46 protein-coding genes (1 of these 46 running past the window's edge) are annotated in these 43645 nt (G+C 61.0%); 23 read left to right on the forward strand and 23 right to left on the reverse strand.

All coding sequences use genetic code 11. From position 1 onward, the window contains the following. The 3 genes from M6G53_RS14040 to M6G53_RS14050 form a co-directional block, all read left to right on the forward strand. Positions 1-386 carry the final stretch of a fimbria/pilus outer membrane usher protein gene (locus M6G53_RS14040; RefSeq protein ID WP_253332355.1) on the forward strand. Its footprint begins 1957 nt before the window's first position, so 386 of the gene's 2343 nt are visible here — the last part of the coding sequence; its start codon lies off the left edge, out of view; it ends in the stop codon at positions 384-386. 19 nt (positions 387-405) lie between these two features. Beyond that, a complete protein-coding gene (locus tag M6G53_RS14045; RefSeq protein ID WP_253332283.1) occupies positions 406-1338 on the forward strand; it encodes a Csu type fimbrial protein in 933 nt (310 codons plus the stop codon). Between the two features lie 135 nt (positions 1339-1473). Beyond that, entirely contained in the window at positions 1474-1713 is a 240-nt protein-coding gene (locus M6G53_RS14050; RefSeq protein ID WP_253332285.1) for a YebV family protein, read from the forward strand. Between the two features lie 55 nt (positions 1714-1768). Here M6G53_RS14050 and M6G53_RS14055 read toward each other — a convergent pair whose 3' ends face one another. Both M6G53_RS14055 and M6G53_RS14060 read right to left on the reverse strand, forming a co-directional pair. Then, entirely contained in the window at positions 1769-2368 is a 600-nt protein-coding gene (locus M6G53_RS14055; protein ID WP_253332287.1) for a C39 family peptidase, read from the reverse strand. Positions 2369-2372: 4 nt separating this feature from the next. Beyond that, a complete protein-coding gene (locus tag M6G53_RS14060; RefSeq protein WP_253332289.1) occupies positions 2373-2765 on the reverse strand; it encodes an ASCH domain-containing protein in 393 nt (130 codons plus the stop codon). 321 nt (positions 2766-3086) lie between these two features. Between M6G53_RS14060 and yniD the strand changes: the two genes are divergently transcribed. Further along, entirely contained in the window at positions 3087-3179 is a 93-nt protein-coding gene (gene yniD, locus M6G53_RS14065; protein ID WP_016928013.1) for a small membrane protein YniD, read from the forward strand. Here yniD and M6G53_RS14070 read toward each other — a convergent pair. Next, on the reverse strand, positions 3176-3343 hold the full coding sequence (locus tag M6G53_RS14070; protein WP_253332291.1) for a hypothetical protein: 168 nt from the start codon (positions 3341-3343) through the stop codon (positions 3176-3178). The genes yniD and M6G53_RS14070 overlap by 4 nt on opposite strands. Positions 3344-3500: 157 nt before the next feature. Here M6G53_RS14070 and M6G53_RS14075 point away from each other — a divergent pair, with 157 nt between their 5' ends. Continuing rightward, positions 3501-3710, forward strand: a complete 210-nt coding sequence (locus M6G53_RS14075) for a hypothetical protein (RefSeq protein ID WP_253332293.1) — start codon at positions 3501-3503, stop codon at positions 3708-3710. 146 nt (positions 3711-3856) lie between these two features. Here the strand turns inward: M6G53_RS14075 and M6G53_RS14080 are convergent, their stop codons facing one another. Further along, positions 3857-5275: a serralysin family metalloprotease gene (locus M6G53_RS14080; protein ID WP_253332295.1), complete on the reverse strand. Its 1419-nt coding sequence runs from the start codon at positions 5273-5275 to the stop codon at positions 3857-3859. Positions 5276-5607: 332 nt separating this feature from the next. Then, the gene (locus M6G53_RS14085) at positions 5608-6951 is read right to left on the reverse strand and encodes a 2-hydroxycarboxylate transporter family protein (protein ID WP_253332297.1); all 1344 of its coding nucleotides are present in this window, start codon (positions 6949-6951) and stop codon (positions 5608-5610) included. A gap of 432 nt (positions 6952-7383) precedes the next feature. Here M6G53_RS14085 and pckA point away from each other — a divergent pair, with 432 nt between their 5' ends. Next, positions 7384-9003 carry a phosphoenolpyruvate carboxykinase (ATP) gene (pckA, locus tag M6G53_RS14090; protein WP_253332299.1) on the forward strand — a complete coding sequence of 540 codons (1620 nt, stop codon included), beginning with the start codon at positions 7384-7386 and terminating at the stop codon, positions 9001-9003. Between the two features lie 42 nt (positions 9004-9045). Here pckA and M6G53_RS14095 read toward each other — a convergent pair whose 3' ends face one another. Beyond that, positions 9046-9690, reverse strand: a complete 645-nt coding sequence (locus M6G53_RS14095) for a TetR/AcrR family transcriptional regulator (protein WP_253332301.1) — start codon at positions 9688-9690, stop codon at positions 9046-9048. A 93-nt stretch (positions 9691-9783) separates the two neighbouring features. On the opposite strand from M6G53_RS14095, the gene M6G53_RS14100 reads away from it, so the two are divergent. From M6G53_RS14100 to M6G53_RS14115, 4 genes are all read left to right on the forward strand, one after another. Next, positions 9784-10482: a DAPG hydrolase family protein gene (locus M6G53_RS14100; RefSeq protein ID WP_253332303.1), complete on the forward strand. Its 699-nt coding sequence runs from the start codon at positions 9784-9786 to the stop codon at positions 10480-10482. Between the two features lie 93 nt (positions 10483-10575). Continuing rightward, positions 10576-11880: an MFS transporter gene (locus tag M6G53_RS14105; protein WP_253332305.1), complete on the forward strand. Its 1305-nt coding sequence runs from the start codon at positions 10576-10578 to the stop codon at positions 11878-11880. 168 nt (positions 11881-12048) lie between these two features. After that, on the forward strand, positions 12049-13308 hold the full coding sequence (locus M6G53_RS14110) for an MFS transporter (RefSeq protein ID WP_253332308.1): 1260 nt from the start codon (positions 12049-12051) through the stop codon (positions 13306-13308). Further along, positions 13305-14747: a glycoside hydrolase family 32 protein gene (locus M6G53_RS14115; RefSeq protein WP_253332310.1), complete on the forward strand. Its 1443-nt coding sequence runs from the start codon at positions 13305-13307 to the stop codon at positions 14745-14747. Before M6G53_RS14110 ends, M6G53_RS14115 begins: the two co-directional genes overlap by 4 nt. 38 nt (positions 14748-14785) lie before the next feature. On the opposite strand, the gene M6G53_RS14120 is transcribed toward M6G53_RS14115, so the two are convergent. From M6G53_RS14120 to M6G53_RS14130, 3 genes are all read right to left on the reverse strand, one after another. Next, positions 14786-15787, reverse strand: coding sequence for a LacI family DNA-binding transcriptional regulator (locus tag M6G53_RS14120; protein WP_253332312.1), 1002 nt, complete (start codon positions 15785-15787; stop codon positions 14786-14788). A 72-nt stretch (positions 15788-15859) separates the two neighbouring features. After that, complete coding sequence (locus tag M6G53_RS14125) at positions 15860-16417, reverse strand: HutD/Ves family protein (protein WP_253332314.1); 558 nt, start codon at positions 16415-16417, stop codon at positions 15860-15862. Beyond that, the gene (locus tag M6G53_RS14130) at positions 16417-17787 is read right to left on the reverse strand and encodes a formimidoylglutamate deiminase (protein ID WP_253332316.1); all 1371 of its coding nucleotides are present in this window, start codon (positions 17785-17787) and stop codon (positions 16417-16419) included. Before M6G53_RS14130 ends, M6G53_RS14125 begins: the two co-directional genes overlap by 1 nt. 180 nt (positions 17788-17967) lie before the next feature. Here M6G53_RS14130 and hutC point away from each other — a divergent pair, with 180 nt between their 5' ends. The 4 genes from hutC to M6G53_RS14150 all read left to right on the forward strand — a co-directional run bounded on the left by hutC (position 17968) and on the right by M6G53_RS14150 (position 22684). Further along, positions 17968-18723 carry a histidine utilization transcriptional repressor HutC gene (gene hutC / locus M6G53_RS14135; protein ID WP_033646346.1) on the forward strand — a complete coding sequence of 252 codons (756 nt, stop codon included), beginning with the start codon at positions 17968-17970 and terminating at the stop codon, positions 18721-18723. A 156-nt stretch (positions 18724-18879) separates the two neighbouring features. After that, entirely contained in the window at positions 18880-20103 is a 1224-nt protein-coding gene (hutI, locus tag M6G53_RS14140; protein WP_253332318.1) for an imidazolonepropionase, read from the forward strand. Next, positions 20100-20903, forward strand: coding sequence for an N-formylglutamate deformylase (hutG, locus tag M6G53_RS14145; RefSeq protein ID WP_253332320.1), 804 nt, complete (start codon positions 20100-20102; stop codon positions 20901-20903). The genes hutI and hutG overlap by 4 nt, the downstream gene beginning before the upstream one ends. Before the next feature lie 245 nt (positions 20904-21148). Next, on the forward strand, positions 21149-22684 hold the full coding sequence (locus M6G53_RS14150; RefSeq protein ID WP_253332322.1) for a serine hydrolase domain-containing protein: 1536 nt from the start codon (positions 21149-21151) through the stop codon (positions 22682-22684). 3 nt (positions 22685-22687) lie between these two features. Here M6G53_RS14150 and M6G53_RS14155 read toward each other — a convergent pair whose 3' ends face one another. Continuing rightward, positions 22688-23218, reverse strand: a complete 531-nt coding sequence (locus M6G53_RS14155) for a chorismate mutase (protein WP_253332324.1) — start codon at positions 23216-23218, stop codon at positions 22688-22690. Between the two features lie 481 nt (positions 23219-23699). On the opposite strand from M6G53_RS14155, the gene M6G53_RS14160 reads away from it, so the two are divergent. Next, positions 23700-23879, forward strand: coding sequence for a hypothetical protein (locus M6G53_RS14160; RefSeq protein WP_253332357.1), 180 nt, complete (start codon positions 23700-23702; stop codon positions 23877-23879). A gap of 54 nt (positions 23880-23933) precedes the next feature. Here M6G53_RS14160 and M6G53_RS14165 read toward each other — a convergent pair whose 3' ends face one another. From M6G53_RS14165 to M6G53_RS14185, 5 genes are all read right to left on the reverse strand, one after another. Beyond that, a complete protein-coding gene (locus M6G53_RS14165) occupies positions 23934-24815 on the reverse strand; it encodes a nucleoside-specific channel-forming protein Tsx (protein WP_253332326.1) in 882 nt (293 codons plus the stop codon). 373 nt (positions 24816-25188) lie between these two features. Further along, the gene (locus tag M6G53_RS14170) at positions 25189-25461 is read right to left on the reverse strand and encodes a hypothetical protein (protein ID WP_049272745.1); all 273 of its coding nucleotides are present in this window, start codon (positions 25459-25461) and stop codon (positions 25189-25191) included. Positions 25462-25534: 73 nt separating this feature from the next. After that, a complete protein-coding gene (gene yddG / locus M6G53_RS14175; protein ID WP_253332328.1) occupies positions 25535-26428 on the reverse strand; it encodes an aromatic amino acid DMT transporter YddG in 894 nt (297 codons plus the stop codon). Positions 26429-26520: 92 nt separating this feature from the next. Beyond that, positions 26521-27891 (reverse strand): APC family permease, encoded by a 1371-nt coding sequence (locus tag M6G53_RS14180; protein ID WP_123894723.1) that lies wholly within the window; start codon positions 27889-27891, stop codon positions 26521-26523. A gap of 308 nt (positions 27892-28199) precedes the next feature. Next, positions 28200-29618, reverse strand: coding sequence for a glutamine synthetase family protein (locus M6G53_RS14185; protein ID WP_173888679.1), 1419 nt, complete (start codon positions 29616-29618; stop codon positions 28200-28202). A 219-nt stretch (positions 29619-29837) separates the two neighbouring features. On the opposite strand from M6G53_RS14185, the gene puuD reads away from it, so the two are divergent. The 4 genes from puuD to M6G53_RS14205 are packed head-to-tail and all read left to right on the forward strand — an operon-like array spanning position 29838 to position 33957. Further along, positions 29838-30599 carry a gamma-glutamyl-gamma-aminobutyrate hydrolase gene (puuD, locus tag M6G53_RS14190; RefSeq protein ID WP_228203785.1) on the forward strand — a complete coding sequence of 254 codons (762 nt, stop codon included), beginning with the start codon at positions 29838-29840 and terminating at the stop codon, positions 30597-30599. Continuing rightward, a complete protein-coding gene (gene puuR / locus M6G53_RS14195; RefSeq protein ID WP_049288046.1) occupies positions 30596-31153 on the forward strand; it encodes an HTH-type transcriptional regulator PuuR in 558 nt (185 codons plus the stop codon). Before puuD ends, puuR begins: the two co-directional genes overlap by 4 nt. Positions 31154-31168: 15 nt before the next feature. Next, positions 31169-32665: an aldehyde dehydrogenase PuuC gene (gene puuC / locus M6G53_RS14200; protein ID WP_253332330.1), complete on the forward strand. Its 1497-nt coding sequence runs from the start codon at positions 31169-31171 to the stop codon at positions 32663-32665. A gap of 11 nt (positions 32666-32676) precedes the next feature. Next, the gene (locus M6G53_RS14205) at positions 32677-33957 is read left to right on the forward strand and encodes an NAD(P)/FAD-dependent oxidoreductase (RefSeq protein WP_253332332.1); all 1281 of its coding nucleotides are present in this window, start codon (positions 32677-32679) and stop codon (positions 33955-33957) included. A gap of 43 nt (positions 33958-34000) precedes the next feature. Here M6G53_RS14205 and budC read toward each other — a convergent pair whose 3' ends face one another. Then, positions 34001-34756, reverse strand: a complete 756-nt coding sequence (gene budC, locus M6G53_RS14210) for a meso-2,3-butanediol dehydrogenase (protein ID WP_016928044.1) — start codon at positions 34754-34756, stop codon at positions 34001-34003. A 314-nt stretch (positions 34757-35070) separates the two neighbouring features. Then, a complete protein-coding gene (locus M6G53_RS14215) occupies positions 35071-35499 on the reverse strand; it encodes a universal stress protein (protein ID WP_060440104.1) in 429 nt (142 codons plus the stop codon). Positions 35500-35752: 253 nt separating this feature from the next. Between M6G53_RS14215 and M6G53_RS14220 the strand changes: the two genes are divergently transcribed. Continuing rightward, positions 35753-36430: an isochorismatase family protein gene (locus M6G53_RS14220; RefSeq protein WP_038877740.1), complete on the forward strand. Its 678-nt coding sequence runs from the start codon at positions 35753-35755 to the stop codon at positions 36428-36430. A gap of 54 nt (positions 36431-36484) precedes the next feature. On the opposite strand, the gene M6G53_RS14225 is transcribed toward M6G53_RS14220, so the two are convergent. The 3 genes from M6G53_RS14225 to M6G53_RS14235 form a co-directional block, all read right to left on the reverse strand. Beyond that, the gene (locus M6G53_RS14225) at positions 36485-37129 is read right to left on the reverse strand and encodes a Qnr family pentapeptide repeat protein (protein WP_253332334.1); all 645 of its coding nucleotides are present in this window, start codon (positions 37127-37129) and stop codon (positions 36485-36487) included. 44 nt (positions 37130-37173) lie between these two features. Next, entirely contained in the window at positions 37174-38268 is a 1095-nt protein-coding gene (locus tag M6G53_RS14230) for an SMP-30/gluconolactonase/LRE family protein (protein ID WP_253332336.1), read from the reverse strand. A gap of 152 nt (positions 38269-38420) precedes the next feature. Next, complete coding sequence (locus M6G53_RS14235; protein ID WP_025160266.1) at positions 38421-38630, reverse strand: hypothetical protein; 210 nt, start codon at positions 38628-38630, stop codon at positions 38421-38423. A 141-nt stretch (positions 38631-38771) separates the two neighbouring features. On the opposite strand from M6G53_RS14235, the gene M6G53_RS14240 reads away from it, so the two are divergent. Further along, positions 38772-39122, forward strand: coding sequence for a GFA family protein (locus tag M6G53_RS14240; RefSeq protein ID WP_253332338.1), 351 nt, complete (start codon positions 38772-38774; stop codon positions 39120-39122). A gap of 4 nt (positions 39123-39126) precedes the next feature. Here the strand turns inward: M6G53_RS14240 and M6G53_RS14245 are convergent, their stop codons facing one another. Further along, positions 39127-39543 (reverse strand): DUF2000 family protein, encoded by a 417-nt coding sequence (locus M6G53_RS14245; RefSeq protein ID WP_253332340.1) that lies wholly within the window; start codon positions 39541-39543, stop codon positions 39127-39129. Between the two features lie 197 nt (positions 39544-39740). Between M6G53_RS14245 and M6G53_RS14250 the strand changes: the two genes are divergently transcribed. Both M6G53_RS14250 and M6G53_RS14255 read left to right on the forward strand, forming a co-directional pair. After that, on the forward strand, positions 39741-40958 hold the full coding sequence (locus M6G53_RS14250; protein WP_253332342.1) for an MFS transporter: 1218 nt from the start codon (positions 39741-39743) through the stop codon (positions 40956-40958). A 205-nt stretch (positions 40959-41163) separates the two neighbouring features. Then, positions 41164-42279: an AI-2E family transporter gene (locus tag M6G53_RS14255; RefSeq protein WP_049202735.1), complete on the forward strand. Its 1116-nt coding sequence runs from the start codon at positions 41164-41166 to the stop codon at positions 42277-42279. A gap of 60 nt (positions 42280-42339) precedes the next feature. On the opposite strand, the gene M6G53_RS14260 is transcribed toward M6G53_RS14255, so the two are convergent. Further along, entirely contained in the window at positions 42340-42759 is a 420-nt protein-coding gene (locus M6G53_RS14260) for a GNAT family N-acetyltransferase (RefSeq protein ID WP_253332344.1), read from the reverse strand. A gap of 128 nt (positions 42760-42887) precedes the next feature. Next, entirely contained in the window at positions 42888-43445 is a 558-nt protein-coding gene (tolA, locus tag M6G53_RS14265; RefSeq protein ID WP_253332346.1) for a cell envelope integrity protein TolA, read from the reverse strand. Between the last annotated feature and the right edge of the window lie 200 nt (positions 43446-43645).

Below are 43645 nucleotides of genomic sequence, written 5' to 3' on the forward strand. Positions count from 1 at the left end.
CCGTCACCTCGTATTACCACGCCAAATTCCAGATAGACCCACTCAACCTGCCGGCAGACGTGAACCTGCCGGCGGTCGAAAAAACCGTCTCCATCCGCGATCACAGCGGTTACCTGGTCGAGTTCCCCGTCCAGCGCCTTTCCGCCGCCGACGTGGAACTGGTCGATGCGCAAGGCAAACCGCTGGCCAACGGCAGCCAGGTGGCGGTGATCGGCAGCAATCAACAGAGCTACGTCGGGTGGGATGGCATGACCTATATCGACCCGGTGCAGCAGCACAACCGGCTGAGCGTGATCCCGGCCGACGGCGGGCCGCCGTGCCAGGTCAGCTTCAGCCTGGCCAATCCTCAGGGGCTGCAACGCGTCGGTCCCCTCGTCTGCCAATAACACAAGGAGAAGAAGAACGATGTATCGGCAAGTGAAAATTCTGTTGGCAGCGCTGCTGCTGCTGTGCGGACAACGCGCGCTGGCGGACTGCGCCACCGCCAACGGCACGGTCACGTTGCCCAGCAGCAACTCGTTTGCCGTCTATAACGGCCAAATAAACGCCCAGGGCACCGCCGGGCTAAACTGCACCGGCCTCGGGCTCAGCCTGCTGTCGCAAAATACCGTCACGGTGCAAATCGCCTCCACCACCAACAATATGGCTCTGTTGAATACTAACGGCTCCGGCGATCAAATCTCCTATCTGATCTATCCCGACTCGAACTACCAGTACCCTTACAGCGTTGGCCAAACCATCAACTACAGCTCGCTGAATCTGCTGTCGCTGATCCTGATCTCGTCCAACGTCAACTTCCCGCTGTACATCAAAACCGTCACGGGAGCGAACGTCAGCGCCGGCACCTATACCGACACCATCAACCTGATATGGGACTACCATATTTGCGGGCTGGGGGCGCTTGGCCTGTGCATCTGGTGGAACGGCACCAACCAACCCAGCACCGTAACCGTCACCGCAGTCATCACCAAAAGCTGCCTGATCAACACCGCCAATAACGTCAACTTCGGCAGCATGGCGCTGGTGGGGCAATTCAACCCGATTAACCAAAGCATCACCCTGACCTGCACCAAATCTCAGGCGTACAGCTCCTACTTCACCAACGGTAACAACCCCATCACCGGCTGGCGGCAAATGCTCAGCGGCACCAGCAATTTCCTGCAGTATCAAATCTATCTGCCCAACACCAGCACCGTGTGGAGCAGCACCAACGCGCAAAGCGGCACCGGTACCGGCCTGGCGCAGAGCATCCCCTTTACCGCCGCCATCAACCCGGCACAGACCGAAGTGCCGGTCGGCACCTATCAGGATACCGTCAGCTATGTCGTGACTTATTAAGGCGGCCGTTAGCCGCCCGGGACAAATGTTGCCAAAATGTATTTTTTGTGTGGCATTTTTTGCTCATTTAGCTATGCTCATACCGATGGCCGAACTGGTCTAACCTCCTACCACATCATTGAGCAAGGAGTTCCCATGAGCAAAACCGTCGTAAAAATTGGCAGCTTCGAGGTCGATGACGCGCATCTTCACGCCGGCGCCGACCGTGCCGGCACCCTGAGCATTCCCTGCAAGTCCGATCCGGACCTGTGCATGCAGCTCGACGGCTGGGATGAGCACACCAGCATCCCGGCGATCCTCAATGGCAAACAGTCGCTGCTGTACAAGCAACACTACGATCGGCAGACGGACGCCTGGGTGATGCGGCTGGCATGAAAATGCATCAGGATTGCTGATAACGCGCTGTTTTCATCGGAAACAGCGCGTTTTTTTATGCGATGGCGATGCCGCGGCCGGCAAAGAAACGGGCGAAGCGGCTGAGCGGCAGCTGTACCCGTTCGCGCGTCGCCGGGCTGTCGCCCGAAGGGTTGTGGAAGGTCACGCTTTGCGCATCGGCGGCGGTGATCAGCACCAGATGCCCGCCCCGCTGCGGCGGCACGCTCTCGGGCCGGCGAATGGAGGGGTGCACCGAGGCGATAAAGTAGCGACATGCGCTGAACAGCGCCGACACGTCGGCCGCCTCCAGCCCCACCTTCACCTCCGCTTGCAGCGCGAACTGCTCGCGCACGTACTCGACGAACGGCGCGTAAATCAGCCCTTTGATTCGCTCACCCTCGCGCACATAGGCGCCATAGGGCAAGCTGCGGCGCGCCAGCTCCAGCAACGGCGGCGCTTCGCCGTCGCGGTGGCCCAGCACCATTTTCAGGCAGGCCATGCCGCACACGTGGTTGGCCCACTCGATGTACTCCGCCCGATCGCGGGCGCCGCTGCGCGCCCAATTCTCGTCATGCGCCAGCGTGGCGCGGCCGGCGATCAGATCGGCGGCCAGCTCCGGGCTTGCCCACTGGCATTCGTAGGGAACGTCGCGCATCCGTTTAGAACTTGTCGACCACTTTGAAATTCATCAGCACCAGCGTCATGTCCGGCGAGAACAGATCGTATTCTTCGAAGAAGCGCTGCAGCTCTTTGCGCCAATGTGCCAGCGAACGATCGCCCTCGCCTTCGGCAAAGGCGTGCGCTTCATCGACCTGATCGTAGGTTTTCATTTCCACCGCGGTCAACTCAACCGCGCAGACCGGTTCACCTTTGCCGTCCACCACCAGGAACAGATCGCCGGCCTGCGGGATCCCTTCACCGTCCAGGTTGGAACAGGTGGCCGTTTTGGTGCCATTAAGGATCAATTGCACCACGTGATCGGCCTGCTGTTCGGTGTCGCCGAACGCCCAGCGCTCAAGGTGCTCGTATTTCTGTGGAATTGCCGTCGCCATGATTATACCTTTGGGAAAAATGCCTCAATGCAAACAGGATAGTACAACGTATTGCCGGCCGTCTGCATCCGTCGCAAGCGCGACTGCGCGTTCCGCCGCCGCCTTTACGCGCTTTTACCGTTTATCGCTGTGCCTGCCGCCATGTCGCGCGCATACTGTGCCTATGATTCACCCAATCGCGACCGCCAGGCGGCAAGACGACATCGGTGCGGACGATACCTTCAGCGATTTGCTCAACGGCGTCGCCCTGGTGACGCTTTCCCTCATCACCCTCGTCGCGGGTGGTACTTCAGTTAAGGAGGTAACGTGGCGACAAAACGTATGGGCAACAAACTCAGTAAAATGGTCGTGGTGCTGCTGCTGATCTGCCTGGCGTTGCTGCTGTTACGTTGGGCGGCGATAGCCTTCGGTTAATCCCGCCCCGCAGCGCCGCGGGGTGCGGTGGTCGGTTCCAGCAACTCCCGCAAATAGGCCAGCCGCGCCTCCCCCTGCGGCAACCAGCGGCGGCACAGCCAATGTTGCGTTTCTCCCGTGTGGCTCAGGCGGTAGTACTCCGCCAAGGTTTCGACCCAATTCATGATGTGTTCTCCTGCTATTCGACACCGCAAGTATTGAGCGTAAAAACCAGAAGAAATACTGATGGTTTGTTTTTTATGCTTCCTGTTTTGGGTGGCCGGTAGCGAAGCCGCGGTTCAGCTGCTACATTGGGCAAAAATCAACCAGCCGAGGTAAGCCATGACGTTCTCGGAACAGGAGATTAAACCCGTATGGGATGAAGTCGCGCGTCTGATCGGCGACGGCGTGATGCAGCTGCGCCATCGCGGCGAAGCGCTGTCGGTGGAAACGCTGGAAAAATATCTGGCGCGGCAGCTGGCGGACAGCAACGATATCGAACGGCGCATCCTGCTCGGTGCCGCCATCAACATGCTGAAAGGCGGAAAATGAATCGCCAACCGAAAAGGTTGGCGATCCGACAGAAGCCCGAGGTATGCAAGCCCGGCCTTCTGCGCGCTACTATGTCACGCTAATATGACGGAATTAATAGGAATTGTCGGGTTTTCACCCAAACTGCCTTATTTTTGTTGCCAGCATTACGCCAGCACGAAATCGCCGGCATCCAGCGGCTGCCCCACCACTTTCACCAGGAAATCACTGGCGCCAAACGCGCCGCCCAGGTTGATCGCCACGTCGCTGACGTGATTTTGCGCGTCATAGCTCAGCATCGCCTCGCCCGCCTTGCCGCTGAACTGATCGACGAAGCGAATGCCATCGGCGCCGCCGGTGTTGAACAGCGTCAGATCGATCTTGTCCTCCCCACGCACGAAGTCGCGGATCCAATCCGGCGCCGCCGCCGTCGACTCATCCGCCGCGAAATAGACGAAGGTGTCCTTGCCGGCGCCGCCCCACAGCTGATCCGCCCCTTTGCCGCCGTACAGCACGTCATCGCCCGCGCCGCCCTTGAGCACGTTATCGGCGGCGTTGCCCACCAGCACATCGTTGCCCGATCCGCCGATGGCGTTTTCAATCGTCACGCCTGCGGCGATCGACACGTTGCCTTTCAGCCCGCCAACGTCCGAGAACGCTTTTTCATTCAGGTTGATGCGCTGATTCTGCCCGAAACCGGAGAAGTCGAAGGTGTCGTTACCGCCGGCATCCCAGGCGGTGAAGATTATCTTGTCCTGAGCGCCGGTGGCGGTGAGAAAATCGCGATCGGTATTGGAATTGAAGCCGTAGATCGTATCGCCGGTACGGGTGTTCATGTTGGCGCCGTAGAAATGCTGGATCGCCGTGATGTCGTTGAGCAGCGGCCCGGATGAGTACGCGCCTTTAAAATCCTGGCCGGTGTTGCTTTCACTGAAATAGCTCATCACGCTATGGGCGCGGCTGTCCTCGAAATAGGTCGCGTCCTTGCCGTAAGTGATGCTGACGCCCGGGGCGGCGTTATAGTCGCCAGGGTGCTGCAGCCCCAGCGCATGGCCGATTTCATGGGTGAAGGTCTGGCGGCCGTACTCGTTCTCATGGATCTGGTTGTTGACGAAGGTGTGGTTCTTGGCGTTATACCAGGTTTGCCCGGCGACCGAAGGCGAAGAGTCCGGGTTATACGCGAAAGCATAGGAACCGCGCGAGCTGTAGTCGAACAGACCGAACTTGATATTGGCGGCGGCGGTGTTGCTGGTTTCGGTGAAGGTGATATTGGCCACGTCGGACCATGACTGCAGCGACAGTTTGGCCTGCTCGCGCTGTTCGGCGTTGAAGCTGCTGAAGCCGCTGATGCCCATGCTAGACATGTTGCTCGGCGCCTTTTCCCAGAAGCTGTAGCTCAGCGAGACCGGCGTGTCGGTCACGCCCTTGTCGTGCCAACTGCGATCGCCGCGCACCAGCTCCAGGCCGGCGTTTTCGAACGTTTTCGACGGATGAAGCACGGTAATGGTGTCGTCTTCATCGGGTTTATAAGCGCCCAACAGGGCTAATACGCCTGCGGCCTTTACGGAAGCATTGCTTGATGACATAACCTTATCTCCATATTCGTCAATTCAATCGGGGGGATGCCCCAACTGGCGGATTGCCTGAACGGCAGCGGCCCGGTGCTGAATCAATACGGGGATATCGGCAATGCGGTGGCGCCTTCCCTCGGCACTCTGAATGAGAACGATAATCCCTTAAGAGAAAAGAATAGACACATTTTCGCCGAGCACAGAATTTTCTTAGATAAAGTACTGCTATGCATTTTCTCCACGTGAATGATTTTCAAGGTAATAATCAGCACTATCACGATGTTTGGAAAAAATGCATAAAAAAACCGGGGCAATCCAACCCCGGTTATCCATAAGAAACCCTGGACTCAGACTAACCAACCGAGCAATAGCGTCGCACCAATGACCGTGGAAGCGCCGCCGATGCGCGTGGCGATTTGGGCGAACGGCATCAATCCCATGCGGTTCGACGCCGACAGGATCGCCACGTCGCCGGTGCCGCCCAGCCCGCTGTGGCAGCAGGTGACGATCGCCGCTTCCACCGGGAACATCTTCAGGTAAGGCGCAATCAGGAAACTGACCAGCCCCATCGACAGCACCACCGAGCCGCACACCACCACATAACCGACCGAGAACACCGCCACCACGCTTTCCAGCGGCACGTACAGCATGCCCAGGCCGATCATCAGCGGCCACACCAGCGCGGTAGAGACGAACTTGTAGAAACTGTGCGCGCCGGTTTCCATCGAAGCCGGGATCACCCGGCAGTACTTGCACAGCACCGCGAACAGGATCATCAGCACCGGGCCGGGAATGTGTACGATGTGCTCGAACAGGCCACCGACGATAAAGAAAGCGCAGATCACCAGCAGCCCGCCCCCCATCAGTTGGAAATCGACGTTGCCGCTTTGCTCCTTGATGGCGAACATCGCGTTCTCCTGCGCCGAGCGGATCAGCATCCCGTCGCCGCTCAGCGCCTTACGCTGCATGCCGATGCGCGCCAGCACCCCGGCGGTGACGATGGCGAAGATGTTGCCCAGCACCGCCGCCGGCGCCAGCTGCGCGACGTAGACGTCCGGCGTCGATCCCAGGATTGCCGAGTAGGCCAGCGACAGCGGCAAAATCCCCTCGCCGATGCCGCCGCCGATGATCGGCACGATGATGAAGAAGAAAGTGTGATAGAAGGTAAAGCCGAACAGCTTGCCCACCAGCAGCCCAGTGATCACCGCCGTGATCGTGCCCACCACCAGCGGCACGAACATGCGAATCATCCCCTGGATCAGGATCACCCGGTTCATGCCGAGAATGCTGCCGACCACCAGACTGGCGATGACAAAATACAGCAGGTTAGCGTCTTTCATCAGCAGATGAACGGTGCCCATCACGTTGGGCTGGAAAACGTTGAAATAGACCAGCACCGACGGCACCATCAAACACAGAATGGCCGGCCCGCCGATATCGCGCAGCACGGGAATGCTTTTTCCCAACTGCGCCAGTGCAAAGCCCAGCGTCATTATCACCGCCAGGCCGCCGATCATATTCTTCGGCAGGAAGTTGGCGTAGGCAGAAATCGCCACGATCGCGCAAATCGTGATAAACAACGTGATCGGTACCGCGCCGATATCTATTTGACGAAGTTGATTAATTAATCCTGAGGATTCGGACGATGCCGTATTTTTATCACAGGCCAGTTCTGCATTTATCTGTTTCATTATTCACCCTGCTGACAAGCGTACAGTACGGTTAGACTCAGCTGGCGCAACGCCCCTGCCATAGCCAAGCAAAAACAAATGATTACAAAAAATCCTATTGTGGATTTCGCTTTTTTTAATAAGAAATAAAACAGTAGACAGCACTGACGATATGATAAAAAATAAAAATTCAAAACTAAATTACGCTGGCGGAATTCAATATTGTGACCCTCCGCCAAGGTTGGCTTTAATTAATTATCGTCAGCATTTTGTAATTAAAGTAATCAGGTTTAAATTCGCTGCTATGCTATAGGAGGGCGAAAAAGCCCCCTGTTTTATTAATAAAGAACCGGAAACGCATTAGCTGAATCCGGTCAGCTTGATCCGAACCTTAATCCTGCACGCGGCACCGCACGGGAATAAGGCATAATATGACTCATAAGGAAGTAGAATATGTCTTCACGCGCTGTTACCCCACAAACTCTCGCTCGCTACGGCATCCCTCAGGCCGCCGACGTCGTCTATAACCCCAGTTATGAATTGCTGTTCGCCGAAGAGACCCGCGCCGACCTGCCGCCGCTGGAGCGCGGCACCCTCACCCAACTTGGCGCGGTCAACGTCGCGACCGGTGAATTCACCGGCCGTTCGCCGAAGGACAAATACATCGTGCGCGACGACACCACGCGCGATACCGTCTGGTGGTCCGACAACGGCACCGGCAAGAACGACAACCAGCCGCTCTCGCCGGAAGTTTGGCAACATCTGAAAACGCAGGTGGGCAACCAGCTCTCCGGCAAGCGTCTGTTCGTGGTGGACGCATTCTGCGGCGCCAACGCCGACACGCGCCTGAAAGTGCGCTTCATCACCGAGGTGGCCTGGCAGGCGCACTTCGTGAAAAACATGTTTATTCGCCCGAGCGAGGCTGAGCTGGCGGACTTTGAGCCGGACTTCGTGGTGATGAACGGCGCCAAATGCACCAACCCGGACTGGCAGCAGCAAGGGCTGCATTCGGAGAACTTCGTCGCCTTCAACCTGACCGAGCGCATGCAGCTGATCGGCGGCACCTGGTACGGCGGCGAAATGAAGAAAGGCCTGTTCTCGATCATGAACTATCTGCTGCCGCTGAAGGGCATCGCCTCGATGCACTGCTCGGCCAACGTCGGCGAGCAAGGCGACGTAGCGGTGTTCTTCGGCCTGTCCGGCACCGGCAAAACCACCCTCTCCACCGATCCGAAACGCCAGCTGATCGGCGATGACGAGCACGGCTGGGACGACGACGGCGTATTCAACTTCGAAGGTGGTTGCTACGCCAAAACCATCAAGCTGTCGCCGCAGGCAGAGCCGGAAATCTATCAGGCGATCCGCCGCAATGCGCTGCTGGAAAACGTCACCGTGCGGGCCGACGGCAGCATCGACTTCGACGATGCCAGCAAAACCGAAAACACCCGCGTCTCCTACCCGATTTATCACATCGAGAACATCGTCAAACCGGTGTCCAAAGCCGGCCACGCGCGCAAAATCATCTTCCTGACCGCCGACGCCTTCGGCGTGCTGCCGCCGGTATCGCGCCTGACGCCGGAACAGACCCAGTACCACTTCCTGTCCGGCTTCACCGCCAAGCTGGCCGGCACCGAACGCGGCATCACCGCGCCGACGCCGACCTTCTCCGCCTGCTTCGGCGCCGCGTTCCTGACGCTGCACCCGACGCAGTACGCCGAAGTGCTGGTGAAACGCATGGAGGCCGCCGGCGCCCAGGCTTACCTGGTCAACACCGGCTGGAACGGCAGCGGCAAGCGTATCTCTATCAAAGATACGCGCGGCATCATCGACGCCATTCTGAATGGCGACATTGAACAGGCCGAGACCTTCACGCTGCCAATCTTCGGGCTCGAAGTGCCGACCGCGCTGCCGGGTGTCGATCCGTCGATCCTCGATCCGCGTAAAACCTACGCCGACGAATCACTGTGGCAGGAGAAAGCGCAGGATCTGGCGCAGCGCTTTATCGATAACTTCGCCAAATATACCGTCACCCAGGCGGGCGAAAAATTGGTGAACGCCGGGCCTAAACGGTAACGGCGTCCCCCAGTTCAAGGGCCGATTCGTCGGCCCTTTTTTTCACGCTTCCCCCAGCAAACCCGGCATCACCAGCGCCACCGCCGCCGCGATACGCTCGTCGATCGCGCAGCCCGGCGGCAACAGCCCCAGCGTCATCTGCCGCAGCGGTTCAGCGATGCTCATCGCCAACAACAGGTCGCTGGTTTGCGCCCAGTCGCGCTCACGCAGCCACCCGCACTGCTGCTGGCGCTGCAGCCAGTCCGCCACCGTCGCCCGCCCACGCAGAATGCCGTTGCGCTGATAGCTGTCCAGCAGCGCCTCCCGCCCGGGAAACTCGCTTTGCAACAGCCGGAACATGCCCACCGCTTCGGCGCTCAGCACCTGCTGCGCGATGGCACTCAGCCCCTTTTCCAACAGCGGCGCAACCGCCGCCCGCTGCCCGGCATCCTGTACGAAGGCCGGCTGAAACGCCTCGGTCCAGCCGCTTACCGCCTGAGCCACCAGTTCGTCGCGATTGGCGGCAAAGCGATACAGGGTTTTTTTAGCCACCCCGGCGCGTTTCGCCACCGCATCCACCGTCGCTGCGGCATAGCCGCCGTCGAGCAACAGCGCTAACGTCGCCTGCGCCAGCGCAGCGCGCAGCGCCGTTTCCGGCGTGGCAGGCCGGCCGCGCGCGCGCAGCGGTTCTTCATTCAGGTTCGCCATATTTATTCCTCACCAGCGTTGACAGACTCAGCATAGCGGCATAGTCTTATTTTAGAAACATAAATCGTTTCCAAAATAAAAAAGGAACCCATTATGACACATCCTTCCCTGCTGGCGCCGTGGGGCGTTAACGATATCAATGAGTTGCTCAGGCCCGAACCGCTGCGGCTGGAGATGGGGCTGAGCCGCAGCGCCGACGGCCTGCTGACCGTGGCTGTCCGCACCGATCTGCACGGCTGCAAAGGACGCATGCTGGACTGGTGGTTCACCTTCTTCGAGACCACTCAGCATATCAACTGGTGGCACCCGCACGATCACGTCGAACACCGCGGCTGGGATCGCCACTGGAAAAAGGGGGAAAGCTACGTCGGCGCCAGCATCGAAGCGGTCGAATGGCTGGCGGAGCTGCCGCCGGTCGCAGCGCGCCTCAAGTTTCACGCCGCCGAGGACTTCTTCGCGCCGCAGCCGCTGCGCCAGGCGCGCGACGCGCAGGCGCTCTCCGCTGCCGTTTGCGCGCGCATCGGCTTCGGCGACCAGGTGGCGCTGGATGACAACGGCGATCCGTGCGACGGCGAGATGCTGCACCTGGTGCGCGATACGCCCTATGGCTGCGTGCTGCGCAGCCGCTTCCTGCTGGGCAAAGCCTGCACCAATGCCCACGACGAGCTGTCGGACGACATCGGCTTTAACCTGATGCGCCATTGCTACAACGAGTTCAGCTATCTGGCACAGTTCCTGCCGTCGCTGTACTACGCCGAAAACGGCCGCGAGCCGGCGCCGTTGCCCTGGTGAATCGCGCCTCACAGTTCCCGCTGAAATCAATTGATTGTTTTGTCGTATAAATTTAGAACTGACGAACAATAATTCAAAAGTATGGGAACGGGGATGAATCAACAGACTCTCGACGCGCGCCGCTCGCGTCAGGCGTTGCTGGCCGGCTCGGTCGGCAACTTTATCGAATGGTATGAGTTCGGGGTGTACGGGTTCCTGGCCACCGTTATCGCCGCCAATTTTTTCGCGCTGCAGGGTGAAAACGAAATCACCAGCCTGATCCTCACCTACGCCGCCTTCGCGCTGGCGTTTTTCTGTCGGCCGATCGGCGCGGTGATCTTCGGTCGCATCGGCGATCGCATCGGCCGCCGCCCGACGCTGATTGCGGTGCTGCTGTTGATGACGCTGGCCACCGCGCTGATCGGCGTCATGCCGACCTATGCCTCGATCGGTGTCGCTGCCCCGCTGCTGCTGACGCTGCTGCGCATGTTTCAGGGGCTGTTCGCCGGCGGCGAATTCGGCGGCGCCGTGTCGCTGATGACCGAGTTCGCCCCGAAGGGCAAACGCGGGCTGTTCGGTGCCTGGCAATCGCTGACCGTCGCGTTTGGGCTGCTGGCCGGCGCCGGGCTGGTGGCGCTGCTGGCCGCGCTGCTCAGCACGCAGCAACTGCATGACTGGGGCTGGCGCATTCCGTTCCTGCTGGCGCTGCCGATGGGTGCCGTGGCGCTGTGGCTGCGGCTCAAGCTCGAGGAAACGCCCACGTTCACCCAGGCGCAGCAACATGCGGAACACGCCGCCGCGCCGCCGGAAGCGAAGCTGGGCGGCGTGGCGAAAACCATTCTGATCGGCATCGGCCGCATGATGGGCTGGTCGGCCGCCGGCTATACCTTCCTGGTGGTGATGCCTTCCTATTTGCAAACTTCATTGCACGCCACCTTCCAGCAGGCGCTGGTGGCAACGGTGCTGGCCAACGTCGGCTTCGCCCTGACCATTCTGCCGGCGGGTATCATCAGCGACAAACTGGGGCGCAAAACGGTGATGTTGACGGCGGTGGCGGCGGTGATCCTGTTCACCTTCCCGCTGCTGCACCTGTTGCAGGATGCGCAGAGTTCACTGTGGGCCAAAGGGCTGGCGGTAATGTTCGCCGGAGCGGTGGTCGGCCTGCTGGCCGGCCCCGGCCCGGCGATGCTGGCGGAGATGTTCCCAACCCGGGTGCGCTATACCGGCCTGGGGCTGGCTTACTCGCTGTCCAATGCGGTGTTTTCCGGCTCGGCCGGGCTGATTATCACCGGCCTCATCAAACAGACCGGCAATATCGACATTCCCGCCTATTACGTGGTCGCCACCTCGGTGGTCAGCCTGTTTGCGCTGATGACGCTGCGCCGCGACGATCATCTGCGCTCGCTGAACGAACGTTAATCCTCCGGGGGCGCATCGCCCCCTTGCCAACGCGTGACTCTGATCACAAGACATAAATGTTAACGTTAACTTTTGTGATTAACATCGCACGCGTGATATCTGGCCGCTTTATCCCTTTGCGAGTTAACGTTAACAATAGAGCTAACTTCACTCACCGGGGCCCTATCCATGAACCGCGAAACTAAAAAATATTACGTGCTGCTCAGCGGCCTGCTGTTCTTCTTTTTCTTCACCTGGTCTTCCAGCTTTTCGTTGATCTCGCTGTGGCTGAATCAGAAGATCGGCCTGAAAGGCGCCGAGACCGGCCTGATCTTCTCCGCTATCTCGTTGGTGGCGCTGTGCGCACAGCCGCTGTACGGGTTTATTCAGGATAAACTTGGGCTGCGCAAGCACCTGTTGCAATTTCTCGGCGTGATGCTGCTGCTGACCGGCCCGTTCTTTATCTACGTTTACGCCCCGCTGCTGGCCAGCAGCCTGCCGCTCGGCGCACTGGTCGGCGGGGTATTTATCGGTGCCACCTTCTTCGCCGGCATCGGCGCGCTGGAATCTTATACCGAGCGAGTCAGCCGCATCAGCGGTTTCGAATTCGGCCGCGCCCGCATGTGGGGATCGCTCGGCTGGGCCAGCGCCACCTTTTTGGCCGGTTTTATCTTCAATATCGATCCGAACATCAATTTCTGGCTGGCCTCCGCCGCCGCCGTGGTATTCCTGTTGCTGCTCAGCCAGGTGCGCGAGCTGAAGCCGAACGCCATGGCCGGCCTGGCGTTCGGCAAACCGGAAAATCTGCGGCTGCAGGATGCGCTGGCGCTGCTGCGTATGCCGGGCTTCTGGGCGCTGGTGGTGTTTGTGCTCGGTATCAGCGTGTACAACGTTTTCGATCAGCAATTTTCGGTCTATTTCGCCTCGCAGTTCGCTTCTCGCGAACAGGGCAACGAGATGTACGGCTTCCTCAACTCGCTGCAGGTCTTCCTCGAAGCCGGCGGCATGTTCCTGGCGCCGCTGCTGGTGAACCGCATCGGCGCCAAACAGGGGCTGCTGCTGGCCGGTGGCGTGATGGCGCTGCGCATGTTCGGCTCCGGCTTGGTCAGCGGCGCATTGATGATCTCCGCCATGAAACTGCTGCACGCCGTAGAGTTGCCGATCCTGCTGATCGCTATCTTCAAATACATCGCCAGCCGCTTCGACAGTCGCCTCTCCTCAACGCTTTACCTGGTGGGCTTTCAGTTCATCACCCAGGTGATGGCCAGCTTTCTGTCGCCGCTGGCAGGCTACGGTTATGACCGCATCGGCTTTGCCGACACCTATCTGCTGATGGGGTGCGCGGTCGCCGTCACGACGCTGGTCTCCTGTTTCCTGCTGCACGGCGAACGTTCCGCCCGCGCAACCCCCTTTCAATCCGCCATTAAATCAAGTGAGTCTGTCCAATGAACACTGCCTTAGCTCAAGCCGACCATGCGGCCGAAGCCCTGCGCGCAGAGCGCCGAGACGAATACTACCCGCAGTTCCATCTCGCGCCGCCCGCCGGCTGGATCAACGATCCCAACGGCCTGATCTGTATTGACGGCGTCTATCATGCCTTCTTCCAGCATCACCCCTATAGCGAGCACTGGGGCCCCATGCACTGGGGGCACGCGACCAGCCGCGATCTGATCCGCTGGCAGCACCAGCCCATCGCCCTGGCGCCCGATGCGCCCTATGACAAAGACGGTTGCTTTTCCGGCTGCGCCGTGGATGACAACGGCGTGCTGACGCTGATTTACACCGGCCACGTGTGGCTGGGCGAGCCCGGCGACGACAGCCAGGTGCGGGAAGTGCAATGTCTGGCCACCAGCGAAGATGGCATACGTTTCGTCAAGCATGGGCCGGTGCTGGCCGCGCCGGACGGCATTCAGCATTTCCGCGATCCGAAAGTCTGGCGCGAGAACGGCGAATGGTGGCTGGTGGTCGGTGCCAAAGAAAACGGCCTGGGCCAGGTGCGCCTGTACCGTTCTGCAGACCTGCGCGCCTGGCGCTTCGATCGGGTGCTGGCCGGCGCGCAGGCGGCGCATCAAGGGTATATGTGGGAATGCCCGGATTTCTTCCCGCTGGGGGAACAACACCTGTTGTTGTTCTCACCGCAGGGGCTGGCGGCACAGGGCTACCGCTACCGCAATCGCTTCCAGAGCGGCTATCTGCTCGGCCACTGGCGGCCGGACAGCGACTTTAGGGTGACCCAACCCTTCTGCGAGCTGGATGCCGGCCACGATTTCTATGCGCCGCAGGCCTTCACCGCCGCCGACGGCCGTCGGCTGCTGTTTGCCTGGATGGATATGTGGGAATCCCCAATGCCCAGCAAAGCGCACCGTTGGGCGGGCGCCCTCACCCTGCCGCGTGAGCTGACGCTGGCCGCCGACGGCAGCGTGCACATGAACCCGGCGCGTGAACTGACGGCGCTGCGCCGAGAATCGCACACCTTTTTGGCACAGACGCTGACCAATCAGCCTCTGCCGCTGGCGGACGACCTGCAGGAACTCACCCTGACGTTGAGACCGGCCGACAACGACGCCGAGCGTTACGGGCTGGCCATCGGGAATGCGGCGCGGCTGTTCGTCGACAATCAGGCGCACCGGCTGGTGCTGGAACGTTTTCATGAAAACCGCGCCCTGTGCACCTGCCGCAGCGTGCCGCTGCCAGAAGGTGACAGCCTGTCGCTACGGATCTTTATTGACCGCTCATCGCTGGAGATCTTCGTCAATCAGGGGCAGGCCTGCCTGACCAGCCGCATCTATCCGACAAAGGGCGATCGCCGCCTCAGCCTGTTCGCCGAAGGCGGCCGGGCTCAGTTCGAGCCCATCACGGGATGGCGGTTGGCAAGCCTCTGGGGATAATGGGAATAAGCACCGGGCGAGCGACGCGCCCGGTGCGGCTACAGCGAACCACGCTCCAACAGCGGGCAAGGCACTTTCACCGTCTCACGCAGCTCCCGCTGCTCAATCACATGCAGCGCCGCAAGGCGGCCCAGCTCGTAATGCGGCAGCTGCACCGTCGTCAATGCCGGCAGGAACAGCTCGCCGGTGCCGACCATATTGTCGTAACCCAGCACCGCCACCTGTTGCGGTATCCGCCATCCTTGCGCCAGCAATACCTGATACACCAGAAAGGCTATCCGATCGTTCCCGCACACCACGACATCGCAATCGCGCCGGCCCGCAGAGAAATGCCGCTCCAGCAGCGCGACGCAGTCGCGATAGCTTTGATCGCCGCCGCTCAGATCGAGATGATACTGCCGCAGCTGTTCAACATCGCGCCCCGCTTCGCGCCAGGCGCGTTCCAGACCGCGACGGCGCAGGCCCGCCGCCAGCGTATCCGCCGGTAAATGAATGCACAGTGGCGCGCGATAGCCTTTGGCGATCAGCGCGCGCGTGGCGTCATACTGCCCTTGCTCGTCATCAGGAATGTAGCTGGCGATCGAATGCGCCGGGCTGACGCAGTTGGCCAGCACCAGCTTTTTGTCCAGCAGTTTGGCCGGCAATGTCACCTCGCGCAGCCCCATCGTGGTGAAGATCACCCCATCCGGACGATGCGCCAGCAGCAGATCGACGGTCTGTTCGGCGTTGTCGTCGGCAAACAGGTTGACGACGAAGCTGTTCCAGCCTCGCTCACGCGCGGTTTTCTCAATCGACAGGATCATTTCCACCGAGAACGGCGTCGTGGCGGTGTCCAGCGCCAGCACGCCGAGCGTCTGCACGCGATTCCCGTCACCGCGAATACGCCGCGCCGACAGATCCGGCACGTAGTCCAACTGGTCGATAGCCTGTTTGACGCGGCGGTAGGTTTCCGGCCGCAACTTGCCGGGTTCATTGATGGCGCGGGACACCGTCATCAACGAGACTCCGGCAAGTTTTGCGACGTCTTTCAGCGAAGCCATGCGCCCTTCTTTATGATGATTAATGGGAAAACGTGAATAATCCCATAACCGGGCGCAGGACTCTACTCTGCGTTAGCAGGTTGTGATGTTCGCCCACAGGAGAGCGCCATCGGCCGTCAGCGGCGCCACTTCGCCCCCCGCCGCCGTCCACCACACGCCCTCGCGCGCCCGCAGTTCGCCGCCCCCCGGCAGCGACCAGACGCCGCTCAGCACATACAGCACGCCCGCCTGGTTGGATGACAACGTAACAGGCGCAGTGCAGCGTCGCACCTCGGCCACCTGCCGGCCGCGGCGCGTCATGATGTTGAAATCCTGACTGGCACCGCCCAGCAGGGTCGCTTCCAGCGCCACGTCGCCGGAGAACGCGAACGGTTCCCCGACGCGCGCCAACTGATGGTCGATATGCCCGGCGCTGAACAGCCGCACGCCGTCACCCTCCAGCAACGTGATCGAACGATCGATGCCCGTAAAGGCGGAAAACGGCCCGTCCTGCGCGATGGTAGCGATGCTGGCGCGCCAGTCAAAATCCTGCGCGCCCGGCGGCCAGCTGACGATCTCACGGGTTTCCCCACCGCCGTTGCGCCACGGGCTGACCGGCAGCGCGGCGAAGCTAAAACGGGTCAGGCTCATTACGCCTCCTGCTGGAAGGTTTTCAGCACCTGCAGGAACTCGGCGCGGCTCTGCTGCTGCAGCGCGTGCCGCCCCTGCTCGATCACCTGCCGGCCGCCGACGAACACGTCGCGAATTTGCTCTTTGCCGCCGGCGAACAGCCAGCGGTTGAGGATTGAGGCGTCCGGCGCCGCCGCAAGATACGGATCGTCGCCGTCCAGCACCAGCCAGTCGGCGCGATAGCCGCTCTGTAGCCGGCCGATCGGCGCGCCGCACGCCTGCGCACCGCCCTGCAGCGCCTGATGGTACAGCACATCGCCCACCGCCGGCTGCTGCGGCGTGGTCAGACGGTTACGGCGCTGATCGCGCAGCCGTTGGCCGTATTCAAACCAGCGCAGCTCTTCCACCACGTTGAGCGAAACGTGGCTGTCGGAACCGATGCCCCAGCGCCCCTGCTGCTGCAGGTAAGCGTCGCCGGGGAAAATGCCGTCGCCGAGGTTGGCTTCGGTGGTCGGGCACAGGCCGGCCACCGCGCGGCTGCGCGCCAGCGCTTCCAGCTCATCGCGATCCAGGTGGGTGGCATGCACCAGACACCAGCGCTGATCGACCGGCAAATGGTCATACAGCCAGGCCACCGGGCGCTGTCCGCTCCACGCCAGGCAGTCGTTCACCTCTTTTTGCTGCTCGGCGATATGAATATGCACCGGCAAGGTGCGATCCGACGCGGCCAAAATCTGCTGCATCTGGCCCAGCTCCACCGCACGCAGCGAATGGAAGCACAGCCCCTGATTCTGCAACGGACGATCCGCCAGCTGGCGGGCAATCACCTGCTGCTGGTGCAGATAGCTTTCGGTATCCTGGATAAAACGTTTCTGCCCCGGTTGCGCCGGCTGCGCGCCGAAACCGGCGTAGCTGTACAGCACCGGCAGCATCGTCATGCCGATGCCGGCCTGATGCGCGGCCTCGCTGAGGCGGCCGGTCATTTCGCCGCGATCGGCGTAAGGCTTACCGTCGGCGTCGTGATGCAGGTAGTGGAATTCGGCCACCTGGGTGTATCCGCCCTTGAGCATTTCGATATACAGTTGACGGGCGACCACCTCCACCTGCTCCGGCGTCAGGCGCTGCACCAGGCGGTACATCAGATCGCGCCAGGTCCAGAAGCTGTCCTGCGGGTTGCCCGCCACTTCCGCCAGCCCGGCCATCGCGCGCTGGAAAGCGTGGGAGTGCAGGTTCGGCATGCCCGGCACCGCATCGCCGTGCAGCCGGATGCAGCCTTGCGGTTCAGCGTCGGCGGTAACTTGAGTCAGATAACCTTGCGCATCGACGTCCAGCCGGACGTTATGCGCCCAGCCCTCAGGGAGCAAAGCGCGTGGGGCAAAATAAGCAGGCATGGCAGTATTCCACTGTTGATGTAACGGCGAATGAGGCGCGGCGATGGCGCGCATTCAGGAATTTTTGGCGGTCGCCGGCAAGTTTCTGGCGCGACGGCCACTAGTTGTATATACATATACATACGCCGACATCAACAGTAAACTGGTGTTATGATTTTTTTATTTGACGAGGTTAACGTCGTGGCTGAACAACAGACCGTGTTACAACTGGCGGCTGCAATGAGCGATGCCCCCGCCCCGATCTACCAACGGGTCAAACAGGCGATCGTGAATCAAATCCGTGCGGGGCATTGGCAACCGCACCAGCGCGTGCCCTCCGAAAGTGAACTGGTGGCGGAACTGGGCGTCAGCCGCATGACCATCAACCGCGCGCTGCGCGAGCTGACCAGCGAAGGTTTTTTGATTCGCATGCAGGGCGTCGGCACCTTCGTCGCCGAAGCCAAAGCGCATACCGCGCTGCTGGAAGTGCACAACATCGCCGATGAGATCGCCGCGCGCGGCCATCGCCACAGCAGCAAGATCCTCGAGCTGAAGGCCCGGGCGGCCAGCGAGGAAGAGGCGACGGCGCTGGGCATTCAGCCCGGCCAGCGGCTGTTCTACTCGCAGATCGTGCATTACGAGAACGACGTACCGGTGCAGGTGGAAGACCGCTGCGTCAACCCGCTGGTGGCGCCGGATTACCTGAAGCAGGATTTCGATCGCGTCACGCCTTACACCTATCTGACGCAGGCCGCGCCGCTGACCGCCGGCGAGCACATCGTCGAAGCGGTGATCCCCACCCGGCGCGAGCGCGAGCTGCTGCAGCTGGAAGACCACGAACCCGGTCTGCTGATCCACCGCCGCACCTGGTCCGGCAAAACCGTGGTGACCTCGGCCCGGCTGCTGTACCCCGGCAGCCGTTATCAGCTGTTCGGCCGCTTCACCAGCGAAGTCTGATCCCCGGCGGGCGCCCCTGCGCCCGCATCTCCGTTGTCGATCACATCCTGATAACAAAATCTCTCCCGCCTCTTGTGACATCCCGGTGAATGCGTTAGGTTGTTTTTAATTGTATATACAACCATGTGGGAGCTGCGGCTCCGGCGGAGGAAAGCAATGACGTCTGAAATTCACTGTGACAGCCTGTGGCACGGCGCCGATATCGTCACCATGCGCGACGGCCAATACCACACCCTGACCGACGGCGCGATCGCCGTGCGCGACGGCAAGATCGTCTGGATTGGCGAACATGCGGCGCTGCCGCCCGGCCTGATCGCGGACGAAACGGTGAAATTCGACGGCGGCATCATCACCCCCGGCTTTGTTGACTGCCACACGCACCTGGTGTTCGGCGGCAACCGCAGCGGCGAGTTCGAACAGCGGCTGAACGGCGTGAGCTACGCCGACATCGCCGCGCAGGGCGGCGGCATCATTTCCACCGTGAAAGCCACCCGCGAGGCCGACGAGGCGCTGCTGCTGGAGCAGGCGCTGTTCCGCCTGAGGCCGCTGCTGGCGGAAGGCGTCACCTGCGTGGAGATCAAATCCGGTTACGGCCTCAGCCCGGAGAGCGAACTGAAGATGCTGCGGGTGGCGCGCAAGTTGGGCGAGCTGCTGCCGGTCGAGGTGAAAACCACCTGTCTGGCGGCCCATGCGCTGCCGCCGGAATACGCCCACCGCGCCGACGACTACATCAATCTGGTCTGCGATACCATCATTCCGCAGGCGGCCGCCGCCGGGCTGGCGGATGCGGTTGACGCCTTCTGCGAACATCTGGCGTTCTCACCGGCGCAGGTGGAACGGGTCTTCGCCGCCGCCGAGGCCGCCGGTCTGCCGGTCAAGCTGCACGCCGAGCAGCTCTCCGCCCTCGGCGGCAGCACGCTGGCGGCGCGCCATCACGCGCTCTCCGCCGACCATCTCGAATACGCCACCGAACAAGATGCCCGCGCCATGGGCGATGCCGGCACCGTCGCGGTGCTGCTGCCCGGCGCCTATTATCTGCTGCGCGAAACCCAGTGCCCGCCGGTAGAGCTGTTCCGCAAGCACCGCGTGGCGATGGCGATCGCCAGCGACGCCAACCCCGGCACCTCGCCGGCGCTGTCGCTGCGCCTGATGATCAACATGGCCTGCACGCTGTTCCGCCTGACGCCGGAAGAAGCGCTGGCGGGCGTTACCACCCACGCCGCCAAAGCGCTGGGGCTGCAACACAGCCACGGCACGCTGGAAACCGGCAAGGTGGCGGACTTCGTTCACTGGCCGCTGTCGCGGCCGGCGGAACTGGCTTATTGGTTGGGCGGCCAGCTGCCCTGTACGGTGATTTTCCGAGGAGAAGTACGTCAATGACCATTCGCGATCCTTTTAGCTTCCAGAGCGGCAGCCTGCCGCTGCTGATCAGCATCCCACACGCCGGCACGCAACTGACGCCGGCGGTCGAGGCCGGGCTGACCGACGACGCCCGCCCGCTGCCCGATACCGACTGGCACATTCCGCAGCTGTACGACTTTGCCCGGGCGATGGGTGCCAGCGTGCTGGTCGGCAACTATTCGCGCTTCGTCATCGATCTGAACCGCCCGGCGGACGACAAGCCGCTGTACACCACCGCCACCACCGGCCTGTATCCCGACGTGCTGTTCGACGGCCGCCCAAGCTTCCTGCCGGGCAAAGCGCCGACGGACGCAGAACGCGCCGGTTATTTGCAGCAGATTTGGCAGCCTTATCATCAGCAGCTGCAGGACGAACTGGCACGCATCAAAGCACGGCACGGCTATGCGCTGCTGTTCGACGCGCACTCCATCGCCTCGGTGATCCCACGGCTGTTTGACGGCCAGCTGCCGGATCTCAACCTCGGCACCAACGGCGGCGAAAGCTGCGCCCAGGCGCTGAGCGATCGGCTGGTCGCCTGCTGCGAGCAGCAACAGCAGTACACCCACGTGCTGAACGGCCGCTTCAAGGGCGGTTACATCACCCGCGCCTACGGGCAGCCGCAGCAGCAACAGCATGCGATCCAGCTCGAACTGGCGCAGGTGAACTACATGTCCGAACAGTATCCTTACGCGTTCGAACCGCAGCGCGCCGCCTCGCTGCAGCGCCTGCTCAAGCAGATGATTGAAGGCCTGCTGGACGGCGCCGCCAAACTCAACTGATCCCTCTGCAGGCGCCGCCCGGCGCCTGTTTCTCCCCCCTGCCTTTAGCCGCAACGTCAGCCGCAATCTGCGCGCTATATCAAAGTTTCGCGTGATTCCCCGCTGACTGGTCTAAACAGCGCACAAAACAGCGGCCGACGAAAAACGCACTGCGCCACAATCAGCCGAAAAGCCCGCGCTCATCGTCAGCGCCGGGCGGCGTGTGGCCGAGCTGGCCCGTTTCGAACCATCACTCTGGAGGCCCTATGTCTGTAACACCGTTAAACTGGCGCGCTGCCGGCGCCCTCGCCGAACAACTGCTGGCCGGCTGGCAACGGCGTGGCGAACCCGGTGGCGCCATCACCCTGTTTGACGCCGAACAACTCCGCGCCACCGCCTGCGCCGGCCTGGCCGATCTGGCGCAGAATACCCCCTTCACCGCCGACAGCGTGGTGCGCTACGCCTCCGTGACCAAACATATCTTCGCCGCGCTGGCGCTGAACGCCACCGGCCGCGCCATTCAGCTCGATCAGCGCCTGGGCGAACTGCTGCCCGCCCTGCAGCCCGCGCTGGCGGACGTCACCGTCGGCCAGGCGCTGGACATGACCGGCGGCCTGCCCGACGTGCGCGAAACGCTCGGCTTGCTCGGCATTTCGCTGCACGCCGTCAGCGAGGCGCAGCCGGTGATGCAGTTTGTCGCGGGGCTGGAACGGTTGAACTATGAAGCCGGCAGCGAGATCGCCTACAGCAATACCGGCTATCGGCTGCTGGAGGCCGCGCTGCGCAGCAAAGGGTATGATTTCGACCAACTGGTGCAACAACACATCGCCCGGCCGCTGCAGGTGCAGATGCAAGCGCCGGAAAGCTGGTTCGATGTGGTGCCGGGGCTGGTGCCGGGTTACTGGCGTGCGCCGCAGGGCTGGCAACATGCCAGCGCCGGCCTGCACCTTTCCGCCTCCGGCAGCCTGGCCGGCAGCCTCAACGCCCTCACCCGCTGGCTGCAAACGCTGCTGGCCGACGAAGGCCCCGGCCAGGGCGTGCTGGCGCAACTCGGCGCACCGCGCCGCCTCAATCAGGGCCAGCTCAGCGCCTATGGCCTGGGGCTGGCGCAAACGCCGCTGGGGCGCCGCCGCTTGCTGGGCCACGGCGGCGCCCACGCCGGTTACAAAACCTATTTCCTGCTGGCGCCCGATCGCCAGGTCGGCGTCGCGTTGGTGGCCAACCGCGAAGACTGCGACAGCTTCGGTATGGCTTTGCAGGTCATGGCGGCGCTGCTGGGCGAGCCGCTGCCGCAGCGCAGCGCGGCGATCCCCGACGGCCTCTACGCCGCGCTGGCCGAGCCGCACTGGCTGGAGGTCAAAGACGGCAACCTGGCTTATCTGGGCTGCGGCGAACCGCTGTATCAGGGCGAGGACGGCTACGCGGTGTCGCTGTCCGCCCATATGCCAATCAAATTGAAGTGGACCGGCGAAGCGGTCGAGGGCGAAGTCGGGCATGTGGCGCGCCGTTTTCTGCCGGTCACGGCCAACGGCGACTGCCTGAAGCATGTGCAGGGGCTGTGGTATCACCCGCACTATCGCACCGCCTTTGAAATTCGCGGCGATCGGGTGCATATCGGCGTCGGCCCGGCGGCGCAGACCGGCACGCTCAGCCCGCTGGGCCAGGGCCGCATGCTGGTGGAGTGCCAGGACGGGCCGTGGTTGAAACGCTTTTGCCTCTATTTCCGCGGTTACAACGTGGATCTCATCGCCAACCGCAGCCGGATGCTGACCTTCCGCCGCAGCACCGTCGGCCGCGGCTGACGCTCAGCCTGCGCTGCCGGTTTTAACCGCCAGCAGCGCATCCGCCAGCCGCCGTTTATCGGCGGCGCTAAGATTAACCTGATCCACGGATGCCATAAACGCCGCCCGATCCGCCTCGCCAAGCGGGCCGGCGCGCAGCCGCTCCGCCAGCCGTTGCAATATCTGGCTGCTCAACTGTGCGATCTGCGGGCGCAGCTGCGCCAACGGACGCGGCTGCCAACCGGTTTCCGGGTTCGCCAGCCAGTCGGCGCGATAGCGATATTGAATCGCCTTGGCGGCGTCCATCTGCGCGGCAATAAAAGGCCGCACCGACGCCGGTTCCAGCCCCAAACGCCCCGCCTCCGCCTCCGCGCCGGCCAGCACCTTCGCCTCCTGCGCCAGATCTTCGATCGGCAAATGCTGCTGCGCCTTGTAACCGGCAACGTCTTTCATCAACGACAGCCGTTGGTTCACCAGCTCGCCGAGGGCGGCGGCACCGTCCGCCAACGCCGGAAAACTGGTCAAACAACAGGCGATCAATAACGCTCTGAACATGACGGCTCCTTATCCCTATGATCTATGTTGAAAAAACAGGAGCCGAGTTCACCACGTCCCCCCGTTTCAGGCAAATAAAAATGCGTTGTTGTGATGGTCAACCGCCCACGCCTGGCGCAACGCTCGCTTTTTCCGCGCTTGGCAACGAACGTTGTTTCAGCGCAAAACGCCTCGAGAATACCGAAACTTACCTCAGATTCTTCTTGAAGAAAAATAAGCCTTCCGCTAGCGTGGGGCGGTAACAAAAAAGAGTTAGCGTGCTCTTTTTCGTCGCACCTCAAATCTTATTCTTATCATCCATAATGATAATAGCGAACACTTCCCGCCTCTCCGTGCGGGATCCTTTTTCCTGCCGCCGTCGCCCCAACAGGGTGCTTTATGTTGAGATTTAGTTGCCGATAATTTACATTCGCTGTCTGAGAAACCTCAACCTCCCGCGGTGGCCAGGCTGGCAACGGGTGGGCGTTCAGGAGCAAAAGACGTGCAAATGACCCTCATGGAATACATCACTCGGCACTTTAACGGCGATCTTCATCGTTACGCGCAGTCGGAAGGCGTCAGCCGTGAACAAATCATTAGTTGGATAAATAATGAATGTCACGTGATCAAAGGCAGGCTGTTTATCCCGGTGAAGCATCTCCCGGTCGAACAGGCCCAGTGATGACGAAAAAAAACCCCGCCAGGCGGGGTTTTCTGTTTCTGATAACACGGAAAATCAGAAGTTATAGCCGACCACGAGGTAATAACCCCAACCGGTAGACTTGATCGGGCCCTGCGGGGTGCCGATATCCGCGCCATCCTGCCACTGGCCGCCGTTATGGAAATAACGCGCCACGAAAGAATAGTGCCAGTGATCGTAGTTCAGCGCCAAAATATGGCTGGAGGCGATCGAGTTGCCGGTGCGCACTTGCTTGCCGGTGCCGTCAACCCAGTTGCTGTCTTTGCCCAGATCGGAGCCGAAGTCGAAGTTGGTGAAGCCGATGTAGCTCAGGTTACCGCCCCACACCTGGGTCAGCGGCACGAAGTACTTCACCTTGAAGCGGTAGCCGTCCCAGCTGTTCTCGTTGGCAGCCTGGTAGTTTTCCCACTGGTATTTGGCATAGATGTTCATCGACAGGCTCATCGGCAGGCCGGTGTCGATGTCGGTACCCAGACCCATATACCAGGTGTTCTGACGGCCGTCGGCGTTGTGGCCCAGATCATAGATATAGTTGTTGGCAAAATACCACTCTTTGAACGGGCCGAAGCTCAGATCGGTGCCGGTCAGCTTGTCGATGGAGAAACGCGGTTCTATCTCCATAAACATTGGGGAGCCTTTGTCCCAAATGCCGCGATCCGGGGTATTGCCCACGCCGAAGAACTTCGGCACGTCAACGTAACCGTAGAAATCGAACCAGTCTTTCTTGGCGAAGGCTTCGTATTCGAGATACACGTCGTTGTTCAGCTGCGGCCCGAAGCGGGTGTGGTAGCTGCCCACCACGTTGACGCTCTGATGCCACCAGTCGGAGACATATTGACTGTCTTTGCTATCAGCCATTGATGATGCACTGTAAGACGCTGCGAGCAGTACACCTGCTGCGAGAGCTATTTTTTTCATTTTATTACCACATGCTTAAAGGGCCATTTCCTGCCCGTTTAGAAAAGATGACAATGAGTCTGCCGACACCTGGCGTTGTCTTCACACAGAAACTCGGATGACGCGCGCATTATAGAAACCACTGACTGTAAGAATCTGTGATCCAGTTATGCATTTCGCGAATAGGTAATCGATTGCGTTCACATTTGTCAAATTATGTTTCATGCAAATTCATATTCGCTGTGATTTTTGTCATGCACGTCGATTTTTAGCGCAGTTTTTGAGCCAACTGTCATCAGGGCGTCACCAGCCCGTTATCGCGGCGTGGAAAAGAAAAAGCCGACGCATAAACGCCGGCCTTCATCAAAATCAACAGAAAATACGCAAAGCGAAATCAGTTCACCGCCGGCACCGCCTTGGCGATGTTTTCCTGGCGGAACGCCACCTCCTCGCCGTTTTTCACCTCCCAGCTGGCGACCGGAATGTCGGTCTTGGGCGCCGCCGCAACCACCGAACCGTAAATCAGCTTGTCGTCGCGGCGCAAAATATAAACGTCGAGCTGATATTCATGCCGCAGATTCGCCGTGGTCAGGCGCACGGTGTCGCCGCGTTCATAATGATGCGCGTCGATTTCGGGTTGTTGAATAAATTGAATATCGCTTCTCATCGTCGTCGTTCCTTCAGGCAACATGGCTAGTTAAATTCTAGTTCAACATTGCGCCGACGGCGGATAATTTCCGTTAATTTCCACGGGTTGCCCGCCAACAGATCAGCGAACCAAGCGTGACCATCGCCACGCCCTGCCAAAAATTGACGGTCAGCGCGGTGTGCAACACCAGCGCGGCAAACACCGCCGACAGCACCGGGGTAAAATAAGAGACGGTGGCCAGCAGCGTCATGTTGCCGTGCAGAATGCCGACGTTCCAGGCGGCATACCCCGCCCCCATCGCTACGCCGGCGCACAGCAGCGTCACGGTCACGCCGAGGCTGAACTGCATGCCGTTTTCCGCGCTAAAGGCGTACTTCAGCCACAGCGCCAGCGCGGTCAGCACGATAAACAGCACCACGCCGTTGCTGCCCTGGGCGATCTTCCTGGTCAGGTTGCAGTACAGCGCCCAAATCACCGCACCGCTGAACGCCAGCCCGTAGCTGAGCGGATTGCTGCGCACGTTGGCCAGCATCTGCGCCGGCGACCAGCCGCCCTCGCCGCTCATGATCCAGCCGATGCCGAACAGCGACAGCAGCAGCCCCGGTAGCAGCCACCATTTGGCCTGTTGCCCGTTGAGCGCCAGCGCCATCAGCACGGTAAAACAGGGCCACAGGTAGTTGATCATGCCCACTTCTATCGCCTGCAGGCGGGTATTGGCGTAGCCGAGCGACAGCGACAGGCAGATCTCGTAGCTGACGAACAGCAGGCTGCCGACGATGAGATAAGGTCGCGGAAAACTGCGCCATTTCGGCACACCGAGCGCCACCAGCAGAAACGCCGCGCTGACGCTGTAGATCATCGCCGCGCCGCCGATCGGCCCCAGCCCTTCGCTGACGCTGCGAATAAGGCCGACGACGCTGCTCCACAGCACAATGGCCAACAAACCGAACAGCGTGGCGCGAGTACGCGAGGGCAAAACGGGCATAAGGCGGGACCAATGGGTTATTTTTTATCAGGTTTTTTCACTTTACTGCCGCACGAGCCAAAAAGAAAGGCGGGAAACTCCCGCCTGTGATTTTATTGCTGCGGCTGCCGCTCGAGCTGCGGCGGCGGCTGGCGAAAACGCCGGGTCAGCCAGGCCAAATAGCCGAAGCCCAGCGTCGCCCAGATAAGCCCCATGGTCAGCGAGCTCTTCTCCAGGTTCAGCCACAGCACCCCCACCGTCAGCGCCCCCACCAGCGGCAGGAACAGGAAATTGAAGCGATCCTTCCAGCTTTTGTTGCGCCCTTCGCGGATGAAGAAGTGGCTGATGACCGACAGGTTGACGAAGGTAAAGGCCACCAGCGCGCCAAAGTTGATCAGCGCCGTGGCAGTGACCAGATCGAACGACAGCGCCGACAGCGCCACCAGCCCGACCATCAGCACGTTGAGCGCCGGCGTGCGCCATTTGGGGTGGATATAGCCGAAGAACTTCTCCGGGAACACGTTATCGCGCCCCATCACGTACAGCAGGCGCGACACGCTGGCGTGCGACGCCAGGCCGGAGGCCAGCGTGTTGATGAAGGTCACGCACAAGAAGATCGACTGGAACAGCTTGCCGCCGACGTACAGCGCGATCTCCGGCAGCGCGGCGTCGGGCTGGTGGAAGCGTTGAATAGACGGGAAAAACAGCTGAATGAAGAACGACACGCTGATAAAGATCACCCCGCCGTACAGCGCGGTCAGGAAGATGGCGCGCGGGATCACCTTGGCGGCGTCGGGCGTCTCTTCACACAGCGTGGTGACCGCATCGAAGCCGAGGAACGAGAAGCACAGGATAGTCGCGCCGGTAATGATCGGCAGCAGGTGCGCATTCTCGCTGAGGAACGGCCGCAGGCTCCACACCGTGCCCATCCCCTCGCCGTTGTGCAGGCCGCGCACCACCAGGTAGATGAACACCAGAATGATCGCCACCTGCGCCAGTACGAACAGGGTATTGAAGTTGGCCACCAGATTGACGCTTTTCAGGTTGATGGCGGTAATCAGGATCACGAAGCCCACCACCCACACCCAGGGCGGCACTTCCGGGAACAGCGCGGTCAGGTAAATCTTCGCCAACAGCGTGTTGATCATCGGCAGGAACAGATAATCGAGCAGCGATGACCACCCCACCAGAAAACCGACGTGCGGGTTGATCGCCTTCTGCGCATAGGTATAGGCGGAGCCGGCGGTGGGAAACTGGCGCACCAGTTTGCCGTAGCTGATGGCGGTAAACAGCACGCCGGCCAGCGCCAGCAGATAGGAGGTCGGCACGTGGCCGTCGGTGAGGCCGGAGACGATGCCGAAGGTATCGAACACCGTCATCGGCGTCAGATAGGCCAGGCCCATCATCACCACCTGCCACAGTTTGAGGGATTTGCGCAGCTGCGGTTTACCCGCCGGGCCGCCGTCGATGGTTTTAATCGTCATGGCATTTCCCCTCTTGGTCCTCTGCTGTCAACCGTGCAACGTCATTCAGAGAGGCCGCGGGGAAACTGCTGCTCAGGCGGCGGGAAAAATGGGTTGGGATCACTGTCGGGCGGCCGGCGACCGGCCCGTAGGCACTGCGGCACAGGCAAACGTCTGCGCAGGGGGATGACTGAGTCATGGTTATTTCCTCGTCGGCGTCCTGTACGCCGTGATAGAAGAAATTCTGTACCGCAGCGCGCAGCCTCACCGGCCACAGGAGAGCCGATGAAATGCGCCGGACGCGCGCGGTCGTCGCAGGGTGAGCGGGATCAGGCGTTTTTCAGCATCCACTCGATTTCGGTTTCGGTGATCAGGCGCTCGAACTGCACCAGCTCATCGGTTTTGCAGGCCAGGTAGACATGGCTGAAGCGTTCGCCCAGCAGTGCATTGAGCACCGGCTGATGTTCGAACTCGTACAGCGCGTCACTCTGGCGGATCGGGAACGGCAGCCCGTCCTGCTCCAGCCCGTTGCCGGTCACCGGCTCAGGCAGCGGCAGCGCGCTTTCCAGGCCGTAGACGATGCCGGCCAGAATGGTCGCCATCACCAGATAAGGGTTGGCGTCGGCGCCCGCCACGCGGTACTCCACGCGGTGGTTGTCGCGATCGCCGCAGGGAATGCGCAGCGCCACGGTGCGGTTGTTATGCCCCCAGGAGGCCTGGGTCGGTACGTACATGCCGGGCTGGAAGCGGCGGTAGGCGTTGACGTTCGGCGCCAGCAGCGCCATCGAAGACGGCATCAGGGCGATCATGCCCGCCAGCGCCTGTTTCAGCAGCGCCGAGTCTTCGCCGTCGTCGTCGGCGAACACGTTGTTGCCCTGCGCGTTCAGCATGCTGATGTGCACGTGCATGCCGCTGCCGGCGTGCTCCTCATACGGCTTGGCCATAAAGGTCGCCTGCATGTTGTGGTTCTCGGCCACCATGCGCACCAGCCGCTTCAGCGCCAGCGCGTGATCGCAGGCCTGCAGCACGTCGTCGGTATGGTGCAGGTTGACCTCGAACTGCCCCGGCGACGCCTCCGCCACCGCGCCGTCCGCCGGGATGCCCTGCAAACGCGCCAGTTCGTCGATCTCGCTCAGCACGTCGGCGAAATGGTTCAGGTTATCGACGGAATACACCTGGCTTTGGGTGTTGCGCTCTTGCGTGCCCGGCGCGCACGGCGGCTGCAGATAGCCCTCCGCGTCGCGTTGACGATCGATGAGATAGAACTCCAACTCTACCGCTACCACGGGGGAAAGCCCGCGCTGGCGCAAACGCTGCCACACTCGGTTCAGCACATTGCGCGGTTCAACGTCAAAGGGAGTGCCATCTTCATCCAGCATGGTGAGCAGCACCTGCGCAATATATTGCGGATCCGCCGCCGACGGCGTCAGCGTGCCCGGCACCGGCACACACACGTGATCCGGCTCGCCCAGCTCCTGCCCCAGCCCGGCCTCTTCGACGACGTTGCCGAGAATATCCATCGCAAATACCGATGCCGGGAAGTAACAGCCCTTCTCCAGTTTGTTCAGGCCGCCGACCGGGATGCGTTTGCCGCGGAAGCTGCCGTTCAGATCGGTCAACAGTACGTCGACATGTTGGGTTAACGGATAACGTTCCAGGTACTTCTTCACTTCGCGCTGGAACGCGCTACTTCGTCTCTCTTCACTGTGCTGAACAAAGTTTTCCACTTCTACGATGTTGGTCTGCATGGTTCACCCGCCGTTTGTGTTTTGCTGTCGTCGATGTTTATTGACCGTCTTGTTCAATATAATGCCCACAAATGAAACGTAGATGAAACAAATTTGTTTTGCAAGTGTTACTTTTGGTTTGAATCTTGGCCAATCGACTGCTAGATTTATAGAATATTGAACGAAATCGGCGGTAGAGAAGCTTATCGTTCATAATTTCGAACGTACCAAGGGGATAGCATGGACAATATATTTAACAGACCAGTCATCGGCGTCGTCATGTGCAGGTATAGGTTAAACGGGCACCTCACACAGACCTTGCAAGAAAAGTACCTGAATGCCGTTATCACCGCCGGCGGCTTGCCGATCGCCCTGCCGCACGCGCTGGCGGAGCCGGAAATGCTGGCGGAACTGCTGCCGCGCCTCGACGGCATTTTGCTGCCGGGCAGCCCCAGTAATGTGCAGCCGCACCTTTATGGTGAAAACGGCGATGAGCCTGACGCCGATCCTGGCCGAGACGCGTTGAGCCTGGCGCTGATCCGCCAGGCGTTCGACAGGCGCATTCCCCTTTTCGCCATTTGCCGCGGCATGCAGGAGATGGTGGTCGCCACCCAAGGCTCCCTGCATCGCCGCCTGTACGAACTGCCCGAGCTGCTGGAGCATCGTGAAGATCACGACCTGCCGCTGGAACAGCAATACGCCCCCGCCCACGAAGTCATCGTTCAGGAAGGGGGGCTGCTTTCGCAACTGATACCGGATTGCAACAGATTCTGGGTGAACTCGCTGCACGGCCAGGGCGCCAAAACCCTGGGCGCGAGCGTTCGCATCGAGGCGCACGCCGCCGACGGGCTGGTGGAGGCGATCAGCGTGCGCGATCAGCCTTTCGCGCTCGGCGTGCAGTGGCACCCGGAGTGGAACAGCGACGAGTACGCCCTGTCACGCCTGTTGTTTGATGGTTTCATCACCGCCTGTAGGAACTATCAAAAGGAAAAACGCCCATGAGCGACGTCAGCTTGGCACCGGGAAAACGTCTGTCGCAGATCCGTCAACAATTAGGGTTGTCGCAGCGCCGGGTCGCCGAACTGTCTGGGTTAACCCACAGCGCCATCAGCACTATCGAGCAGGACAAGGTCAGCCCGGCCATCAGCACGCTGCAAAAGCTGCTGACGGTATACGGTCTGTCGCTGTCGGCGTTTTTCGCCGAGCCGGAAAAACCGACGGAGCCGCAGATCGTGATCGGCAGTGACGATCTGATCGAAATCGGCAGCCAGGGCGTTTCGATGAAGCTGATCCACAACGGCGATCCGAACCGCACGCTGGCGATGATGATCGAGACCTACGAGCCGGGTACCACCACCGGCGAGCGCATCAAGCATCAGGGGGAAGAGATCGGCACGCTGCTGGAGGGTGAAGTGGTGCTGCAGGTCAACGGCCAGAGCTATCACCTGCTGGCCGGGCAGAGCTACGCCATCAATACCGGCATCCCCCACAGTTTCAGCAACACGTCGGCGCGCATTTGCCGGATTATCAGCGCCCATACGCCGACGACATTCTGATCAACGGAGCCAGGCATGAACTTTCACCATTTGCAGTATTGGCAACAACGGGCGCAGGCCCTGAAGATTGAGCACCAGCTGTTTATCGACGGCCGCTACCAGCCGGCCGCCGCGGGGAAACGTTTCGCCGTGGAAGATCCCGCCGGGCGCCGTGAGCTGGCGCAGGTCGCGCGCGGCGAAGCCGCCGACATCGATCGGGCGGTCAGCGCGGCGCGCGCCGCCTTTGAACGTGGCGACTGGGCACAGGCCGCGCCGGCGCAGCGCAAGGCCACGCTGCTGCGCTTCGCCGATCTGATGGAGCAGCATCATGAAGAGCTGGCGCTGCTGGAAACGCTGGACACCGGCAAACCGATTCGCCACAGCCTGCGCGACGACGTGCCGGGCGCCATTCGCTGCATCCGCTGGTACGCCGAAGCGATCGATAAGGTCTACGGCGAAATCGCCCCCACCGGCCGCGATGCGCTGGCGCTGATCGAGCGCGAGCCGATCGGCGTGGTCGGCGCCATCGTGCCGTGGAACTTCCCGCTGCTGCTGGCCTGCTGGAAACTCGGCCCGGCGCTGACCGCCGGCAACAGCGTGGTGCTCAAACCCTCCGAGAAATCGCCGCTGAGCGCCATCCTGCTCGGTAAACTGGCGCAGCAGGCCGGGCTGCCGGACGGCGTGCTGAACGTGGTGCCCGGCTATGGCCACGACGCCGGCAAGGCGCTGGCGCTGCACCGCGACGTCGACGCCCTCACCTTCACCGGCTCCACGCTGGTGGCGAAACAGCTGATGATTTACGCCGGCGAATCGAACATGAAGCGCGTCTGGCTGGAGGCCGGCGGCAAGAGCGCCAATATCGTCTTCGCCGATTGCCCGGATCTGGATCAGGCCGCCCACAGCGCCGCCGCCGGCATCTTCTATAATCAGGGGCAGGTGTGCATCGCCGGCACTCGCCTGCTGGTCGAGGCGAGCATTGAGCAAGCGTTCCTGCAGGCGCTGCGCAAACACGCGGCGGCCTTCGTTCCCGGCGATCCGCTCGATCCCGCCACGGTGATGGGCACGCTGATCGACAGCGGCCACTGCGAAAAAGTGGCCGGCTATATCGATCGGGGGCTGAGCCAGGGCGCCGCGCTGTTCCTCGACGGGCGCGACCATCCGCAGGGCGACCACGCCGGCTACCTGGGGCCGACCATCCTCACCCAGGTGAACAACGCCATGAGCGTGGCGCGCGATGAAATCTTCGGCCCGGTGCTGGCGGTGACCACCTTCGACGACGAGCAACAGGCGCTGCAGCTGGCCAACGACAGCGACTACGGCCTCGGCGCCGCGGTCTGGACCCGCGATCTGGCCCGTGCGCACCGCCTGGCGCGCCAGCTGAAAGCCGGCACGGTGTTCGTCAACAACTACAACGACGGCGACATGACCGTGCCGTTCGGCGGCTACAAGCAGAGCGGCAACGGCCGCGACAAATCGCTGCACGCGCTGGACAAATTCACCGAATTGAAAACCACCTGGATCTCGCTGGAATAAGGGCTTATCTCATGACTGAACACGTAAAAAGCTACTATGCGGCCACGGCCAACGCCCATCAGCCCTATCCGCAACTGAATGAATCGATCGAGTGCGACGTCTGCGTGATCGGCGGCGGCTATACCGGCCTCTCCTCCGCGCTGTTTCTGGTGGAAGCCGGCTATAACGTGGTGGTGCTGGAAGCGGCGCGCATCGGTTTCGGCGCCAGCGGCCGCAACGGCGGCCAGTTGGTCAACTCTTACAGCCGCGACATCGATGTGATTGAAGAGCGCTACGGCGCGGAAAGCGCCCGCCTGCTCGGCAGCATGATGTTTGAAGGCGCGGAGATCATCCGCAGCCGCATCAGCCGCTACGCCATCGACTGCGACTACCGCCCCGGCGGCATCTTCGCCGCGCTGAACAACAAGCAGTTCCATGCGCTGATCGAGCAGAAACGCAACTGGGAACGCTACGGCAATACCCGGCTCGAGCTGCTCGATGCGGATCGGGTACGCCAGGAAGTTGCCAGCGATCGCTACGTCGGCGCGCTGCTCGATCACAGCGGCGGCCACATCCATCCGCTCAACCTGGCGCTGGGCGAGGCCGAGGCGATTCGCCTGCAGGGCGGGCGCATCTTCGAGCAATCGGCGGTGACGCACATCCGCCACGGTGAACCGGCGCTCATCAGCACCGCCAACGGCCAGGTGAAGGCGCGTTTCGTCATCGTCGCCGGCAACGCCTATCTGGGCGACAAGCTGGAGCCGCGGCTGGCCAAGCGCAGCATGCCGTGCGGCACTCAGGTGGTGACCACCGAGCCGCTGGCGCCGGAGATCGCGCAGGCGCTGATCCCGCAGAACTACTGCGTGGAAGACTGTAACTACCTGCTGGATTACTACCGCATCACCGCCGATCATCGCCTGTTGTACGGCGGCGGCGTGGTGTACGGCGCGCGCGATCCGGACGACATCGACAACCTGATCCGGCCAAAATTGCTGAAGACCTTCCCGCAGCTGAAAGGGGTGCGTATCGACTATCGCTGGACCGGCAACTTCCTGCTGACGCTGTCGCGCATGCCACAGTTCGGCCGGTTGGAGAATAACGTGTACTACATGCAGGGCTACAGCGGCCACGGCGTGACCTGCACCCATCTGGCGGGCAAGCTGATCGCCGAGCTGATGCGCGGCGACGCCGAACGCTTCGACGCTTTCGCCAGGCTGCCGCACCTGCCGTTCTTCGGCGGGCGCAATCTGCAAATCCCGTTCACCGCCATCGGCGCGGCCTACTACACGCTGCGCGACCGCATCGGCGTATAAAGCAACAGGCCCGGTCATCCTGACCGGGCCTGCGTATTAACGCTTAGACAATCTTCGGTTGGCCGTCCGAGGCGGTCGCCCCGCCATCGACCGGAATGTTGGCGCCATTGATAAAGCTGGCGTCGTCGCTGGCCAGAAACGCCATCACCGCCGCCACTTCTTCCGGCTCCGCCGCACGGCCCAGCGCGATACGCTCATTGAACTTGTCGCGGATCTCCTGCGGCCAGCCGTTGGTCATGTTGGTTTTCACCAGGCTCGGACAGACCGAGTTGATGCGCACGCCGTCACCGCCGTGATCCAGCGCCATGGCGCGCGTCAGGTTGACCACCGCGCCTTTCGCCGCGCAGTAATAGGCCGCACCCCAGTCGCCGCCCAGGCCGGACACCGACGCGGTATTGACGATGCAGCCTTTGGTTTTCAGCAGGTGCGGCAACGCGAATTTGGAGCAGAACACCACGCCGTCGATATCGACCCCGGCGATGCGACGCCAGTCGTCGATGCTGGTTTCCAGCACGCTGCCCGCCACGTGCACGCCGGCGTTGTTCAGCAAGACATCGATGCGGCCCAGTTTTTCCGCCACCTCGTTCATCATTTTTTCAACCGCGACATGATCGGACACGTCGATATGTACCGCCATCGCCCGGCCCTTCGGCAGCGAAGCGGCAACCTTATCTACCGCCTCTTTGGCCCAGTCGGCCAGCACCACGATGGCACCCTCGGCGGAGAAACGCCGCGCTGCCGCTTCCCCCATGCCATTGCCCGCACCGGTGATAACCACGACTTTATTGTCAAAACGCATGAGACCTCCTCCATGTGAACGTATTTATATAAGTCATACAAATCTCATTAGCCCGAGGATAAGCCGCCCCTTCCCTGAGAGCCAGTCAAAACGTGCGGTTTATTAACCAAAATGAGGTATGTCAGTGATGTCAATGCGCTGGGTTAACCTTTATCGGATTTTTGCCAACATATTGATGGATAAAATAAAATTACGGTGAGTCACTATTTGCCGGGCGGATTGTCAGCATGCGGAATTATTGCAGACAGGCGATTATGGCTGCCAAGAGATAAGCAATGTGAATGAAAACGGCAGCCGCCCGCAGACGGCTGCGACTATTTTTTCTCAATGGGGACAACCAGCAGATCGACGTTCAGCTCGTTGATCGCCTGGCGCGCCGCAGAGACCAGCCGGCTCCAGACATCGTGATGATGGCCGAAGATCACCAGGTCGAACCCTTTCTCCTTCGCCACCCGGTTCAGTTCTTCCGTCAACGCGCCGCGGCTGACGATCACCTCTTCGACCGGATACGACGACTGCCCTTTGATCGCATTGAGCATGTTCTTCACCCGCTCCGAAAAGGTGCGATCGGTGTAGTTGTAATCGCCCACGCCCAGATCGACGTAATAACCGGCGCGGTGGATGTCGATATAGATCAGGGAAAGTTTGGCCTTGAGCGCGGCGGCCAGCCTGGCGCCCTTGCCCAGCAGGAACTCGGCGTCTTCGCTGAGATCCGTGGCGACAACGATATGCCGGTAAGCCATGATGGCGGCCCTCCTCGTCAACTCCGTAAACAGGATGGCGCTCCTTGCCGCAGGTTTCTCCTGCACCTTAAGTTTAGCCCACCGCCGCCTCCCTCGCCTGGCGCGCCGTCGTTCCATCTGTGGAACGATGCATCCCGCCTACACGGTCTACCGGATTTTTCTCCCCTCCCTACACTGTAGGCAAGTGCTGAGTTTCAGCCTTATCAATCAAAGAAGATACCCACTGACCTCACGACGAGAAAAGGAAAACACCATGAGCACTCCCGCCAACTTCAACGGCCAGCGTCCTGTTATTGATGCCAATGACGCGGTCATGCTGCTGATCGACCACCAGAGCGGCCTGTTCCAGACCGTCGCCGATATGCCGATGACCGAACTGCGCGCCCGCGCCGCCGCGCTGGCCAGCATCGCCACCCTCAGCAAACTGCCGGTGATCACCACCGCCTCGGTGCCGCAAGGCCCGAACGGCCCGCTGATCCCGGAAATCCACCAGAATGCGCCGCACGCGCAGTACGTCGCCCGTAAAGGGGAAATCAACGCCTGGGACAACCCGGACTTCGTGGCGGCGGTCAAGGCCACCGGCCGCAAAACCTTGATCATCGCCGGCACCATCACCAGCGTCTGCATGGCCTTCCCGTCCATCAGCGCGGTGGCCGAAGGCTATAAAGTGTTCGCGGTGATCGACGCCTCCGGCACCTACTCGAAAATGGCGCAGGAAATCACCCTGGCGCGCGTGGTACAGGCCGGCGTGGTGCCGATCGACACCGCCGGCGTGGCCTCCGAGCTGCAGGGCAGCTGGAACCGCGCCGACGCCCAGCAGTGGGCCGAGGTTTACACCAAAATCTTTCCGGCCTATCAGCTGCTGATCGAAAGCTACCTCAAGGCGCAGGACGTGGTGAAAAACAACGAACGGCTGGACTCGCAGCGCTGAGTGCACCAATGAAAAAACCCGGCTATGCCGGGTTTTTCTATACCTGCTGACATCTCAGCCGATGATCGCGATCCCCAGCCTTTCCAGCAGCTGCGCAGCCTGGTGGCTGTCCATTTTGACCCCCTGCAGATCGGTGGTACGCAAATCCAACTCGCCCAGTTCCGCGTTGCTCAAATCGCACTGGGTGACGTCGGCGGCGCGCCAATCGAAGCCGGAGAACTCACCGCCGGACAGATCGGAACCGCTGAAGCTGGCGCCGAGCACCTGCGCCCCGTGCCAGCGGTTTTCCCACAGCTCGCATTTCTCCAGCACTACCTTGGCGAAGTTGGCGTAGCTCAGGTTGCTTTTGGTGATATAGGCGCTGCAAAACCAGGTGCGGCTGGTGATCATGTTCATAAAGCTGGTGCCGCGAAAATCGGCGCCCTGCGCGCGGCATTCGCGGATCTCCAGCCCCAAAGCGCTGGCGTGGCGGAAGTCGGCCATCGACAGATCGCAGCTTCTGAAGCTGGCGTCTTTGAGTATCGCGCGGCTGAAATTGCCACCCTGTCGGCTGTCGCTATCGTAAAACTGGCAGCCGATAAACTCGGTGCCGGTCAGATCGGTGCCCGAAAAATCGCACAGCATAAAGCGGCCGTTTTCAATCTTCTCACCGGTAAAGCGGTTACGGTCGATCTTTTCACCCTTCAACATCAGACTCATCGCAGCGCACCTGTTTATTTATACAGTCAGTGCGGCATTTAATCCTATTCCGGCCGGGTTGGCAACCGTCGCCGATCGGCGGGCCTCTGCGCTAACGCCACCCTGACGATGCTGAACGTCCTGGTTCTCTCCGCCTGAGCAACGTCGGCAAACAAACGGGGGTAACGGGAGTTGACCACCCACACCTCGCCATCGCGCAGTGCGGCGCCGGTCGGCCCATCCAATTCCGGCGGCGTGGCGACCGCCGCGATATGCGCGCTGGCCCAGCCGTCGTTCGAGGAGAGCAGCGTCACGTCGCCGGACATGCTCCCCTTTGCACCCGGAAAAGACTGTACGATCACCAATTCATGGGCGTTTTTGAGCCGCAGCCCGTCCGGCCCTTTCAGCCGCTGCGGCAGCCTGATTTCACTTATCGCAGGCGCGTTATCCAGCGTCACCTTCCACAACAGCCCGCGGGTGTAGTCCGCCGCAATCAGATAGCCATCCGGGTGATACACGATGCCGTTGAGATAAGGCTGCGTGCCCTGCGCAGCGGCGGGTGCTGCGGCCGGCATCAAACGCGCTGAGCGCACCAGAATCGACACCTGGCGCGTTGCCCGCTCGATCTTGTAAATCTGCGGCTGGAAGCTGTCGGTCACGTAGATATTGCCCTGCGCGTCGAGTGCCAGATCGTTGGCTAACGTCGGGCCACGGCTTAACGATGAGAGATCGTACGTCTGCTGCAGCATGCCGGTATCGAGATTGAACTCCAGCACCTGCGCCACACGATTGCGCGTGCCGGGGGCAGAGCTGAGGGAGACGCCCACATCTTCGTTGCACACCAGCACCCGGTTGCGCTCGGCGTCCACCAGCATGCCGGAGGTGGTGATAAGCCCCTTACCGGTGGAAAACCGCCGATAGCGGCCATCCGGGTAGACCAGACCAAGCTGCCCACCGCGCAGGGAGGAGACCAGGAACGCACCGGCGCGCGGGTTCCAGGCGATGCCCTCAGGATAAGCGCCGGCGGCATCCGGCGAGAATTCGATGCGCTGCGCGGCCTGCGCCTGCATGACGCCGCTGAGAAACAGCGCGACGCCGGCCAAGCGGGTGACGCACCGGCGGCGCTGTAATAAGAAAGAAAAGAGGCTGAAGCGGAACATGAGCATGACCCTGATAAGGACTCGGATCGCTAGAGTAGGATCGCGTCGCTCACGGCACCAGCCGGGAAAAAGGCAATGCGCCACTAAAAAAATCGCAGCAATCAGCGCAAAAAAAACCGCCCGGTGCGGGCGGTTGAGGTGACGGCGTACCGTTACTTCAGAGCTTCCTGAATGGCGTCGGCCATCGGGCCGATGTGCTTTTCGGCCGCCTTCAGCTGGAAGTCTACGCCGTTGCCGTCGTTGGTATCCGACAGCGTGGCCTTGATCAACTCCAGCGCCGCCTGCACCGCCACCAGCCGCTTGTGCTGTTCGTCCGTGACCGGTTTGGCGCCCATATTGGCCGGATAGTAATGTTCTAACATCGCGCTCTCCTTTTGATGACGTTAACCTCTAACCTACCAGAAAACCGTGCATTTACTAAGGAAACCAGACCCTGCGCGGCCGGATGACGATAAATTGCACTATACTGGGCAAACACTCCCCCCTGTCACAGGATCATCGCCATGTCATTTCAGGGAAGCTGCCACTGCGGCGCCGTCACCTTCACCGTAGACGCCGAACTGCCCACCGAAGCCCTCAGCTGCAACTGCTCTATCTGCCGCCGCAAAGGGCTGTTGCTGTCCTTCTTTCCCATCAGCGCGTTTACGCTCAACAGCGGCCAAGACCGGCTCAGCACCTACACCTTCAATCAGCACAAGATCCGCCATCAGTTCTGTCGAGTCTGCGGTGCCCAGCCCTTCGCCTACGGCACCGCGCCAGACGGCGCCGCGATGTGCGCCATCAACCTGCGCTGCGTCCCCGCCGTGCAGATTGACGCGTTGACGATCCAGACATATGACGGTGCCGCCGCCTGAGCGATTAGCGGTAAACGGAGATCTTTTTGGTCAACGGCTTAAGCTGTTCGGCGTCGCCGTACAGCGCCACCGCCACGAAATCCAGCTGCTCGTAAGGGGTGTTGGCGGTGTCGGCGATCTGCTGTTCGGCGGAGTGCGACAGCATGGTGGTGGTGAAGAAGTTGGACAGCACGCCCTCTTCCTTGCACTTCAGAATCAGGTTGCCGAGCTGGCTGCTGTTCTTGGCCTGCAGGATCACGATCGGATAGTGGCTCATGTTGGCGCTGACGCCGTCGAGGCTGCTCGGATAGTGGTGAAATTCGCGCTGCTCGATCAGATCGGTGATGCCCGCCGTCAGATGGCAGGAAGCGTTAAACAGCGTGGCCGGTTCGTGATTGCGGTTGAGGATGATATAAAACTTTTTCTCGTTATCGCTGTACATACTCTTCTCCTTGAATAGGCAGCCAGTTTTACCCAACCGGCGCACGGTTTCAAGGCGCGATAAGGGACGGCGCCATCACCCCAAGCCCGCAATAAAGCACGAAATGGCGAGTTTCACCGCATGATAGCGCAGCATTTGAACGACCTCTGTCGCAGCGAAGGCTCATAGTGATGGCGTTACCGCCACCGGAGAGAGTGATGACCGCGATTAAACCGGACGCCATCGACCGCGTTCTTCCCGCCGCCACGCCCTGGCTAGCCGTACTCAACGTGCTGTTCGCCGGCATTGCCGCAGCGCTGCACGTGGGCAAAGCCACCATCGCGCTGCCGGCGCTGCAGGCCGAGTTCGGCCGTTCACTCGAAGCGCTGAGCTGGGTTATTTCGGCCTTTCCCTTTGTCGGGGTGTTCGGCGGCATCGCCGCCGGGCTGCTGGTGCGCCGCTGGGGCGACCGGCGCCTGTTGGCGCTCGGGCTGCTGATCGTCAGCGCCGCCAGCTTCACCGGCGCCACGCTGCACGACTTCAACGGATTGATCGTCAGCCGTTTTGTCGAGGGGATCGGCTTCGTGATCGTGGTGGTTGCCGCCCCGGCGGTGCTGAACCGCATTGTCGCCCCGGCGCAGCGCAGCCTGGTGTTCGGCATCTGGAGCACCTTTATGCCGGCAGGCATCGCCATTTCACTGTTTTTCGGCCCGCATCTGGCCGACTGGCAACGGAACTGGCAGGCCGGCGCGGCGCTGACGCTGCTGGCCGCCCTGCTGCTGCCGCTGACCACCTCCCGCCGGGCCGCCGAGGCGCACGTTCCGCCGCTGCAGCTGCGGCAAGCGCTCGGCACCCTGCTGCGGGCGCGCCGGCCGCTGTGGCTGGCTCTGATGTTCACCACCTACAACCTGCAATTTTTCTCGGTGATGACCTTTCTGCCGATCTTCCTGATGCAGCGCCTCGGCCTGTCGCTGGCGGCCGCCGGCGGCATCAGCGCGGCGGCGGTGGCGGCGAACATCATCGGCAACCTCGCCGCCGGGTTCTTGCTGTCGCGCGGCCTGCGCGCCGGTAGCCTGCTCGCGGCCACCAGCCTGGTCATCGGCCTCTTCGGCGTCGGCATTTTCCTGCCGATGACGCCCAACGGCCTGCTGATCCCGCTGTGCTTCCTGTTCTGCGCCATCGCCGGCATACTGCCCGCCACTATTCTGGCCGCCACGCCGGCGGCGACGCCGGAACCAACGCTGCTGCCGCTGAGCCTGGGGCTGGTGATGCAGGGGAACTATCTCGGCCAGGTGATCGGCCCGGTCGCGCTGAGCGCCATCGTGGCCGCGGCCGGTTGGGCGGCCCCGGCCTGGCTGGTGCTGACGGCGGCGGTGTCAGGGGCGCTGTTGGCACTGGCTTTTCGCAGCCGGCGGCGAGCACGGCTCACAAAATGAAACATAATCGATAAATTTTGTTAATTATTTAGCCCTCTTTCTTTTCTTGTGCCGCCGCCTGCTCCCCCCTGCGGCGCCTCCTCATTCCCTTAACAACATTGTGGAGTACGCCGTTAAAAATCCCCTACCGGTTAAATAAAGGTGATGATAGTGTTGTTTTCATTCAGTTCATCTATGCTGAAAATTCATCTTTTGAGGGACGACTATGATGTCTAAAGGCATTTCCAAAGGATTCTTTATTCTGATCCTGTTTATCGTCACCGCCGCTTTTCTCGACGTGCTGGGGCCTTACTACTCCTCGGTGCTGTGGGCGATTATTCTGGCGGTGATTTTTCATCCGGTGAAAAAGAAGCTGAAGCAGTACGTCGGCGAGCGCAACGGCGTGGTGTCGCTGCTGACGGTGGCGTTGATCTGCCTGATCGTGTTCACGCCGTTGGCGATCATCGCCTCGTCGCTGGCGATGGAATTCAACGTGATCTACACCAAGCTGCAGACCAACAACAGCCAGTTGCCGACCATGCTGGCGGACTTTATGCGCCACCTGCCCGGCTGGGCGCAGCGCTTCCTGGCGGAGCATAACCTCAACAGCGCCGCCGAGATCCAAAAGCAGCTTTCCGAAGTGGCGCTCAAGGGCGGGCAATACCTGGCGGGCAGCGTCTTCCTGATCGGCAAGGGCACCTTCAACTTCGTCGTCGGCTTCGGCGTGATGCTCTACCTGCTGTTCTTCCTGCTGAAAGACGGCCCCTATCTGGTGAACCTGGCGCTCGAAGCGCTGCCGCTCTCCCAGCACGTGAAGCACCACCTGTTCGTGAAGTTTGCCGCCGTCTCCCGCGCCACCGTCAAGGGCACGGTGGTGGTCGCCGTGGTGCAAGGCGCGCTCGGCGGGCTGGCGTTTTACTTTACCGGCATCGACGGCAGCCTGCTGTGGGGCGCGCTGATGGCGTTCCTGTCGATCATCCCGGCCGTGGGCTCCGCCATCATCTGGGTGCCGGCGGTGATCTACTTCTTCGCCACCGGCATGCTGTGGAAAGCCATTTTCCTGGTGGTGTTCTTCGTGGTGGTGATCGGCCTGGTGGACAACATCCTGCGCCCGCTGCTGGTGGGCAAAGACACCAAAATGCCGGACTACCTGATCCTGATTTCCACCCTGGGCGGCATGGAGATCTACGGCATCAACGGCTTCGTCATCGGCCCTTTGATCGCCGCGCTGTTCATCGCCTGCTGGAACATCCTGTCCGGCCGCGACAGCGAGGAGAACATTGAAGAGATCGACGAAGAATTCATCGAGGAAGGCAAAAACCACCCCGACGCGGCGGAGTAACCCTCCCGCAGCGAATCACTCAGGGGCCCGATTGGGCCCCTTTTTTGTTTGTGATGCGTATCAGCGCACCGGAATGAAAAAGACCTGCTCCGGGTCGCCGTCATCGAGATTGTCAATCTGGCCGCTGGCGACAAACCCGGCATTCAGCAGCAGCCGCTGCATCGGCAGGTTGGAGCAATTGGCGGAGGTGAACAGCTTCGGGTGCCGGCAGAGGGATTTCAACGCCGCAATCAGCGCCTGCCCGACGCCCCGGCGGCGATAGCGCTCGCCGACCATCAGCATCTCGATAAAGCCGCAGCCGAAGAAGTGGTAGTGCAGCACGCCATAGCCCATCAGCACGCCCTGTTCCTCGGCAAGATAACAGCTGCCCTGTCCGCACCAGGCGCGGATCTGCGCCGCGCGCTGTGGCTCGTTCCGGGCAACGCTGTCGAGGGCGATCAGGATTGCGGCATCGGTTTCAGTGGCAAGGCGAACAGGCATGTTTTAGCCCCTTGTGGCGATAAGGCAGGGATGGTTTTTTGGCAAAACCAAACGCGCGCAGGCTGCATGGATCTGCGGCCTGTGACTTCTGTTTAATTGTTTAGCCCCCCGGTTGCCGCCCTTTATTTTCACTGCGGGCGAAATTCCAACGTGATAATTTGGAACGCCTTATGGACCTCTTCCGTTGGTGGCTTAGGAAAGCGAGAATCGGCAATTGCCTGCGTGGCGGCACGGCAAAGATCCGGATCGCCACCTTCTGTTCGAACATTGATTGGCAGGCCGTCCGGCGCCGACGTAATGCGCAAGGTACAACGCTTGCCTGAGTAGGCTTCGGCGTCTTTAAAATGGCGTTGGATCTCAGCTTGCACCTGAGCCAGGTAATGTACTATCTCTTTTCCCGGCGCAGGCGTCTTTTGGTCGCCAAGGTTGGCGAAAAGATCATCGACCTCTTTATTCACCGGATCGTTTTGGCTGGGGGCAGTGTGCTTGGCACACCCCGTTAACGTCAGCGCGGTCATCGCCGCCAATAGTATGGCGATGCCGGCTTTGTAGCCTGAATGCGTTATTTTCATATCCCTGTCCTTATGGATGATTATCAGCCGAATCAACGTTGTATTCGAAAAGATCCCCGGTGAATACTTATACAGAATTAACGCCAAACCACCAATGACATCAAGCACTGGCACACGGAAAATCGTGAGTAGATGATGATATGAAACCCTAACCCCCTCACCGGGCCGTACGCCTGAGACCCCTGACTGATCTCTTCCCTTTGTTCAGTACCGGCGTAAAGTAGAGTTTTCGGCCTTTCTTCTCCTGAAAAAAGAGGTCATCTGATATGAAAAAGACCCGTTATACCGAAGAACAGATCGCGTTTGCCCTGAAA

Origin of the sequence: Serratia nevei (assembly GCF_024160145.1) — a bacterium.
Taxonomy (GTDB): Bacteria; Pseudomonadota; Gammaproteobacteria; order Enterobacterales; family Enterobacteriaceae; genus Serratia; species Serratia nevei_A.

Coding starts and splice junctions, on each gene's coding strand:
- M6G53_RS14130 (WP_253332316.1), bottom strand. CDS start 17,787: ATGCCTGCTTATTTTGCCCCACGCGCTTTGCTCCCTGAGGGCTGGGCG.
- M6G53_RS14100 (WP_253332303.1), top strand. CDS start 9,784: ATGACACATCCTTCCCTGCTGGCGCCGTGGGGCGTTAACGATATCAAT.
- puuC (WP_253332330.1), top strand. CDS start 31,169: ATGAACTTTCACCATTTGCAGTATTGGCAACAACGGGCGCAGGCCCTG.
- M6G53_RS14060 (WP_253332289.1), bottom strand. CDS start 2,765: ATGGCGACGGCAATTCCACAGAAATACGAGCACCTTGAGCGCTGGGCG.
- M6G53_RS14240 (WP_253332338.1), top strand. CDS start 38,772: ATGTCATTTCAGGGAAGCTGCCACTGCGGCGCCGTCACCTTCACCGTA.
- puuR (WP_049288046.1), top strand. CDS start 30,596: ATGAGCGACGTCAGCTTGGCACCGGGAAAACGTCTGTCGCAGATCCGT.
- M6G53_RS14155 (WP_253332324.1), bottom strand. CDS start 23,218: ATGTTCAGAGCGTTATTGATCGCCTGTTGTTTGACCAGTTTTCCGGCG.
- M6G53_RS14170 (WP_049272745.1), bottom strand. CDS start 25,461: ATGAGAAGCGATATTCAATTTATTCAACAACCCGAAATCGACGCGCAT.
- M6G53_RS14230 (WP_253332336.1), bottom strand. CDS start 38,268: ATGTTCCGCTTCAGCCTCTTTTCTTTCTTATTACAGCGCCGCCGGTGC.
- yniD (WP_016928013.1), top strand. CDS start 3,087: ATGGGCAACAAACTCAGTAAAATGGTCGTGGTGCTGCTGCTGATCTGC.
- M6G53_RS14220 (WP_038877740.1), top strand. CDS start 35,753: ATGAGCACTCCCGCCAACTTCAACGGCCAGCGTCCTGTTATTGATGCC.
- M6G53_RS14125 (WP_253332314.1), bottom strand. CDS start 16,417: ATGAGCCTGACCCGTTTTAGCTTCGCCGCGCTGCCGGTCAGCCCGTGG.
- M6G53_RS14150 (WP_253332322.1), top strand. CDS start 21,149: ATGTCTGTAACACCGTTAAACTGGCGCGCTGCCGGCGCCCTCGCCGAA.
- M6G53_RS14215 (WP_060440104.1), bottom strand. CDS start 35,499: ATGGCTTACCGGCATATCGTTGTCGCCACGGATCTCAGCGAAGACGCC.
- M6G53_RS14070 (WP_253332291.1), bottom strand. CDS start 3,343: ATGAATTGGGTCGAAACCTTGGCGGAGTACTACCGCCTGAGCCACACG.
- M6G53_RS14110 (WP_253332308.1), top strand. CDS start 12,049: ATGAACCGCGAAACTAAAAAATATTACGTGCTGCTCAGCGGCCTGCTG.
- budC (WP_016928044.1), bottom strand. CDS start 34,756: ATGCGTTTTGACAATAAAGTCGTGGTTATCACCGGTGCGGGCAATGGC.
- M6G53_RS14055 (WP_253332287.1), bottom strand. CDS start 2,368: ATGCGCGACGTTCCCTACGAATGCCAGTGGGCAAGCCCGGAGCTGGCC.
- M6G53_RS14225 (WP_253332334.1), bottom strand. CDS start 37,129: ATGAGTCTGATGTTGAAGGGTGAAAAGATCGACCGTAACCGCTTTACC.
- M6G53_RS14260 (WP_253332344.1), bottom strand. CDS start 42,759: ATGCCTGTTCGCCTTGCCACTGAAACCGATGCCGCAATCCTGATCGCC.
- pckA (WP_253332299.1), top strand. CDS start 7,384: ATGTCTTCACGCGCTGTTACCCCACAAACTCTCGCTCGCTACGGCATC.
- hutI (WP_253332318.1), top strand. CDS start 18,880: ATGACGTCTGAAATTCACTGTGACAGCCTGTGGCACGGCGCCGATATC.
- M6G53_RS14205 (WP_253332332.1), top strand. CDS start 32,677: ATGACTGAACACGTAAAAAGCTACTATGCGGCCACGGCCAACGCCCAT.
- yddG (WP_253332328.1), bottom strand. CDS start 26,428: ATGCCCGTTTTGCCCTCGCGTACTCGCGCCACGCTGTTCGGTTTGTTG.
- M6G53_RS14045 (WP_253332283.1), top strand. CDS start 406: ATGTATCGGCAAGTGAAAATTCTGTTGGCAGCGCTGCTGCTGCTGTGC.
- M6G53_RS14245 (WP_253332340.1), bottom strand. CDS start 39,543: ATGTACAGCGATAACGAGAAAAAGTTTTATATCATCCTCAACCGCAAT.
- M6G53_RS14085 (WP_253332297.1), bottom strand. CDS start 6,951: ATGAAACAGATAAATGCAGAACTGGCCTGTGATAAAAATACGGCATCG.
- M6G53_RS14180 (WP_123894723.1), bottom strand. CDS start 27,891: ATGACGATTAAAACCATCGACGGCGGCCCGGCGGGTAAACCGCAGCTG.
- M6G53_RS14165 (WP_253332326.1), bottom strand. CDS start 24,815: ATGAAAAAAATAGCTCTCGCAGCAGGTGTACTGCTCGCAGCGTCTTAC.
- M6G53_RS14095 (WP_253332301.1), bottom strand. CDS start 9,690: ATGGCGAACCTGAATGAAGAACCGCTGCGCGCGCGCGGCCGGCCTGCC.
- M6G53_RS14185 (WP_173888679.1), bottom strand. CDS start 29,618: ATGCAGACCAACATCGTAGAAGTGGAAAACTTTGTTCAGCACAGTGAA.
- M6G53_RS14120 (WP_253332312.1), bottom strand. CDS start 15,787: ATGGCTTCGCTGAAAGACGTCGCAAAACTTGCCGGAGTCTCGTTGATG.
- M6G53_RS14075 (WP_253332293.1), top strand. CDS start 3,501: ATGACGTTCTCGGAACAGGAGATTAAACCCGTATGGGATGAAGTCGCG.
- M6G53_RS14105 (WP_253332305.1), top strand. CDS start 10,576: ATGAATCAACAGACTCTCGACGCGCGCCGCTCGCGTCAGGCGTTGCTG.
- M6G53_RS14080 (WP_253332295.1), bottom strand. CDS start 5,275: ATGTCATCAAGCAATGCTTCCGTAAAGGCCGCAGGCGTATTAGCCCTG.
- M6G53_RS14050 (WP_253332285.1), top strand. CDS start 1,474: ATGAGCAAAACCGTCGTAAAAATTGGCAGCTTCGAGGTCGATGACGCG.
- M6G53_RS14115 (WP_253332310.1), top strand. CDS start 13,305: ATGAACACTGCCTTAGCTCAAGCCGACCATGCGGCCGAAGCCCTGCGC.
- puuD (WP_228203785.1), top strand. CDS start 29,838: ATGGACAATATATTTAACAGACCAGTCATCGGCGTCGTCATGTGCAGG.
- M6G53_RS14235 (WP_025160266.1), bottom strand. CDS start 38,630: ATGTTAGAACATTACTATCCGGCCAATATGGGCGCCAAACCGGTCACG.
- M6G53_RS14255 (WP_049202735.1), top strand. CDS start 41,164: ATGATGTCTAAAGGCATTTCCAAAGGATTCTTTATTCTGATCCTGTTT.
- M6G53_RS14250 (WP_253332342.1), top strand. CDS start 39,741: ATGACCGCGATTAAACCGGACGCCATCGACCGCGTTCTTCCCGCCGCC.
- hutG (WP_253332320.1), top strand. CDS start 20,100: ATGACCATTCGCGATCCTTTTAGCTTCCAGAGCGGCAGCCTGCCGCTG.